The organism is Chryseobacterium sp., from assembly GCF_041914225.1.
Lineage (GTDB): Bacteria > Bacteroidota > Bacteroidia > Flavobacteriales > Weeksellaceae > Chryseobacterium.
In genome coordinates, this window is record NZ_JAYSDT010000005.1 from 1 (window position 1) to 57,671 (window position 57,671).

Below are 57,671 nucleotides of genomic sequence, written 5' to 3' on the forward strand. Positions count from 1 at the left end.
TGTTAGGCGAAAAATATTTTTTGTTTTCTGCTACATTTCCTACATCTCCTACATGGTTTCTAAAAAACAATCTGAAAATCAATGTATTATATTTTAGATATATAGATATGTAGATTAACAAAACTTTTTTTTCTCTGCGTTTACTGACATACCATAAGTCTTACGCTCTATTGGGTAGCCAGAATTCCTCAACCGATCAGAAAATGTTTTATTGGAACAGGCTTTAAATCCGTTATCCTCACAGAAATACTTGTATTCTTTGTACATGTCCTGTAATGGGATTTCTTCTTTGACAGAGGGGCTGTAATTATATTCACTTAAATACATCTGTACGCTGTCACTTTCCATTCTGTACCGCTCAACCGCTTTTTGAGCTGCCTGACAATCTGAAAATCTTTTCTGTTCCAATAATCTGTTCAATCCTTCCAGCACCCAGTTAAAGACTCCTGAGAGTTCGTTCTCAATAATTTTGGTATGCAGGTTTTTATCCTGCTCTTCCGGTGGGACCGTTACATCAAAGGGAATGATCAGAAACCTTCTGAAATAAGCATTGGTATGCTCGACATCTTTAGGAAGCTCATTACAGTTAAAGATAAGCTTAGCGTACTGTTTTAGGGTAAAAGGTTGTCCGTAAGGAAGTCTGGCTTCTACAGGTTCACCGGATACCAATTGCTTGAAGATGGAAGCCTCCAGCGTTCCGTTAATTTCACTGGCATAGTTCACCAGCTTATTAGCAATCTTCGCCCTGAAATATCCGTTATCATTGGTAAGGCTCTGTAGTGAATAGCTGCTCACATTCTCTTCTCCTAATAAGGCGTTTACAATCTCAAAAAAGACACTCTTTCCATTGGCTCCTGTTCCATAGAGTATCAATGCTTTTTCTTCCTTTAAGACATTGCTTCCATGCTTAATGAATACAAAACCCAGATACTCTGCTAAAACTTGTTGTCTTTCCGTATCCGGCAGCACTTTATTTAAGTACGCCTCAAATAAAGGGGCTTCTGCATGAGGATCGTAGCCGAAGGGAAGCTGATAGGTCATAAAGTGCGAGCGGTCAAAAGGTCTTAAGGTTGTACCATTGGGACTTATTTCAAATGTTCCGTTTTGTAAATTAATCAGTACTATATCTTTACTCATCTCAGGAGTAGGTAAATAAGCAGTAGAAAGGAACTGCTTAAAAAGCTGTTCCCGGAATTGGTAAAACCGGGCTGAGTATTTCGGAACTCCCATCTGTTCTGAAGATTCACCCAAAAACTTTTGAAAATGTTCTTTATCCAGCTCGTTCCAGAATGTTCCGTTATAGAGATAGATAAAATCGTGATTCTTACACAATCCCCAACGGTTCTTTTCTGCGAGTCTTATCACATGCTCAATGGAGAGAATCAGATAGTGTTTTTGGTTCAGTTTTAACTGTGAGAGTGCTTTACGGATGAGGTTAGCCTTCTCACTTTCCCTGGGAAGCTTTTCTAATTCTCCCCGGAGCTTCTCTACCTGTGGAAATACCAGAAGCATAAAGTCTAATATCTCAAACTCTTCTTTCAGCTTTTCCAGAATTTCAGCGTGGAGGACTTTCTCCCGGCCTTTCTCTACAAGCCCCCGAACATGATTAATGATGGTGGCAGGATCATTCAGGTCATCAAATACAGGATTTAATTTCATTATGAAAGATTTTAAAGATGAATAACGCGCTTACTTTAGCCTGTTTTTTTCAATAAGCTCCTGAATCTCGTTTCTCTTAAAGTAAATCCGGTTCCCAAGACCGTAAGCGATAAGAACCCCATCCTTACGCCAACGGTGAAGGGTACTCATATCAATAGAAAGAAGATCACAGACTTCCTGGCGGGTTAAATACACGGTGGGTTCTTTAGGTTGGAATTCCTCTTTAAGTTCTCTTTTAATATCAGGAATAAGCTCTCTTCTCATTTCCTGGATTAAATCGTATGGTTCCATACCAATAAACTGTAGCTGTTTCATAAATAAATATTGTTTAAATTTTATGAAACAAAGGTGAGTGAGGAAAAAATGCGGAAAAAATTTAATTTTCCGCACCCTTGTTTTTAGACCCGCAAATAGTTTTCAATTCACTTATTTACAATAGCTTATGAAGATGTAAATTTTTTATTTTTCACTTCTCAGAATACGCTTTTTAATTCCACTTTTTATTTTTCCGCACTCAATTTCTTTACAAAATTCGTCTCTCTTTCATTCCAAACGAAATCAGCAGCCTGTCCAGATCTTCTATATCTTTTTTATTTTTGATAGGATATTTAACAGACTTTTTATCACGGGTAAACTGGCTGCTCTGATTTCTCACCGTGATAGGCTCCTTAGTCAGAAACTCAAAAAAGCCTGCCAGCTGACGATCTGATAAGGTGGGATATTGGGTTCTTAAAAAGTCCAGGATTCCGGTATGATGGAGCAAGGCTATACTTTGGGTTTTACTGGTCTTTAATTCTGAAATATCCATGTCGCTCTGGGGCCCTTTTTCCTCTGGAGAGAGTTCTTTAATCTTTCTTATGATGCTGCGCTGGAATTCATACAAAGAGAAAAATTCAAATGGAAACAGTAAGCTTTCCAAATCAACACAAACCGTTTCTTTTTCGCCGTTCTCTTTTTTATGGGTTTCTCTGATTTCTTTCTGCCGATCTATTAAAAGATGCCCAGGTCTTATATCTAAACGGGGAACAGGAAGGTCTTTAGCTTCACGTTCTTTAATAGCCTGAGCGATCTCATCCGAATCATATTCAGCTTCCTTCTGATCCTTTTCAATGAAAAGATACAATTCAAGGTCTTTTAAAAGGGATTTCAAAAGGTCAGGGTGATAATTCTCTGTAATATCTTTTAAATATCGGCTTCTTTCCAGATAGCCTACATCATTATATCTGATATGATTAAAAAGCTCCCAGCTGTTTAAATCAATATTCTTATCCGCATTTGATTTTTTAGTAAGATCCTCAAACCTCAGCAGTAGAGTTTTTTCAAGTTCTATCTGCTCATCTATGAAGGCTATAATCTGATAAAAGTTTTCCATCCTTTCTGAAAAAAGGGTCTGTTTATAGGAAATTGTTTTCTTTAGCATAAACAAATCACGAATCTTCTTATAGAGTTCTTCCCACTCCTGCTCCTGGATATTTCCAAAATCAACACATTCTCCCAGAAGCTTTGGATTTATGATAAAGTCATCATAAGTATACCCTCTGGGATTAAACTTTTCCAGAAGATCATTTTTAAGGATGAATGAACTTTGATAAGGTAGAAGGGATTCCAGCTCTCCTATCATATCAAATAATGTAAAAAGGCTGGAATCTCCCTTCTCGTGCAGACTCTTACATTTTTCAATATAGATATTGTACCTCTTTTTTAACATAGAGAGGTACTTCAAAATACTTACTTCCGCCTGAAAGGAGAAATCTGCCAGATAATTGTCTTTGAAATCTTCCAGACTTTCATACAATGGAACTTCCATAATTTATAATTTGGGAAAACCAAGGTAAAAAGCTAATGCGACAAAGTATGTCGCAAAATAATTTTATTTCAAAAGTGATAGTTTTCGGAGTCCAAAAAGAAAAAGAATTGAAGGAGTAATTTTTTAATGTGAATGAGAGTGATCGGGTGAAAAAAAATGTTTTTTTAAAGAAAGTAACTTTAGTAACTCCGGTAACTTTTCCCGTGAAAAATAATTTTTGTTTTTCTGCTACATTTCCTACATCTCCTACATGATTTTTAAAAAGCAATCTGAAAATCAATACGTTATATTTTAGTTATGTAGGTAATGTAGCAAATGTAGATTCAAAACAATCTTTTTTTACAGTTAATTTCTTTCTGACTGTACAATTTTCAATGAAAAATATTTTTGTTTCTACAGCGTCACTTCCGTCACGCAAAAGGCTTGCAATGAACATAAAACAATGATTATCAAAACACTGTATCCTAAATAATAAATATCTCTCTAATAATCTTTTTTATTCCTTATAGATGGATTTTTCAAAAAATCAGTATTGGCATTACTTTTCTGTTTTCCATAAATACCTGTTTCTTTAATGGAAACCTAATGACTACCAAAAAACAACTCATATTTTCATAAAACCCTATGAGTGCTACGTTTTTATATTGCAGTAATAGCAACTGACAACCTTAAAAAAATCTGTTGCTGGCGTTTTTCCGGGGTTCGAAGCACCGTAAAAGAAGATTCCTGTAAAGTACCTTTTGAAATGTAGGAATGTATATTGAGCTTCAGTTACTCATGCTTTTTCTTAAGAGATAGTCCTGAAAAGATTCTGATTCCCATTGTTTTTTGTCTGCTGAATATCTCACATAAAATGGAAGGTCATACTGTTTGTTGGGGGACTGATCAGATAAAAAAGTTAAAATCCTATCCAGCGATACCTCAAAAAGCTTATCATCTAATATTCTGCTTAACTCAAAATTATAACTTGTATTAGCGTCCATCACAACATGAATGCCAAAGGTAATAGGTTTTAAGATGGAAATTTCCATCTTTTGCCGGGAATAGATTTCATACCTTGTCTTATTGCGGGTATAGGTTAAAACGGTTTTAAAGGACTTCCAAATATCAAGGCCTTTTTCATGATGCATCAATGCAGCCAAAAAGGGAGATGAAAAACTATAAAATACCTGAAGGGAGAAATCTTCAAAATTGGTATTATATTCTTTGTCAGATCTGATCTCTTTAAGAACAATGGGTAAATCTTTAAACTTTTCTTCTATATATTGTAAATCAGCTTCATCTATCCCGCCTAAATGATTAAGCAAAACAATAATATTTGTGTTTTTATGCATTATATTTTTTTTCAATGCCAAAAATACATAATCTCACCAAATACTTACTATACAGACAGCTCATTTTTTATGATATTTTCTCTCCCTGTTCTTTTATCTCTCTAAAAGTTTTTGCTGTATTCAAAGCATGGTCTGATGAGGTTTTTCCAATATACTGTAAAAAGGTGGTTTCTGTTTTATGCCCTGTTATAGCCATCACCTGTGGCGTGGTGAACCTCTTGTCTCCATAGAAATTGGTTGCAAAACTTCTTCGGCAAATATGAGTACTGACCAGATTGTATTTTTCTGTCTCTACAATGTTATTGCGTTTTAGCTTTTCATTATAAACCCTGCCTTTTAAAATCTGGTTAATGCCGGAAAGTTCACAGACTTTCTTAATAAGGCTGTTGAAACGGGTTGCATTACTGCCCAAAGTCGTACCTCGGAATAAAGGCGGAAATTGATCCCCGTATTTTATAAGAATTTGCTCAACCTCATCATGCACTGGTATGCTCACATCTTTACCTGTCTTACGCTGGACAAGATCTATAAAACAGTAAATTTCCCCTTCAGAATCTGTTTTGGTGAAAATTTTTGTCTGGTTCATCTCCAATAGATCACTTACACGCTGCCCAGTATAACAGCCAATCAAAAGCCAGTCACGGGCATGAAGCAAGTCTTCTCCTATAATATTGGCATTTTTGATTTTTGAAAGTTCATCAAAGTTTAGAAATACCTTTATACAGGATAAACTCTCAATGGTGAACTTATCAACCTGAGGGTGCAGTATCTTGCCATTTGCTCTGGCATCAAGCAATACTGTTTTCAGGTTTTTTAAGGTTCTGTTGGCGGTAGATTCCATTAACTTGTCTTTGGACATAAGCCAGTTCTTAAACTCCAGCATTACCCGTTTGTCTACCTCAGCAAAGACATAGTTCTTCTTATGAACATCCTGAAATCTTGAAAATTTATCCTCCAGCATGAGATATTGGTGATCAGTAGTCTTTTTCGTCTTAGCCAATGCCCGAAGCTCGTTAAAGTTTTTCATGTAGTTGACCACAATATCATCACTGATCTTTACATCTATTCTTTCAAAAAAAAGACTGATCTTATTTTTAAGCCAGTGCGAATCAAACAATACACCACTGGTAAAATCCTTATTATATTCTTCCAGTACAAATTTCTTTAAGCCTACAAGCTCTGCACTGAGATTTTTATTATGGGGATTGTTTTGTTTAGGAAGGGAAGTTTTATCACTCCAATCTGAATAATCAATCTGCAAACCTGTAGAGTTTCGCATTTTAAGATCTTTCGATACTGATAACTGAATTTGGATTGCGCTGCCCTTTGTTTTGCTGCGTAAATAGTATTTTACCGTTGCCATATTGAATATTTAAAAAACAAAGATATTCAAACATAATAATGTGTCAAAATTTGTGTCAAAATTTTCGCCTATTTATAAGATAAGATAAAATACCTTGCAATGCTCAATAAGTCTAAAAACAATCTAAACCTATTGTATATAAATATTTTACCGCATTTTTAGAGAGAAATAGAAAAATAGCATATTGCAAAGTTGTAGTACCTACGGAATGACAAGCTGTATGGATAAACTATCATTACAATTGTGTCATTCCGTAGGAATCTAAAATAACGTTAGAAATTGAGAATGGATAAAAAGGTCTTTATCATTCATCATTTACCAATTATCACTCACCAACTTAGCCCCGATAGAAGCGGTTACCCCGGAACATGAGTGGGAGAATCGGAGGGAAGAGTGTGGGATGGTCTGGCGTGAGGAGTATGAGCGGATAGCGGGAAATAGCTCCCTTAAATATAAGTAATGAGTAATGAGTAATGAGTAATCCGGGGATAATTGAGAAGGTAAAATATTGATGGATAAAAGAAAAACTGAATTGTAAGAAAAATATTTTAAATTTATTAAAGTAAAACCAAAAGACTAACCGTCATATCAGTATGGAGGTTGTCGAAAAAATAACAATGCCACAGAAGGAGAAAGAAAGCATCATCTCACAGACCGTTTCCAACTACGGAGGGAAGCTGATGTCCTATATTCGTCCGAAAGTGAAAAACACGGAGGATGCGGAAGATATCCTGCAGGAAGTGTGGTATCAGTTCAGTAGCCTTACGAATCTTTCTGAGATCGTAAACGTTGGAGGCTGGCTGTACAGGGTGACGGCAAATAAAATTACCGACCGTTACCGTAAAAAGAAAACAGAAAATCTTGAAGATTTCGTATATGAAGACGAAGACGGAGAGTTCTCTATCAAAGATATCCTTTTGATGGACGAAAGCGCAGGCCCTGAAGTAAAGATGTTTCAGGATGAAATCTGGAAAAAACTGTTTGAAGCGCTTGATGAACTTCCCGAAAAACAAAGGCTGGTCTACGTAGAAAACGAACTGAACGACAAAACCCTCCAGGAGATCGCCGATGAACAGGGAGAAAACATCAAAACCATCATCAGCAGAAAAAACTATGCTGTGAAGCACTTAAGAAACAGGTTGAGAAAATTATACGAAGATTTAAAAAGTTAGAAAAAGAAATTATGAATCATAAACACAAAAAGGGTTGGATTTTTTTATTGTTATGCCCGCCATTAATTTTAGCTGCCGTTACATGGATTGTAATGATGCTTTGGAACTGTCTCCTTCCTGAGATTTTAGGAGTGAAAACGATTACTTTCTGGCAGGCAATGGGAATACTGATCTTAAGCAAAATTCTTTTCGGAGGTTTTCATTTCGGAAAAGGAGTGAGAGATTTCAAGGAAAGAAAAATGAGGGAGAAAATGGCAGGTTTGTCTCCTGAGGAAAGAGAGAAATTCAAGGAAATCTGGAGAAACAAATGCTCCGGAGGATTCTTCAACAGAAATAACGAATAATTTAAAAATTTGAAAGAAGTAGTAAAGTAAAATTAAAATTCATTCGTCTCTATAAAAAACAAGAAGTAGTAAAATTTAAAATTTTGAAAAATGAAAAATTCAGCATTAAAAGGAGCTCTTGGAGCACTAGCCGTTGTGGGGGTAGCCTTAATTGCTAAAAAAGCCGCACAAAGAAAAAGATTTATCAAAGGTATTTTTGACGAATACGGAATCAAAGAAAAGTCCCCTTTCGGACTGGCAGATAAGATCAGGGAAATGAATGATGAGGACTATCAGGAACTGAAAGGAAAGTTCAAAAAAGAATTCGGTTCAAGATGCTGCAGAAAAGATAATACCTGCGAAGCATAATACATAAGAACTAAATTGAAATTGTTTAATTCCGGCGCGAGAAGCTCTGCTTCCCGCGCCGGAATTTTTTTATTTAAAAGTTATATAAGCCTTTTTAACGCTACATTTGTATGAAAAAATAGTTCGGTTATCATGAAGTTCAGGTATATTTATATTGCATTACTGTCTGTTTTCTCAATCATCATGTATGGACAGAATTCTCAGCAAAAACACTATATTTTCTTTCTGCATAATAAATTTCTGGAAAGCCATTCTTTGGAGGAAAAGCATCCAAAATATGGTGTTGCAGAATATGAAGCAATACTTCATCAACTAAAGGATAAAAATACGGTTGTGATTTCTGAAAAAAGGAAAGCAGATACGAATCCTTCAGTGTATGCTCAGAAAGTGGCTAAGCAGATTGACAGTCTTATGAAAAAAGGAATTCCTGCTGGAAATATCCTTAGCCGGAGCAATCCAGTCATTGAGCGCTTTGAAAAGAAAACCATGATTCAGTCCCGTATTAAGTTCTATTTCCTTAAAATCTTTAATGTGAGATCTGATGAACCGCTGTTCATGCGACATCGGAACATGTCCGTCATCGGATTTTTCAGTAATGGAAAGTATTTTTCCATAAAGCCTGAAATTTTTATCTTTTTCCAAAGAGTCATCTTTAAAACTGGCACCGATAATCACAAATTTTAATTGCATATTTTTCTCATAATAAGACACATATTGCGCAATATATCCTCCCTGGGAAGTACCCACTACTGCAATATGGTTTACTGTAAATAGATAATGGTGGTCTATTATCATTTAGTGGTTGTCATTGAAGTTGCTGCGAAATGATCTGAGGAATTTGTAAAATCTGGGAATACAGAGTTGAGATTCCTTGCTAAGCTCGGAATGACAGGGAAACTGTTGAAAATAACCGTTTCATTTTTTTAGAGAAGTATAATTTTATCGGAGATAAAATCTTTGCGCCTTAAAAATATACATATTGTTGTGAAAAACCCTCGCGTCTTTGCGCTTTCCAACCAATAGATATGAGCTGTATTGAGATTGCTTCATCTTCAGTTCGCAATGACTTTAAGATCTGCTTTTTCTGACAAAATTTTACCGTAAACATCAAACACGAAGAAAAATAAATCCTTATTTTTGTATTGCTCAATGAAAGATTACTACTATTTTCTCGGTATATCACAGGATGCTTCAGAAGAAGACGTCAAAAAAGCTTATCGGAAGTTATCTTTAAAATACCACCCGGATAAAAATGATAATGATGATTTTTTCGCAGATCGTTTCCGTGAGATTCAGGAGGCTTATGAGACCTTAAGTGATCAGGCGAGAAGACGCACCTATGATCAGAATTTAGAAAGTCACCAGCGAAGCTTCAGGTATAATATTCCACCTGCTATCAAAACGTTTACAGCGAATAAAATTCATGCGAAAAAAGGAGAGGAGATTATCATCAACTGGCAGACGAGTAATGCCGATGTGGTGAAGGTATTGCCTTTCGGGCTAGAAAAGCCGTACGGAGAGAGGATCTTTAAGATCACAGAATTTAAAGATGGAAAATTCCAGCTTTTGCTTCATGCAACAAATTCTCTTTTGCACAAAACGGTTGTTCAGGGAATCACCATCACAGAAGTTTTTGAGAACGATTCTGAAAAGTTCAAAAATTCGGTGGAAGAAATGTTTAAGCCACAGCCCGCAACCCGAATCAACAAATTCGGCCAGCCTAAAATAATGATGCTGATCTGGGGCATTATTATCCTGGCGGTTGCAATCTATATACTGATAAAAAGCTTCGGCTAGCTTATGCCATTTTCTTTCTCCCCGGGCATTTTTTACATCTTTTTCCTTTCTTGAATTTTTTACAGCATGATTTCTTTTCACAGAACATCTCTTCATTATTGAAAGAGTAAGGTGCCAAAGGCGGAACTTTAAATGGGACTATCATATTCATGTTGCAAATATATTAATTTAGAATAAATATAATTAATAAAATTTCATAAAAAATTGCAAGCCTGAAAATTAGGCCTGCAATGAGATTATTTAAAAGAAAATGATGTAGAAAACTGAAGCCTGAAAATATCTGCTTTACTGTCTTCAAAGTTTTCTGCCTTAGCATAATTGCCTTCAATGCCCATTCTTAAATTTTTATAAGGATGATAAGCGAGATTTACAGCTGCATTTTGAAAACATCTCATAAATCTGGCATTGATACCCTGAGCTGTCCCAACCTGTGAGTAACTGTAATAAACAGCAGAACTCCATTTTTGAGACCACCAGTGCTGATAAATTCCTAGAATATTGAAAAGATTTACCATTTCTGCAGTATTATTCTGAGGATTGAAAACAGCATCGTAACCTCTGTTGGTTAAAGCGATATTATACCCTGCATATCCTTTGCCATAGGAGACCTGAAACCTGATATTACAAAGACTGTTGATATATTTTCTAACTGAAAGAACTCCTGCAAACCCTGCTTTAGTATAACTTTCTTCTTTATTTTCGTAACTGAGAGATGATAGCATACTGCCTATCTTAATATAATCTCTGGTATTTCCATAACGGTACAGCGCGGTTATAACCGGAACAAGATTCTTTTTCTTCCATTCCGGCTGAGTGGGCGGTATTGTCATACTTACTTTATTAGGATCTTCTATTGAGAAGGATAAGGTCTCTTTATCAGAAAGCTTTTCGGTATACCGTAACTGTATGGCTCTTGTGAAGATCATACCGTTAGCACCATTAAAGTCAAATATACTTGGGAAAATTTCAGAATCACTGAAATTGCTCCAGGTCTGGCCTATCAGCCACTTTTTCCATTGAACATAGGCATGTCTCAACCTTGGTGTTGTTGATCCGTTTGGACCATAAAAATCTGTTTCTATATATGCTGAAATTGGAGATTCTCCGGTTGTGTCAGTTTGTTTTATACCTAAACCTATTTGTGATTGTCTTATGCTGAAATTACTTGATATCGAATTATGTTGGGGAATGACAATCAGCAGAGCAATAATTCCATCTTTCGAATCCATTTCCTGGAAGTCAAGCATTGCATCAGCCTGTACAAATCCTTTTAGATATAGAGACCATTTTCTTCCGGAAGAGTCAGGATCCGTGTTGGCAAGAGTTATTTGTGCATGGGCTTTAGTCTGAAATAATACTAAAGCCATAGTAGTGAACGCCGGCATAACATGCCCGCTCAGTCTTTTTTTCATCATTTGTGTTGTTAATTATGGATTATCTTTTAATTACTCATGTAAATTGGATTTATCAGTATTTAATGTTTAAAATAACGGTTTAGGGCAGCTCTTATGTTTCATTGCTGTAGTTGGTGCGAATGTACAAATGATAAAGAAAACCTTATAAGTTAATAATTTTAGGTTTTTGAAGTCGCATAGAATGTGATAACGAAAAATTGCATCGGATACAGAATGAATATTCTTAAAAATTGATCTTTTCCGGAATAAAGTTCATTAAACAGTGAAATAATTAATTTTATCTTTTTAACATTTGAAAAGATATTATTCTTGAACTTTAAGAATTTTTAAGAAAACAGCTCAGTGTTTTCTATGTTGTGCATTCTCTTAAAAAATCGTAATTTTACCCATCTTTTTACAAACAAAATCTAATAAATAAAAATGAATACAGAACAGTTTGTGAGCCGCCACATTTCCCTTAATGAAGCCGATAAACAGGCGATGTTGGAAAAACTTGGCGTTTCAAGTATTGAAGAGTTAATTTCTCAGACTATCCCTTCTTCTATCCGTTTAGAGAAAGATCTTGAGATCTCGAAACCACTTTCTGAATACGAAATGTTGAACCATTCAAAAGAATTGGCATCTAAAAATACAGATTATACGAGTTATATCGGATTTGGATACCACAATACGCTTTTGCCTTCAGCAATCCAGAGAAATATTTTTGAAAACCCTAGCTGGTATACGGCATATACTCCGTATCAGGCAGAAATTGCACAGGGAAGACTAGAAGCTCTTCTTAATTTCCAGACTGTAGTATGTGACCTTACAGGTTTTGCATTGGCAAATGCATCGTTATTGGATGAATCTACTGCAGCAGCAGAAGCAATGCACATGTTCTTCAATAACAGGTCTAAAGACCAGAAAAAAGCAGGGGCTAATAAGTTCTTCGTTTCTGATCTTGTTCTTCCTCAGACCGTTTCTGTATTAAAAACAAAAGCTGAAGGATTAGAAATTGAAATCGTAGTCGGAGACCATAAAACACACCAGTTTGATGCTTCTTACTATGGAGTTTTATTACAATATCCTGGTAAAAACGGAATCGTTTTAGATTATACTGAAGATATCGTAGAATATAAAAAACATGACCTTCAGGTAGCAGTGGCTTGTGATCCTCTTGCTTTGGTTAAGCTAAAATCTCCTGCAGAGATGGGAGCTGACTGTGCGGTAGGAACTACACAGAGATTTGGTATTCCACTAGGATACGGAGGTCCTCACGCAGCGTTCTTCGCTTGTAGAGAAGATTATAAAAGAGATATCCCGGGAAGAATCATTGGAGTTTCTCAGGATATGTACGGAAGACGTGCATTAAGAATGGCATTGCAGACAAGAGAGCAGCACATCAAAAGAGAAAAAGCTACTTCAAACATCTGTACAGCTCAGGTTCTTCTGGCAGTAATGGCAGGGATGTATGCAGTATATCACGGTCCGAAAGGATTAAATTATATCGCTGATCAGATCCACTTTAAAGCAAACGCTTTGAAAGGAGGTCTTAAAGCATTAGGGTATCAGGTGGTAGAAGAGCCAATCTTCGATACTGTAAAAATCACGATGCCTGAAGAAGAAAAAGCTAAATTAGTAAGACTGATGCTGGATCACAGACTTAACCTTAACTATTTCACAGAAGGGGTAGTAAGTATTGCGATCAACGAAAGTACAACATTAGAGAAATTAAACTATCTGATGGCTTCTTTCGCTCAGTTTAAAGATAAGCAGACTTTCAAATTAGAAATTAAAGAAGGATACAGCATTCCAGAAGAAAATCTGAGAAAAGACGAGATTCTTACGGAAGAAGTATTCAACAAATACCATACGGAAACAGAACTGATGCGTTATATCAAGCGTCTTGAGAGAAAAGATTTATCATTGACTCATTCAATGATTTCTTTAGGATCTTGTACGATGAAACTGAATGCTGCAACACAAATGTTACCGCTTTCATGGGAAAACTGGGGAGCTATTCACCCATTCGTACCTGTAAACCAGGCTGAAGGATATCAGGAAATGATCCGTGAACTGGAGAAAGACCTGGCAGAAATTACAGGTTTTGCAGGAACTTCTCTTCAGCCAAACTCCGGAGCTCAGGGTGAATATGCAGGATTAATGGTCATCAGACAATATCATATCTCAAGAGGAGACCACCACAGAAATGTAGTATTGATTCCTCAGTCTGCACACGGGACAAACCCGGCTTCTGCTGCTATGGCAGGAATGAAAATCGTAGTCGTGAAAAACCTTGAAAATGGGGAAATCGACTTCGAAGATCTTAAAGCTAAAACAGAACTTCATTCAGCGAACTTATCAGCTGTAATGATCACTTATCCTTCAACTTACGGGTTCTTTGATGCCAACATTAAAGAAATTACCAATCTTATCCACGAGCACGGAGGACAGGTATATATGGATGGTGCGAACATGAATGCTCAGGTAGGATTTACAAGTCCTGGAAACATCGGAGCGGACGTTTGCCACCTTAACCTTCACAAGACTTTTGCAATTCCTCACGGAGGTGGAGGCCCTGGAGTAGGTCCTATCTGTGTTGCTAAACACCTGGTACCATTCCTTCCTTCCAATGCCAATATCAGAATCGGTTCCAAAGAAGCAATCGACGGTATTTCTGCAGCACCTTACGGTTCAGGACTGATCCTTAACATTTCTTATGCTTACATCAAAATGTTAGGAACTGAAGGCCTTAAAAAGGCTACAGGACATGCTATCCTTAACGCTAACTATCTGAAAGAAGTGCTGGCAGAGCATTTCCCGATTTTATATTCAAACGAAAACGGAAGAGTAGCTCACGAATGTATCGTAGACTTCCGTCAGTTCAAATCTTTAGGAATTGAGGTGGCTGATGTGGCGAAGAGATTAATGGATTATGGTTTCCATGCTCCTACCGTTTCTTTCCCGGTTGCAGGTACATTGATGATTGAGCCTACAGAATCTGAAAGCAAGGCTGAAATAGACCGTTTTGCAGAAGCATTGATTTCTATCAAAAAAGAAATCGATGAAATTGCCAATGGAGAAGCAGATGCAACAAACAACGTATTGAAAAATGCTCCTCACACAGAACAACTGGTGATCTCAGATTCATGGGATAAACCATACAGCAGAGAAAAGGCCGCTTATCCGTTAGAGTGGGTAAGAGACCACAAATTCTTCGCTTCTGTATCAAGAGTAGATGAAGCATACGGAGACAGAAACTTGGTTTGTACTTGTGAGCCTATTGAAGCTTATATGTAATCTCTGTTTTTTAACTATAAAAAATCCCTTTCAGTAATGAGAGGGATTTTTTGTTTTTATTGAGTATTTTCTGTGCAGTAATCGTCATTGCGAACGTAGCGAAGCAATCTCTTTAACTCAAATGTCAAGGATTTTCGACTACTAATTGTTTCAATATTCACAAAGGCGTTGCACTCAGCAAAGCTTAAACGATGTATTTTTCCGACAAATTACGAGCCTTGTACGGTCATTGTCATTGCGAGCGTAGCGAAGCAATCTCAACTTTTTATTAAACAAAAAAGACCTCTCAAAACTGAGAGGTGCCTAGTATTTAAATTCCGGTTTCTTATCTTCTTTTGAAGCTATACGCCAGCAGAATAGCAAAGCCCATAGTAACGCAGGTTATAATTGAAATGGTTTCAATTGAAATTCCACTTTTCATCTGTGTGTTTTCTTTTTCACATGAAAAAAAGAATAATAATGCCATAAACAGACATACCGATAGTAATTTTTTATTCATAAATGTATTTGTTTGGTTACGAAATATTTACAGCAAAAACTATACCGGATTTGTAGACTTTTAAAATGTTGTATTGAGTTTTTCGTTATGACAAATAGTTAATTTTATGGACAATATTTTTTATTAATCCACGGTTTCCAAAATAGCAAAGGGAATGATTGATCAAAAATGCTGAAAAGGGAAGTAGATTACCGAAGAACTCTTTAAAATAAACCATGGTAATAATGAAAAAAATAACCGAAAAAAGGTTTAGCCTCCATAGGTAGACTTTATAGGTCAATATTTTGTTGTTTTCATCATATGTGAATTTCCCATTATCAATTAGAGATAAATAATCCCAATTGGATCTTTCTTTGAAAAGACCTTCATTAAAAGAAACAAATCCAGGTCCGGAAAGAATATTTTGAACCTTTTTCTCTCTTAACAGATCGCGTACTGTATAGATGACCTGATCCGAGGTTTTATCTTTTGTGATTTTTCTCTCAAAAGTATAAGTAAACGGGAACATATAATTTTAGTCTTTGTTATTTGTTTTTTCCTTCATTCCAATAATAGCTGTCCGGATAGCTTATGGCTCCGAAAACAGCAGTTCCAATCCGTACAATAGTGGCGCCTTCTTCAATGGCTGCTTCCAGATCTCCGCTCATTCCCATGGAAAGCTCTTTCATTTATACGTTAGGAATATTTTCATGCATGATGTCCTGCTGAAGGTTTTTCAGGATTTTAAAGCATGCTCTTACTTTCTCTGTTTCTGCACTGAATAAGCCAATGGTCATCAGTCCCTTTATTTTCAAAGTAGAGTAGCCGGAAATTTTCCGGGTAAGTTCAATGGCTTCACCGGGGTCAGCACCAAACTTACTTTCTTCATTAGAAGTATTTATCTGAATTAAAACATCCATTGTTCTGTTTTCAGCCAAAAGTCTTTGATGAAGTTTTTCTGCCAGTTCAAGACGGTCCAGAGACTGAACGCATGTGACATCATATTTCAGGATATCTTTGATTTTATTGGTCTGGAGATGGCCTATAAAGTGATTTTCGTGGGGTGTGCCCTTTAGATCTTCATATTTCTCCTTCAGTTCCTGTACTTTATTTTCTGCAATTAAGGTTTGTGCGTTTTCCAGGGCAATTTTAATACGGTCTGGTGAAACAGTTTTGGTAGCAAGTAATAATTTTACATCATCAATATTCCTTCCGGATTGTTCACAGACTTTTTTTATTCTTTCATTGATAACGGCGAGGTTGTGGAGAATATCTTCTTTCATGATGAAATGGTTTCTTTGGCCTCTAGTTTTTTAATTAAAGCAGCTTTAACGGCAGTTAAGGCATAATCTTTCGCTTCAGCAAAAGAAATAGAATACTTTCTTTCAACGCTTCTCATATCTTCGGGAAACCGGCTCAGTAATTGATCGTAGAAAGTGTCAAGAGTCTCAGCAGAAGGCATTTCATAGTTGATCTTCAGCTGAAATCTTCTTAACAGTGCTGTATCAATGATTTCAGGGTGGTTGGTAGCGCAGATGAGAAGTGCATTTTCAGGATAATAATCTATCAACTGAATGAGGGTATTAACCAGTCTTCTCATTTCCCCTACATCCTTATCATCACTTCCTCTTGCTTTCCCGATCTGATCCAGTTCGTCCAGAAAAAGTACAGACCTTTCCCTGGCAGCTTTATCAAAAATCATTTTAATATTCTGTGACGTTTCCCCAATGCGCGACGAAACAATATTGCTCAGGTTTAAAATAATGATATTTTTTCCCAGAGCATTGGCAACGGCATTTGCCGTCATCGTTTTTCCGCATCCGGAACTTCCCTCCAGTAAAATCTTATGATTAACCGGAAGACCATATTCCTGCAGTTCTTTAACGTACGTGTGCTCTTTGATGAGCTGTACAAGCTGGTTTCTGTTTTTTGTATCTAGAAATACTTCGTTAAGGCTTACCTGTTCTTTATCCTGAATAATAAGGTTGTACAGATTCATGATGACAATTAAAGATGATTGAATGAACAAAGATAAAGCTTTATTAAATGCCAAAAAGAATCCTGAATGATAATAAACGACTGGTCCAACGCGTAATGAATATGAATGATGAATGATGAATGATGAATGATGAATGATGAATGGGATCAGTGGTTAACGAACAAACCAGCATATTCTGTAAAATCTTCCTGAAGATCTGTGGGAAATAAACCTTTTACGTTGTTACAGAACTTACCCATAAAAAAAAGAAAGCCTGGCTTGCAGCCGGCTTTCTCATTTGGATATTAAAATTTGTTATGAAACTAAGATCTTTCTGCTTATGTTTTTGGACCCTTTTACCCGACGGGTAAAATAGCAATCCGATTTCTCAGACTAAAAACATAAAACAATATAATTAGTATAGATATTCTATAGGCTTGCTTTATTTAATATTAGTTTCTTTCTCTTCTTACTGTCATGAAATATGAAGTAATTACTACTAAACCTGTTGCGATACCGATATAAGTTATCATTTTGTATTATTTTTAATTATTTGACTTTTTTTTATTAATTTTTCAATTGCAATATTACTACTTTCAAATCATGTGCCAAAGTAAAATATTATGATGTTTATCAGTGTATTACGGGGGTTTGTGTTCATTCTTTAGTTAGATTTTGTTTACATTAAATTAATGTGTTATTGAGAATTTATTAATACTTTTATTATTCTTTCTGTAAAATTATGTGAAAACGTTAACCGTTTCCTGACTTCTATATCGGACTTGATAAAACAAATAATAAATAATGCTTCGCATAATATCATTTTTAAGTATCATTTTGACTGTAGATTTTTCACCTGAAATAGATTTTTATATTAAGAAAATTTATTGTTTCTTATAATTTTTGTGCTGGAATTTTTGTCAGTTGTGACATTTCATGACATAGAGAGATATTAATTTTATGACACAGTTGCATCATAATAAGACCTGATGGCATATTTTTTACGCCAGATAAGCGCATGAAAAAAATGAAAATATCTAAAAATAAAGCACTTAAAATTAATTAAGTGCCTTTAGAAAGTATTTTTGCTTATTGATGTTTTGAAAAGTCAGAGTCTTCAACAGATACAGGAAATGCAAATTACCATTAGGGTATGAACTATAATAACTTTTCTCATTTGGAAATTCTCCGGAAGCTTTCACTATTTTTGTACAAAGAATGAATTTATGGGACGCAGTTATATTTTCCTTGCCCTTGCTATTATATTTGAAATCATCGCTACTACTTTCCTGAAAAAGTCTGAGGAATTTTCCAAACTATGGCCGTCTGTAGTAACAATCATCGGATATGCCTGCGCTTTTTATTTTCTGAGCCTCACTCTTCGTCAGATTCCTGTAGGAATTACTTATGCTATCTGGTCCGGAGTAGGAATTGTCTTTATTACAATAATCGGTGTTATTGCATTCAAACAGGTTCCGGACCTGCCGGCTATAATTGGTATTATCCTGATCGTACTCGGAGTGATTATTATTAATGTATTTTCAAAAATGGGAGCACATTAAAAAATAATCTCCTGATGCTTTTGCATCTGTTTCCAATGTTTAGATCGTGTTTTGTACAGGAAGAATTTTCCCAGTTTATATTTGAACTTTAAATATCCGCGGAACTCAATACCGTCAAATAATGTAAAGGGAATGTCCGGATTTTCTTCTAATGACTGTCTGATTCCATTACTGAATACGGTAGGTCCTGTAGTAGAATGTATATCATGTGGATATCGGTGGCTGTTTATATTATCCATCATCAATTCCAAGGTTTTCTTTAGGAAAGGGTGATTTTTATTGAAAATAAGTGCCCATTGAACATACAGGTTTTCATGCCTTTCTACACTGATTACGGCTTCATCATTATCCTTAATCAATTTTCTGAATGGTTTGATAATACTGCTGTCGACATCCAGATATACTCCTCCTTTCTTATATAAAACAGCATATCTGAAAAAATCAGCTTTTGAAGCACCAATCCTCAGTTTGCGATAAGTTTCAATATATTGGGGAGGAAATTCTTCTTCAAGGAAATTTTCTATATCCTGATCATCATAAAAGTAATACTCATATTCAGGATTCTTTCTTTTCATATTCCAGATATGATAACGCGTAATCAGAGGAAGTTTTTTAGTGATAAAAGTCTGAAATATCTGTTTGGGTACAGCCATATTCTATTTTTAGTAAGTTCTTATATTAAAATCCTGAAATCATTTTCATAAACCATTTGCATGAGAGGTAATAAGATTTTTCATGAAAGAGAATCTCCTGAATTTGTGTTATGAAGTTTTGATTATATTTTACCGGAATGGTTAAATACTGAAAAGAGAAAATTTTAATTTTTTTTTAATCGCTCTGATAGTGAGACTTTAATAATAAGTTCAGAAATTGTAAAATTTGATTTAACCTTTTAAAGGTTGAATGATAGACTGAAAAAAGTTGAAAGTAAAAATCCTGTCATAGAAAATGTCCAGACAGTTCTCAATAATGACATCAGTATAGCCGGCTGTGTCCTGAATACATGTTTCCTCAACAAAAACAAACCAGAGCTCTGAGAGCCCGTATTTTCTTCTGAACGCTTCTGAATCATTACTGTCCGGTACAATAGAGTGTTTAAGATCACAAAACAGAATTCCTTTTTTATCACCATTATGCTCCACAATATTAATAGGATGGTGCAGGTAGCTGAGGATTTTCATTTTCGGGTCGAAGCATTCTGTAAAATGGTGCAGATCAATAAGCTGTATTACTTTTTCTTCCTGTTGAGATTCTGTCATAAAAAAGCATTCTGATGATATTTCCTGGGTCAGTTCGTGAAAAGCTTTTAATTCCATATGTGTGCATTTTATAGTACAAAGGAATAGAGAAAAGTAACAGGTAAATTTGTTTTTATACAAAATGGCAGGTATTTTATACCAAAACCGGAAGTATAATCATTGGTATAATAGAGTACAGGTTTTGTATAATAAAATAGTTGTAGTTTCCGTTATTCTCTATTTTTGTTAATGATAAAATGAGCCTATCCTATGAAATACAGTCCGTGGAAATTTGAAGAAACCTTTGTAATGGATTTTCTGGTGGAAGCGAGATATGGATTCCGTAGGCATCTGCTGTTTCTCATCTTCTTTTTCTTTCTCATTTACAGCACAAGGTTCTGGCACTGGTATTCCGGGATATATCAGTACTATGTTTTATTCTTTGTGTATACGATCCTGATTACTATGGTCTATATTAATATATATGTATTGGTACCCAGATTCTTCTTTAAAACCAAATACATTACCTATTTTGTTTTGCTGGTTCTGATGGGAGTGGCAGGGCTTAATTTCATCGGGTATGGTTTCAGACATCTCTTTCACGATTTCAGAACACAATATATTCCGAAAGATAATGAAAGGGGAGGCATTTATGAAGGTGTTCTTATGTGTATTCCGATTATCCTGACGACTACAACCATAAAACTCCTGCAGAAATGGATCAGTGATAATAAAAGAATTAATGAACTGAGCAGTCTCACCCTGAATATGGAACTCAATGAGCTCAGAAACCAGATCAATCCACATTTTCTGTTTAATATGCTGAATAATGTAAAGGCCCTGATCAGGACGGACCCGGCCAAAGCTTCAGTGGTGATTGTAAAACTTTCCGAGTTTCTCAGATATCAGCTGTATGAAAACAGTGAAGAAAAAACATTACTGACCTCAGAAATAGATTTTCTGTCCAACTTTTTAAACCTTGAAAAAATAAGACGAGATCACTTTTCTTTTGATATTCAGACTGATATTGATAAAAGAATTGTCAACAGTACCTTTATTCCGCCGAACCTGTTTACCACTTTTGTAGAAAATGCTGTTAAACACAGTGTAGACATCAGTGGAGGAGAGTCTTACGTGAATATCAAAATAAATATTGAGAATAAGCAGCTTTATTTTATGTGTGTAAACTCAAGAAGTCATGGTTACATTGTTCAGGATAAAAAGAACAGCGGTCTCGGGCTTGCCAATATTACAAGAAGGCTTGAACTTCTTTATGGTGATACTTTTGATCTGCAGATAGAATCAGGAGATAAAGAATATATTGTAAATTTAAAAATTCCCGTGTGATGAATTGTATTATAGTTGATGATGAACCTTTGGCAAGATCAGAAATGAGATCACTGATCACTGAAATTTCCGGTATAGATATTCTTGGTGAATTTTCCAGTGCTCCATCTGCTCTTGAGTTTCTTAAAGATAATGACGTAGATCTTATTTTCCTGGATATAGAGATGCCTATGGTAACAGGTCTTGAGTTTGCTGAAATGCTTCCGAAAAAATCACTGATCATCTTTACAACGGCCTATTCCCAATATGCCTTAAAAAGTTATGAGCTGGAAGCCGTAGATTATCTTTTGAAGCCTATTGACCCCCAAAGACTGGAAAAAGCAATTGACAAGGCCATTCTTTACACCGAACTGTTGTCTAAAGATACAGTAAAGAATACCGTAGAATCTAATACTGCAGACTTTTTGTTTATCAAAGCCGAACGCAGGTTTTACAAAATTAATTTTTCAGATATTAAATTTATAGAAGGACTTAAAGATTATGTTGTTATCCATACTCAGCAGCAGAAGCTGATCACTGCTATGAACCTGAAAACCATCCATCAGAAAATTTCAGGTGAAACCTTCATCAGGGTAAGTAAATCTTACGTTGTCAATATGAACTATATTGATTCATTTGATAATCATAATATCTACATTGAAGACTCTGAAATCCCGCTTGGGGAAGTATACAGATCAGAATTCTTTACAAGATTTGCCGGCGGACTTCTCAACTCAGACTGATGAATGAGTAATAAGTAATAAGCAATCAGTAATTTAATGATCGGGGTATGATAAAAATATGCATATTCATCCGTGTAAATCTGTGTAATCTGCGGTTAAAAATTATACAATAGAAACGGATTTTAGCCCGTCAAATAATTCTTCAACGGCTTTAGCCAAAACTTAAAATAGTTGCTTATCAATAAAGCTTCTGATCCTTTTCACAAAAGAAGCTCCTTCTTTTTCCGGCACCTGTCTGTTTTTTGACCAGCTTCTGTCCGCAAACAGGACATACAGATTTGGTATGTACCAGCCAGTGTTTCTTCAAAACAAACTCCCTTTTCCATTTCAGGAAATCAAAACTGTAATTTCTGGCTTCAGCAATAAGCTCTTTCCTTTTTTTAGCCGGGAGATTGCCCAACAGACTTTCAGGTTGCACTCCGATTCTGAAAAGGACTTCATTTTTAATGATATTCCCTACACCTGAAAAAATATCCTGGTTCATTAAGGCATCACACACCATCATTTTCGGATTCGATTTTAGCTTTTCTTCAGCTTTTTTCGGATTCCACTGATCGCTCATAACATCAGCTTCCCAGTCAATGGTGGAGAGAAATTCCAGATCTACGGGCTTTACCGAGCAGGTGTAAAAATAGATGCTGCCGGTTGGGAAAAACAAAGCCAGGCGCAGGCTTTTATCCGGCTTGGTCTGCTCATCAATACCGTAAGAGCCAAACATCAATAAATGGATTCGGATGGCTGCTTTCTCAAAAACAAGGTAAGTCTGCTTTCCAAAAGTACGGATTTCGAGAAGGGTCTGCCCGATAAAAGAGTCTTTTTCAAATTTGGCATTCCCTGAAACTTCTGTCACTTGCTGGCCTGCAAATGGCTGCAGGCTTTCTTTCATTAATATGATGGATGGACCTTCAGGCATAAGTTTGTTTTGAGATAAAGATTCAAATAGTATTCCATTATCTGAATCTCCATCCTAAAACAAATCTATGTAAGCATTACAGGATCAGTTATGCTTTTGCCCTACAAAACGGATAACAGAACCTGTTCCGTTATGAAACAAGCCTTCCCTGAGCTCGATTTCTGTTTCTTTTAATTCTATAATATCATAATCTGGAAAATCAGCTTTGATCTCATCAATAGAAAATAAGGATTCAATATCTTTGGGTCCGCCTACCTTCTCATTCCTGGCGATATATTCAAGATGGTTTTTACTGAAAGCCTCGAAAATAATAAATCCGCCTTTACGGAGATATTGATTCAGCATTTGATGGATAGAAGATTTAACAGCAGCCGGAAAATGAGCGTAGATAAGTGCAATGGCATCAAACTGCTCTTTTTGGTAATTCAGATCAGAAAGTTCTCCAACCTGATAATCAATAGCGGTTCCCAGTTGATGCGCAAGCTGCAATGCTTTATTTCTGCCATTGGCACTGATGTCAAAAGCTGAAACCTGCCAACCCTGTGTCGCTGCAAAAACAGCATTTCGACCTTCCCCTTCTGCAGGGAAAAGTATAGTGCCGGGCTTTAATTGACTAAGTTGCTCCCTCAGGTAATTATTCGGTTCGGTTCCATACGCAAACTCTTCGCTGCTGTACCTTTCATCCCATCTGTTGAGCCATGTGTTGTCCTTCATTGTAAAAGAATTTAAAATTTGCATGAAGAAGAATCAAAAGTATTCTTCAGTTATATTAGTTGCACCAAATGTAAAATATTTCTTCAAGCTTCCGGCCTCTAAAAAACGTTTATCATAATAGATTTTTTGAATGAGAGATCTGTTCAATAAAAATCTAAATACTATTCCGTACAATCAAAATTTGAAGTAATTTTGAAAAATGATGAATTTAAACCACATTTTCACCAATCAACGTACAGGAAATAATCCGCAGACTAAAGCTTCAAGAACTGATTTTCAAAGGGATTTCGATAGAATTATCTTCTCTTCTGCCTTCAGGAGACTGCAGAATAAAACCCAGGTTTTTCCTCTTCCCGGCAGTGTTTTTGTACACAACAGACTTACACACTCGCTGGAAGTTTCGTCTGTAGGAAGAAGTTTAGGAAGTATTGTAGGTGAATTTATTGCTGAAGATTTTAAAAATGAACTGGCGGAGGATTCAAAGAATTTTTATCTCCACAATTTAGGAAATGTAATAGCTGCAGCATGTTTATGCCATGATGTGGGAAATCCTGCTTTCGGACATTCCGGGGAAGATGCCATTGCGAGCTATTTTGAAAGAAATGAAAAAGATCTGAAATCTAAGTTCAATGAAAAAGAGTGGGCAGATCTGGTTAATTTTGAAGGTAATGCCAACGCGATCAGAGTGCTGGCACAGCAGCAGCAGGGGAAAGATGCCGGAGGTATTCAGCTTACTTTCTCAACGCTGGCAAGCATAGCAAAATATCCGTGTGAGGCTGTAGCAAAGAAAAAAGGAATCATTCACAGGAAGAAATTCGGGTTTTTCCAGAATGAAAAGGATATATTCCTGGAAATCGCGAAAGGAACCCGGCTTATTGCTGAAAGTGAAGAACCTTATATTTTCAAAAGACATCCTTTCGTATGGCTGGTAGAAGCAGCAGATGATATCTGCTACAATATCATTGATATGGAAGATGCCCATAGACTGGGAATTGTATCAACAGCAGACTGTAAAAACTTATTTTTCGAGCTGGTAAAGTCTGAAACCGATGATGTTCAGAGAATTGAGACAAAACTAAGCTCTATCTCCAATGAAAATGAGCAGATTTCTTATTTAAGAGCAAAAGTGATCAATGCCTTAATCAATAAATCAATTGAGATGTATAAGTATAACTTTGAAACCATTCTTGAAGGAAATCTTGGCAACGGTTTACTGGACATCTATAAAAAAGAAAATAAGGCACTTCAGGATATTGAAAGTTTTTCAGTAGAAAAAATTTATAATCATAAAGCGGTTGTCGAAATTGAAAATGCAGGATATAATGTGATGTATGAATTACTGGATCACTTTATTCCTTCCATTCTGAAGTCTGATGAAAAAAGAAAATCTTATGACGTAAAAGCTTTGAAATTAATTCCAAAGCAATTTATTTACAATGACGGAACCGATTACCAGAAAGTTCTCGGGGTCATTGATTTCGTCTCGGGCATGACTGATAATTATGCTACCGATCTGTATCGAAAAATTAAAGGAATAGACATTGGAATGACCGTGTAAATTCTATTTATTGTAATAATTCAGAAGCCTCTTCGATTAATGATTTCATTAAAGTGGAGGCTTTTTTGTGCTTTAAAATCAGAACGGATTATTTCTTTACATAAATTGACCGGCAGGTATCAGTGAAGGCTTAAATTTATTTTTCCTATATTTAAAACAGCACACATAAAAATTCTTTTAACAAAACAGGATTTATAACGACATATTAAAAAATTAAAAACTATGGGTATATACTTAGCGCCCGTTATTTTCTTCGGGCTTATCATTTTGTTCGCTTCGTTTTTTGTGGTTAAACAGGAAACAGCAGCAATTATTGAACGCTTCGGGAAATTTCAGGCTGTAAAACATTCCGGTCTTCATCTTAAACTGCCGATTATAGATCAGATCGCCAAAAGACTGAACCTGAGAATCCAGCAGCTGGATGTAATGATTGATACCAAAACATTGGATAATGTTTTTATCAAAATGAAAATTTCCGTTCAGTATCAGGTGATCAGAAATCAGGTGGGAGATGCTTATTACCGTTTGGAAAATCCTGAAAACCAGATTACCTCATTCGTATTCGACGTAGTGCGTGCAGAGGTTCCGAAACTGAAACTGGATGATGTTTTTGTAAGAAAAGATGATATTGCAGTAGCTGTAAAGAGCGAGCTTCAGGAAGCTATGAACAGTTATGGTTATGATATTATCAAGGCTTTGGTAACAGATATTGATCCGGATGAGCAGGTAAAACATGCGATGAACAGAATTAACGCTGCAGAAAGAGAAAAAACCGCTGCAGAATATGAATCTGAAGCCCAAAGAATCCGTATCGTAGCCGTTGCCAAAGCAGAGGCAGAATCTAAAAAACTTCAGGGGCAGGGGATTGCCGACCAAAGACGGGAAATTGCAAAAGGGCTTGAAGAATCTGTTAGAATGCTGAATAATGTGGATATCAACTCTCACGAAGCATCAGCACTTATTGTGGTAACACAGCACTATGATACTTTACATTCCGTAGGGGCAAGCAACAGAAGTAATCTTGTACTTCTTCCCAATTCGCCCACTGCAGCCAGCGAAATGCTGAATGATCTTGTGGTAGCAATGACAACAGCCAATACAGTAGGAGAAGCTACAAAAGGGAAGTACCCTGAGCCTGCCCAAAAAGAATCAGGCTTTTAAGATAAAAAGAAGCGGAAATGGAACTGAAAAAATGATTTAATGGAAAATTTTCCGTGATTGTCAGAAATAACTTCAGGCTTCATTCTTCAAGCTTCCCGCAATAAAAAACGCTTCTGAATTTTTCAGAAGCGTTTTTTATTTATTATTATTTCTTCGTTTTGGAAACCTGTTCTGTCAGTGTGTATCTGATTGAAGAAGCATCCGCCGGTGGATTTTCAATTTTTTCAGTTTTCACTTTTAAAACATATTCGTATCCCGGTTCATAGGTGAAACCTTCAATATTACTATAGAAGTTCGTCCAGTTTTCAGATGCTTTCTCTTTTACCTGCAGACATTTCATACGGCCTGCTCCTGCAGAACAATCTACGGTCTGGGGTCCTACAATAATTATTTTTTCGCTGGCAGCCGTTCCTGCTTTTTTCGTTTTTGAAACCTGTTTTACCAATGTATATTTTATGGATGATCCATCAGCTGGCGGATTTTCAATTTTTTCAGTTTTTACTTTTAAAACATATTCATAGCCCGGTTCATAAGTAAATCCTTCGATATTGCTGTAAAAATTAGTCCAGTTTCCGGAAGCGTTTTCTTTTACCTGCAGACATTTCATAGGAGCTACACCTGTACAGTCTGCTGTCTGTGGTCCTACGATGAATGTTTTTTCATCACCTGCGGATGCATTGGCTGTGGTTGTACATTGCGTCATTGCGAATAATGCTAATGCGGGTGCTGCCCCTTTTAGAATTGTTGCTATACTTTTCATAAACATTGATTTTTTCCCCATACCTCGCAATTACCATGCCGAAATCGGCTTTCCTGAATTTGTAGTACTTCTGCTATTGTTTTTTATTTTTTTAATTGTTTAATTTGAATTTCTTAAACACTAACCAAAATATAATTCTTATAATAATATGGATAATCAAGTGCAAGTTGAAAATTACAGGATTCAAAAACCTGAAATGTGGGCAGGAAATGTCGGAGATGAGGAAATTATAAGCCGGATCAAAGATTCAGAATTTGCCAGAAAACAAATTGATGAGGGCAGGGATTACTGCTACTTTTTAGATAAAAAATACTATACAAGCAATAAGGAGAACAGTGAATATGTCTGCATGGCCTATACTCTGAATGAACCCGGGAATCTGGAAAGAGCCTATGTTTCTGATGTTATTGTGGAAGAAAACGAGGTGTACCAGATCCACCGGATCAGCGTTCTGAGAGATGGTGTTCTGATTGATAAGATTCCGGATACGAAAATCAAAGTCCTTGACAGTGAAAACCAAAGCAGTGGAGGTGTTCTGAGCAGTAATAAAAAGATCAATATTACCATTAAGGATCTGAGACTGTATGATATACTTATTTTAGAAGACTCAAGAATTAAAGAATTTACTGATCGTGATTTCCTGAGAAAGGAATTCTCCAAATACGTTTGGGTAAGTCCTGATAATTACTGGGCTTACGGGAGTTTTAAATTTACATTCATTAATGAACGTGAACAGACGATTGCTTACAAAAAAACGTTTTTCAGAGATGAGCCGGGGAATGTTCTTGAACCGCAGGTAAACCATCTGAAAAAAGGAGAACGATTCGTTATCGAAGAACAGAATTATATCAATCCTGTAGATTCAGGACGTGAGATTTTCCCTTATGTGGATTTTGCTACAGAAAGCAATTGGAAAGACCTGTCTAATTATATTGTCCCTTTTTATGAGGAAATATTCAATAAAGCTTCCTTAAAGGATTTTGCCCCGAATCTCGTTGAAAAACTGGATGCCATTACCGATCAGGATGAAAAACTTCAGTTTGCCATAGAATATGTTCAGAATCATATTTATTATATCTTCAATGCTGATGAAATGAACGGACATAAGCCACAGGAACCGTCGGTAACTTATGAAAACAAGCAGGGGGATTGTAAGGCAAAATCGGTTTTATTGAAAGTTATTCTTGATTATATCGGAGTAGAAGCTTCCGTTGTATTGGTGAATTTCAACACGGATTATTATATCAAATATTATCTTCCATCGTTATTAAGCTTTAATCATGTGGTGGTAAAAGTGAACTACAAAGGACAGGAATATTTTATTGATGCCACCATCCGTGATGAATTCGGATTGATAGAAAACCGTGGATTCATATATTTTATGCATTATCTGGAAGTGAAAAAAGATCAGGAGCTGCAGGTAAGAAAGCCTTATAAATTCCCTTATTTCTGTATTGACGAAAAAGTAGACTTCAGCGCACAGGGCAATACCGGAAAGCTTACTTTGTCAACGACTTACAAAGGAAACAGAGCCAATGCTATGAGAAGGTATTTTAAGAGTACGAATAAAAGGGAAATTATTGACAGCTGGAACAGCTTCCTTTTTTATGCGCTTAACTATTCAGGAGACAGGAACGGAACGGATGTAAGAGACGTGTTTAAAGATGCAGCCATTGATGTGGTAAGTGATGACAAGAGATTGAATGAAGTCAGAATTCAATATTCCGCTGTTATTGAGAATCCTTATTTTGTAGATCCGCAGAAGAACCGTTTCCTGATGTATTTTGACAGGAATGTAGTGAAGGCAAGTGCCAGGGATTTCATGCATAAAGATCTACCATTCTGGCATAATTTTGACAGTGAGAAATACGAGATCAACCTACATACAGATCATAAAATTGATACTGAAGAAAAATATACAATTCAGGAAAGTACGATTACCAATCCGTATTTTGATTATAAAAGCCGTAAAAAAGTACATAAGAACGGGGCCAGTGTATACATAGAATATAGTCCTCTGATCAATATTGAAATTCCTCAGAATGAGTTTGAACAGTTCAGAACAGATCATCATACCATTGCCGACAGTAATTACGGGCTGGGAATTGATATTATCGAACCGGGACTCATGAACAGGCTTAAATTCAGCTTTAAGAAAAAATTCAAATAGAATTTTGTACATTCAAAGTTCAAGGTTCAAGGTTTAGAATTTCCGCGGGCGGCGACGCCGCCCGCGGAAATCTTTTATATTATTTTTATTCAAATCATTAAAAAAACACAGATTTATTTATGTTTAAGATATTTTATCTTGCTTCTTTTCTTGCAGTCTCATCTCTGATCAATGCACAAAAAATAACCAAAGAAAATGTTACAGGATTCTGGAAGCTGAAGGAAGCCGGATTTTATGAAGGGAAAGAGAAAGTGATAAAAGAATTCGATAACTGCCGTCTGATGAGAAACTATGCCATCAGGGAAGATGGTTTTGCTGTTTATAATTATATAGAAGGAAGTGTAGGGAACTGCAGCCCGTCTGAACCCAGACTATCTTTCTGGAGAATCGTAGACAACAGGATCCAGTTTTATGTAGATGACCAGAATATCCTTGAAGAAGTAGTGGTAACAATGAATAAAGATAAAACAATGACTTTTTCAAGTTATATTCCTGAACAAAAAAAAGCAGATGGCGACGCTCTTGCTGAAAAAATAGTGAATACCGTTCACTACGACATACTTGAAAAACAATATTGATAATAAAAAAATAAACCCTGATTTATGAATTATGTAACAGTGATTTATCTCCTGAATCTGGTATTGTATGCCATGTATTTCTTTGGAAGAATCGGAAGCGAGGTGCCCATATCCGGCCTCGATTTTACCGTTTCCGGAATATTATCCCTTTTGCTCATCTTTGCAGGATATCTGAACGCAAAAAAAGGAATGATCTACAGAACTGTTTTATGGGTGTTTTTTGTGAATGTTTTCTTATTCACTTGTTCCGGGGTGTTTGATCAGTTTGGAAGTAATTTTAATATCCTTTCTACTGGTAACAGCGACACTTTCCTTTTTTCACTGGCTCTTCTTGTTTATAATGGATATCTTTTTCCTTTGACTGTTGTTCTTGATGGTTCCGGTCTGGCATTAATAATTCCTGTTGTATTGTCATTTATTCTGCCTTCATTGGGATATATGATAGGGAAGAAGCTTTATCAAAATGCCCGGTAAATTATAGTCATTGCGAACCGAAGGTGAAGCAATCTCAACATTATTCATAAGCAAAAAGTTGGAAAACGCAAAGTCGCTAAGATTTTTACAGTAAGACGCAAGGATTTTATCTTCGATAAAATTTTCAACGGTACTTTTGTCATTCCGAGCAAAGCAAGAAATCTCAATTATTCAAATAAGGGTTTTAATTTTAAACCTTTATGGATTCTGGGGTTTATTATTAGGCATTATGAATTTCTGCTTCCCAATCAAAAGTTCAAAAAACAGCCTGAAGTCTGAGATTAAAGACCATAAAGGATATTTAAAAGTAGCCGGCTTGTTTCTTTCAATCACGGCATGGCTGAACCAGGCAAATCCGTAGCCTACAATAGGAATGTACCATAAAAATCTTTCTTTTCCTGAACTGATAACATATCCTATAACGAAAAATACAAGAAAGGTCCCAATAAAATGAAAAATGCGGGTTCCTGTTTTACTGTGTTCAGTAAGGTAAAACTGATAAAATTCTCTGTATGTTTTGATTCTTTCAGCCATGGTGGTTAGTTTACGGGTTCTTATAAAGCTAAAGCAATAATTCTGCCGATTTTTATCTGAAGTTAAAAAATAAAAAAGGCAAAATCGCAAATTAGTTTCTCCATTGGGTTTAACCTTTCTGCCATTTTGCCTTTTCGCAATTTTGCCAATTATGATTTAGCTATTTTTTAATTCTTTTCCCAGCTTACTGTTTTTGTATCCGTAGCAGAAATAAATAACCATTCCGATCAGGAACCACATCCCGAACCAGAACCAGTTCTCGTGACTCATTCCTGTAAGAAGATACAGACATGAGCTTAATCCGACCAATGGAATCAATGATAAATTCTTTATAAATGCTACAACACATAAAATCAGGTTGATGATAATAAAGAAGAAAATAGAAGCTCTGAATTCTCCTTCATTGGGGTCTGACCAGTTCATCAGGCTGTCAAAAAATTCCGGCTGCCATTGATAGAAAGCAATTAATCCACCAATAAAAACAACGGGGAAAATGATTTTACCATTTACATAAGGAAGATGAAATCTGCCTTTTATTTTTTCTTTGGCGGGAAGAAGAAGTACTCCGGCACATACCAGTACGAAGGCAAAAATAGTTCCGATACTCGTAAAGTCAAGGATGAAAGTTTTGTCTGTAAACAGGATAGGAATCCCCACTACAATCCCGGTAACGATAGTTGCATATGATGGTGTTTTATATTTAGGGTGTATCTTTTGAAATCTTGCAGGCATCAGTCCGTCACGGCTCATAGCATACCAGATTCTCGGCTGTCCCATCTGGAATACTAATAATACTGTAGTAATGGCTACGATGGCTACGAAAGAAACCACCAGTTCCATCCATGCTACATTGGCGTTTGTTTTTTCGAATATAAATGAAAGCGGATCTCCCACACCATCAAATTTCTTGTAATCCACCATTCCCGTTAATACCAGTGTTAAAGCAATATAAATTACCGTACATAGTACAAGGGAAATGATCATTCCTTTGGGTAAGGTTTTCTGCGGATCTTTGGTCTCTTCGGAAAGTACACTTAAAGCATCAAATCCTATGTAAGCGAAGAATACACCGGATACGGCACTCATTACTCCTGCAAAGCCATTCGGCATGAAGGAAGGTGTTCCTGTTGCCGGACTTACAGGAGTCCAGTTTTCAGTGTTGATGTAAGCAAAACCAACCAGAATAACCAGTAGAATAACCCCCAGTTTTAAAATCACCAGAGAGTTGTTGAAATTTTTACTTTCTTTAACTCCTACATAACAAAGCCATGTAATCAATCCATTGATAACCAATGCAGGAATATCAACAATGAACTTCAAACTTCCGATTAACGGTGCTGTTTTCCATGCATTTAATAATTCTTTATTTTCTGAACCATACTGAAAAGCCTTTCTGGCTTCGGTATAGCTGCAGGTCAGGTAATCAGGAATATGCATTCCGAGACGGCCTAAAAAACTGGTGAAATAATCTGACCAGGAAAAGGCTACATAAATATTTCCGAAAGAATATTCCATAATCAAAGCCCAGCCGATGATCCAGGCAATTAATTCCCCAAAACTGGCATAGGCATACGTGTAGGCAGACCCGGCCGTAGGAATTCTGCTGGCAAATTCAGCATAGCATAACGCAGTAAAGCCACAGGCAAAACCACAAATCAAATATAGAAGGATAACACCGGGACCCCCTCTGAAAACGGCTTCTCCCAAACTGCTGAAACTCCCAGCTCCAATAATGGCCGCAATACCAAAAAATACAATGTCCCACACACCTAAGACCCTTAAAAGCCCCGTTGAAGTATCTGTATCTGAATAGATTTTTCTTCTAAAAAGTTGACTCATTCAATAACTATATTTGATTTGAAAAAAAGCAAATGTAATGATTTTTTATTTTGATGTTAACAGTCGTTAACAACATTTAAGCAAAAATGCTCAAACAAAAGAATTTACTCTTTATAAATGGGAATTTCCACATAACTGTCGTTGTACCATTTTATTTCCAAAGGCTCACCTGCATCTTTTATAGTTTCATCACTAACATTTTTTCCTGTGCCATAATTGACCTGCCAGTTCTTATTTTTATTAACCCCTACCAATAAGACCAGTTTGCTTCCTTTTTCTATTTTTTTGCTGATAAAAAATGAGTTTTTGATTGGGATCTTCTCCTTTTTGCCAGGTTTAAGCAGATGACGTTTGGAATTGTTTTTTGCATAGCTGGCTCGGGTAAGATGTGTAGACAGTAAAAATACCTTACCATCCGGCTGTACCTGATATAATAAGGTTTTGGGATCAAAATCCTTCTTGTTGATGGAAACGTTGAATATCCCGGATAAATTTCCGCTTACAATAATATCTTTGTCCAGAATTTCACTTTCAAAATAAACAGAATTGGTTACATATACACTGTCCTGTTTGCTTACTGTATGATAAAGATATTTCGGATTTCTGTCTTTAAAGTCAATGGTCTGTTTGGTAAATTGTTCAATTCCGGGTTTCTCAAAAACTGAAGAACCGTTTTTACGATCCTGAAGATAAAATTTAAGAGAAGACGAGTGCATTTTATCAAGTGTAGGAACATGTTTCCATGTATTACTGTTCATGATCTGAAAATTGACTTTATCTTTCAGAAGTTCCGGTTTTTTGCCATCCTTCAGAATATAATCGAACCATGAAAAAGCAAGCTGATCAATACTTATTCTGGCTACGGGATCTATGAGTAGATTCCCATAACCGAAAACATAAACATAATTGTTTCCATAACTTTGAGCTGCTGCATGATCATAAGGTCCTATCACTAAATAGTGGTTAGGGTTTTTGTTGTATTTGTGATGTTCTTTATAATAATACAGTGCTCCGATCTGATCAGCATCATAATAACCTGTAGTCGTTAAAACAGGAATGTTTATTTTGGCAAAATCTTTTTTGTAAGGAACCATGTTCTGCCAGTATTTATCATAACCGGGATGATCCAGCCATCTTTGGAATATTTTATTGGGTTTCCCGCTTAAAGAATCCAGGGCTCTGAATGATCTGCCGCTTTTGTACCATGCTGTATTGATAGAGTCCCATTTTGTATCATTATTAAAGCTTGCTTCATCAGTCAGCTTATTATTGGTGACGTAGTGGATCCACTGGAGCATATAGCCCTTGAAGACATTATTTTGAGAAGGATAATCTATTCCGATCCCTACCGAAACCTGAGGTACAATAGTTTTCAAAGCCGGGTGCAGTTTTTTGGCAGCTGCCCATTGGCTGAATCCTAAATAACTTCCGCCTATCATTCCTACTTTACCATTGCTCCATGGTTGTTTGCTTACCCAGTCTATGACCTCATAAAGATCCTGAGCTTCATCTTCAAACGGATTATTGGGGTCATTGCTGTCTCTTTTTCCACGGGTATTAACCACGGCTCCTACGTAATTGTAAACTGCTGCTCTTTTCCCTATTCCTGCATCTACATATTCTCCGGCATAAATATTATTGGTAAGTATAACGGGAAGAGGAGAGGTGTTTTCTTTTTTCCGTACAATCGTAATGGTGAGTTTTGTACCATTTTTTAAAGTAAGGATTTTGGATTCGATGATGAATTTTTCCTGCTCCTTTACTTTAAGCAGCTGCATAATCTGGGGCTTGATGCTTGAGTAGGTCTTATAATTGACATAGTTTTTACATAAAGTCAGAGCGGAAGCATAGTCTATACTATCCTTATCTTTTTGCTTGTCAAGTGATGCTTTCAGCTTTTTTTTATGATCCTTTACATCTGAATCAATATCCAGAGTAGGCCCTACTTTAGCAGTCAGCGTCTCAGGTAAACTCTCATATTTTGTAGTAAAGGCCGCTTGAAGAGCATCAGGAAACGAAATTTTTTTATCCTTTTCCATCAGCCTGGCCATGCTATAGATTTCAAAAGCAAGATATTTGTTCCCTGCCATGTTATGATCTGCATACTCCTTACGGTAATCGGTTAAACTTGCAATAGAATTTTTGTAATCCTCCGCAGCAAGCTGTAAACGAAACAGGTTATCTAAAAACGTGAGTGTATACTTTGGTTTGTTTTTAGGAGATTGATATTCAGTAATCACCTTTAAAGCGAGTTCCGGGATTTGTTTTTCCAAAATGACAGAATCTGTTGCCGCTGTCCTCGGAAAGTAAAATTTCTGGGCCTGCATTAGATTGACAAAAAATAATGCTAAAAGTATCTTAAATTTCATTAATGGTATGTTTTGAGCCACTGAAAAAGTATCACATCAAAATGCCCTGATCATTGAGTGCTCATTGGTTATTTTTTGCCGGCTAAATTAAGGATTTTAATCTTTATAGACAGGGATTTCCACATAGCTGTCATTGTACCATTTTATCTCCAGCGGCTCTCCGGAATCTTTTATCGTTTCATCACTTACATCATTGCCTGAACCGTAATTAATCTGCCAGTTAGGGTTCTTGTTAACGCCGACCAATAAAAGTAATTTGCTTCCCTTTTCTATCTTTTTACTCATAACGTAGGAGTTATTGATTGGGATCTGCTCCGCTTTATTTGGTTTAAGAAGCTGTCGTTTTTCATTATCCTTAGCGTAGCTGGCTCTTACGATATGGGTTGATAGTAAATAGGATTTTCCATCCGGAGAAATCTGGTACAGATAAGTATCAGTGTCAAAATCTTTTTTATTGACCGAAACATTGAAAACTCCTGAGAAGTTTCCGCTCATGATGATATCTCTGTCAAGTACTTCACTTTCAAAAGCAACAGAATTCGTCGTTTTTATACTGTCTTTTTTGCTGACTTTATAATAGGTGTCTTTCTGATCCCTGTTTTTTAAATCAACGGTTTGCCTGGTGAAGCTCTGGCTTTCCGGTTTGCTGAATACTGAAGAAGTATTTTTTTTGTCCTGAAGGTAAAATTTCAAGGAAGAATTGTGCATTTTGTTAAGATCAGCAACATGTTTCCATGTATTCGTATTCATGACCTGAAAATTGATCCTGTCTTTTAAGATTTCCGGTTTTTTACCTCCTTTAAGAATATAATCAAACCAGGAAAAAGCAAGATCATCAATACTGATTCTGGCTACCGGATCAATAGGATTTCCATTCACATACGTAAACCCGAAATTTTGTGCCCCTCCATGATTATAAGGACCAATTACCAGATAATGATCAGCATTTTTATTGTACAGATGATGTTGCTTAAAATAATACAGCGCGCCAATCTGATCGTCATCATAATATCCTGTAGTGGTCAGGATCGGAATATTGATTTTAGAAAAATCTTCTTTGTAAGGAACCATTTTCTGCCAGTACTCATCATATCCCGGATGATCCAGCCATCGCTGGAATATTTTGCTGGGTTTCCCGCTTATTTTATCTAACGATCTGAATGATTTCCCGCTTTTGTACCATTTACTAAAAATAGAATCCCATTTTACAGCATTGGTAAAATCTGCCTCATCGGTAAATTTATTGTTGGTTACATACTGAATCCACTGCAGCATATAGCTCATGAAGACATTATTCTGAGCAGGATAATCTATTCCGATGCCTACTGCTACCTGAGGAACTATCGTTTTCAATGCAGGATGAAGCTTTTTTACCGCAGCCCACTGACTAAAGCCTAAATAACTTCCTCCTACCATTCCCACTGTTCCATTGGACCACGGCTGTTTGCTTACCCAGTCTATCACTTCATAAATATCTTCCGATTCATGCTCAAAAGGATTGTTGGCATCATTGCTGTTTCTCTTACCCCTGGTATTGACTACAGCTCCCACATAATTATAGGTAGCAGCTCTCTTTCCAAGGAAATTATCAATGGGACCTGCATAGATATTATTGGTTAAAATAACAGGAAGCGGGGAAGTGTTTTCCTTTTTGCGGACAATAGTGATCGTTAACGTATTCCCGTTGATCTTAAGGTCTTTCGTTTCGGTAATGAATTTTTCCTTGTCTTTTGAAGCCAGCAGCTGCATGACCTGAGGTTTGATGCTGGAGTAGGTTTTATAGCTCAGATAACTTTTACATAAAGCCAGCGCTGTTCTGTAATCGATACTGTCCTTGCCTTTTTGCTTATCCAGCAGGTTCTTTAACAATTTTCTGGATTCTTTCACATCTCCGTTAAGAGCGAGCTCCAGTCTTGGAATCAAATTTTCCGGAAGACTTTCATATTTTTGGTTGAATACTTTTTGGAGCGCACTGGAAAAAGAAATATTGTTTTCTTTTTGTTCCGTCTTTGCAAGGGTGTACAGCTCAAATCCAATATATCTGTATCCACCCATATTGTTATCGGCAAACAGATTACGGTTTTCAGAAAGAGAAGCCAACGAGTTTTTGTAATCCTGGGCAACCATCTGCAATCGGAAAAGATTATCCATAAGGTCAACGGTATTTTCCGGTTTATACTTTGCAGACTGAAGGTGAGGAATCACTTGCTGTGCAAGTCCCGGCATCTGTTTTTCCAATATAACAGAGTCAGTTACAGCTGTTTTTGGAAAGTAAAATTTTTGTGCCTGTATAAGGTTGACAAAAATTAATGCTAAAAGTATCTTAAATTTCATGTATTGGTGTGTTTATGGTATGTTTTTAGCTGCTGTTGAAAAAGTATCAAATTAAAATAAGTTTTTGATAACTGTTTATTAAAATTGTTTACATTTTATCAGACGAAAGTAGTAAATTTTATCATTAGGCAGTGAGAAATTTTCATTGTTATAAAATTGTTATTTACAACCATTAAATCTGTTAAAACTTGCTTAAACAATAAGTTTTTAATATTTTCGTTAACTTATTTAGACTAATTTTCTTATATCAAGAAGAATGAAATCAAAAAAAATACTTTTAGCGGCTGCGGTCATTTATTTCGGAATCTCCGATGCTCAACAGTCCCAATATTTTACCCAGAAAGAAAATTACAGGTTCAATCTAGCCGAAAATCTTTATCAGACCAAAATATACAACGCCTCCCAATACGAATATGCAAGACAATATTTCTACAATCAGAATTTGTCCCGTTCTAAGAAGGAAGGCGCACAGTTTTTTGATAATGTGATTGGCGTTATTCTTCAGAAAAATCATGCTGAAGAGGGATTAACCGCTTTCATGAAAGAATATCCTAATTCTGCTTATTTTGCACAGGCGAATCTTCCGCTTGCGGATTATTATTTGGCAAAAAAAGATTTTGACAAAGCGCTGGAAACACTTAAAAAAGTAAATCAGTATCAGCTTTCGAAAGAGGAAAATACACAGTATATTCTTAAGCTTGGGTATGCAAAATTTATGACAGGTGATTCTAAAGGAGCTATTGATGCTCTGGAAGAAGCTTATAAAACAGCAGATCAGTCTCAGAAGGGAGATATTGCTTATATGCTTGGGCACTTATATTACAGCAACAGGCAAAATGATAAAGCTTTCCAGTATTTTGATTCCGTTAAAGATCAGGATAAATTCTCAAAGCTTGTACGTCCTTATTATGTGCAGATGTATTATAATGATAAGAACTACGATCAGGCCATTACAGAGGGAAATGCCCTGTTGAACGAAAATATTTCAGATTCTTATAAAGCGGAGGTTCACAAGATCATCGGGGAGAGTTATTTCATGAAGAATGATTATAATTCTGCTTATCCCCATTTAAAAGACTACCTGAGCGTACAGCAGAATCCATCTGAAAACGATTTGTATGAGATGGGTTTTGTGGCAGCACAGCTGAAAAAGTATGATGAAGCGGTTTCTTATTACAACCAGCTTCTGAACAGCAATTCTGCATTGGCGCAGAATGCTTACTATCAGTTAGGAAATGCCTATCTGGCAGTAGATAAAAAGCAGGAGGCACTTTCTGCATTCCGTTCTTCTTACCAGATGGATTATGATGCAAAAGTGAAAAAACTGGCTCATGAGCAGTACGCCAAATTAAGTTACGATATCGGTAACCCGTTTGAAAGTCCTTCTGCGGTTATCCAAAGCTATATCAACGAGAATCAGGATGGAGCCAATGCTTCTGAAATGAGATCATTATTGGTGAAATCATACCTGTATTCCGGAAACTATAAAGAAACCCTGAACGCGATCGACAGATTACAGAGTTCAACTCCTGAGATCAACAAAGTAGATCAGGAAGTTTCTTATCTGTTGGGAACTGAAGAATTCAACAAAGGAAATTATGATGACGCTGAGAAGTATTTCTTAAGAAGTCTTGGTTTCAATATCAATAAAGAATTTAACAGCAGAGCTTTATACTGGCTGGCACAGGTGTATTACCAGAAAGGAAATTATCCGTCTGCCATTGTTCGTTACGAAAAGCTTCTTAACGAAAATTTCCCTGAGAAGCAGCAGCTTCCTTATGATTTGGGATATGCCTATTTCAAATCCAAAAAATTTGATCAGGCTGCAACTTACTTCAAGCAGTATCTTGCCAATCCTAAACCGGAATTTAAAAATGATGCAGAACTTCGTCTTGCAGATATTCATTATGCCAATAATGACCTGAACGAAGCGATTGCCATTTATGATAAAAATGAAGATGCCACGGATTATACTTTGTACCAGAAAGCAATGGCTTTAGGATTTAAAGGTGATACGCAGGCAAAAATTAACAACCTTAAAAACCTTTTATCAAAATATCCGGATTCCGAATATTACGATGATGCTCAGTACGAAATAGGAACGGCATACGCTGCTCAGGATGATTTTGCGAACTCCAATGATTATTTCGGAAAAGTAATTAAGGGCTCTTCCGACAAAGATCTGATCGCCAATGCATCTATCTACAGAGCACAGAATTATATTGACCAAAACCAGAATGACAAAGCACTTTCTGAGTTGAAGTCTTTGGGTGAGCAGTATAAAAATACAGCTTATGCCCAAAAAGTTGTTCAGGCTGCTAAACCTATCTTTACGAAAAACGGAGATGTTTCCGGATATGAAACCTTCGCAAGAAATATTGGGGTAAATGTAGATGCTGCTGAAATTGATGAGATCAACTTGTCAACAGGTAAACAGCTGTTCGCGAAGAAAGATTATAAGAACGCCATTTCGTACTACGAAAAGTATCTGACACAGAATCCAACAGGGGAAGGATTGTACCAGGCGAAGTATGAATTGGGAGAAAGTTATTACCAGACCAATAATTCAACTAAAGCTTTACTTGTTCTTCAGGAAGTGGCTGGAATTCAGAATGATTACCAGGATGATGCACAAACTCGTTTAGCTCAGATCTTCCTTGCACAAGGGAATACAGCGGAAGCTAAAAAGTACCTTGAAGGCATTAAAAATTCTTCCAATGTCAGCATTAAAAATTATGCAAACGTAGAATTGATGAAACTGTATGCAGAAGAAAATAATTTCTCAGAAGCTGAAAAATTAGCCAATGCAGTAATCGCCAATTCTAAAAACTCAGCAGCCGTTATTGAAACTGCGAAAGTGATCAAAGCAAGAAGTCTGATGAATTCAGGAAAAGATAAAGATGCACAGACGGCTTATTCTTCTCTTGAAAAATCATCAAATACTTCGGTAGCTGCAGAAGCTTTATATGCCAAAGCCTATTATCAGAACAAAGGGAAAGCGTTTAAGTCTTCTAATGAAACAATCTTTAAGCTTGCCAACAACTATGCTTCAGAGGAATTCTGGGGAGCGAAAGCATTAGTACTGATGGCGAAAAACTATATCGGCCTGAAGGATAACTACCAGGCAAGTTATACGTGTGATCAGATCATTGCTAACTATAAGGATTTCCCTGAAATTGTTGCAGAAGCAAAAGAAGTTAAAAAACAGATTAAGAAATAGGAGATGAAGGGTTTTAAAATTGCTGTTTATTCTTTCTTAGTTTCGGCTTCACTCTGGAGCTGCATTCCATCGTACAGTGCATATCCTAAAGAGTATAACCATGTAAAAGCTGATTTCAAAAAGCAAAAAGCTTTTGTAGTGAATAAAGATCTTGAGAAAGAATTTAAAATTTTAAAACATTCCGATATTTACGAAATTGTAGAAGACAGTACCCATGCAGCGAAGATCACCCTGCATCCGATGAAGACCTATACTCCTCCTTGCGGAAACCCAATGATTGGAAGTATGATCACAGTCGGATTGCTGCCTTCAGGATTTCCATATGATATTGTTTACAGTTATGATGTAGCTGAGAACAGTGCAACAAAAAATTATCAATACAAATTACAAGTTTATCAAAGCCTTTGGCTGTTTAATATATTCAGACTGGGGAGAACTTTTTCAAAACAGTCAGGGAAAGCTTTATTAGGCAGTTATATTGCTTCCAATAAATAAAAGCCCGTTATATATTTTTTTCAAATAAAGAAAATATGAACAAGAAAATTCAAATATTATCCATATTATTTTTAGGGGTTTCGTCGGTGGCGTTTTCCCAGATCAAGGAGGAAAAACTGGTTCTTAACAAAAAGAGGGAACCGGAAGTGAAGAAGATCGAGAAGAAGAAAACTTCAGTGGAAACCATTAAAAACTATCCGCCGGAAGAGAAATCGCAGAATCCCATGAAATATACCATCACGGACGTTCCTGCTGTTTCAGATTTCAAAACTTCAACCATTCAGGGGGAGGACGTAGCTCCGAAATTTGACGGAACCGCTCAGAATAATTATTTCCAGTTCGGAATGGGTAACTACGGGAAAGTTCTGGTAGACGGAAACGTTTCAAAAACCCTTGAAAATAAGCTTGAAGTAGGAGCAGATGTTCATGTTCTTTCTACGAATGGTCTTAAAAAAGATTATGACTGGAAATCCGGGCAGACATCAGCCAATATCGGTGCTTTCTTAAATTCTTACGGTGAAAAGGGAAAATTCAACCTTAATGCTGAATATGGTCTGGACAGCTATAATTATTATGGAATTTATGCCATGCAGCCAACTGGTGAACTTGACCTGAAACAAAAGGTCAATCAGTTTAAAGTAAATGGTTATTATGATTTTTATTCCAATGAAATCTTAAATGATGTGAGAGTGAAATCATCCTTCCTGAAAGATCATTTTGATGCACAGGAAAATCAGGTGTCCATTCTTGCCAATTTCTCAAAACATGCTGTTGAATTAGGAAAGTCAGGAATTAACCTGAATGCTGATCTGGGAGTGGGATTAGATGCTGTGAAGACAGATTTTGCCATCAGGGATAAAAACTCAGCTAACTTTTTCAATACCAGCCTGGCTCCTAAAGTAACCTTCAGAAAAGGGGATTCTTATTTGATGTTAGGATCTTCATTCTCTTTCCTGAATGCTAAGAATTCCAATGACCAGCTGGAACAGCAAAAAAATAATAAGACTTACTGGTTCCCGCAGGCAGAGTTCCAGTTTGCTGCTGCTAATGAATTTAAATTCTACGGAGGGGTAGACGGTGGTCTGAAACTGAATACTTACGGAGATATGCTGCAGACGAATCCATTCATCCTTTCTGACCAGTTTTTAAAGCCTACAGAGACGAAATATCATTTTTATGTAGGATTGAGAGGAGATATCGATGAAACACTGAAATACGACTTCTCTGCAGGTTACGGAAAGATGAGGGATATTATGTTCTTTAAGGCCAATGATCTTTTTGATAACAACTCTGTTAACCGCTCTGCATACAACTTTGCCAATACATTCTCTGCAATATATGATGACGGAAATGTAAGTGATATCAAAGGAAGTGTACAGTATTTCCCGTTGGCAAATCTTATTTTAGACGGAGAGTTAAGATTTACGAAGTACAACCTTAAGAATTATGATAATATTTATAACGTTCCTTTGTTCAATGCAAGTATCGGTGCAAAATATACCATGCTTGACAAAAAGTTATTGTTAGGATTTAAAGGGATATTTGCAAGTGACAGAACTACAAACTCTTATGCAATTGAAGCAGTAGGTGCACCGAATGTAATTTATCAGTCTACGGAGAATACAAATGATAAAGTTGGCGGGTATGCTGATTTAAATCTTTCCGCAGAGTATAAAATTCACAAAAATTTCAGTATTTTCGCACTCGGAAATAATCTTCTGAGCTCAAAATACCAGACGTACAAAGGATATAAAGTCCTGGGTGCACAGATTCTGGGAGGTGTGAAGATTACCTTCTAAAATATAAGTGATAAGCAATGAGTAATCAGTAATCATTGTATGATATATTATGAGTTACTCATTACTTATGAATACGGCTGCATAGTTTAATGGATAGAACTTCGGATTTCGGCTCCGACAGTGAGGGTTCGAATCCTTCTGCGGTCACTAATTGAATGAAAAGAGAATTTGTAAATTATTGAAAATTAAATAATTGCATTTTCTCTTTTTTGTTTTTGTGCCCAAAATCGTGCCCAAAATTCAAAAATATTCTTTTTTTAATCTGCTTGAATTTGATTAAACCTATCTGAATACTAAAACAGATAAATTATTATATCTGTGATACAAATGTACTGAATAATCATTTAAGATCGGAAATAGTGCCCTGAACTCTCAAAATGGTCATACATAATGTTGTGTGCTGTCGCCTGCCAATCAATGCAAACAAAATGCGGGAGGTTGAAAGGTATATCATTTTCATAGAACTCTTGAACAAACTCAATATCATTTGCAAACTCACCGCAGTAGAAATTGTTTGCATACTCATAAGCACTTTGAAAATCCATATCCAAAAAGTTATCTAAAACCGCTTCAAATACTTCTATATCATGCCCAGAATCATTTATTTGCTCGGCTATTTCGTAGACATCTTTGGATATATGGTACTCACTAATCAATCCTAATTTTTCAAATAGTGAACATCCCTCATAATCGGAAAGTAAAAATTCGGGGTCTTGTTCGTCACAGTGAAGTTCATACATTGCTGTAAGTAGTTCATCATAATCGGAATAATCAGAAAGATTCAGCCATTTCCCAAATAATGAGCAGTTGTTGTACTTTGCGTACGTTGATACATAGATACTAGCAGTATCAAGACAATTTCGTAAATTTGTCATGTCAGTAATTTTAAGTTAGAGTTAAAATTTATTGATGTTGCCTATCGTGTTCGAAGCACTTTAGGCATTTTTTATGTATATATTTTAGTAGTAAGTTGCCCAAAAAAGCAGTATAAATATACGACAAAAAGCCCATAAATACAAGGGTTTACAACACTTTTTAACTAAAATATCAACAGGTTAAAAACTTTTTAACCACTCCGAGCGCGCGGGAAAGGTAAAAAAACTGAGAAAAGCAAAATCCGAGCATAGGGGACGCAACGAAAAAACCTCGCTGATGGGGTGCGAAATCCGTATAGTAGGTTGTCTCCCGACACATCTACAAAAATTCTGAGATACGACATAAGGGGTATGTTTTTTATACCAAATTTAGGGTATGGGGTAAATGGGACTGTATATATTAGCAAAATTCCTTTGATTTCAATTCAATAATTTTCCATATCCGAAAAATCTGAAAGGTAGTTTACAGCACAGAAAATCTCTGAATCTGAAAAATTTCATATCTTAGTGGCTGAATTTTTAATGAAAAAATAAAGCGTTAGCTTTTATTCTGTACAAGGAAATCTGGTAAATTTCAAATACAGCACAGAATAAACAGTTGATGCCCTCGCTTATGGCGTGGGCTATACTTGTTTGTGCTGTATGGTTTACCAGAACCTCCTTGAACAAATTAAGTTATAGTTCCACGCTTTCTGCATTAATAACCTTTCACTTTGGGACTGGGTGATACAATAAATCACTTATGAAAAAAATATTTTTTTCCGTACTGTTATTATCATGTAGTCTTTGCTTTTCTCAAACAGCAACCAAAAAGTATAATTCATTTCAGAACCGATATGAATACTTTGATTCAAACGGAAATATGATGGGTTATGAAAAGTACAACAGTTTCTCAAAACAGTGGGAATATTATACAACAGGCAATACCTCGCAATCTCGACAGCCGACACAGTACAGTGATCCGCAACAATTAGATATTTCTGCTTTAGGTAATGCAATGGCAACAAAACAGAATAATTATAATTACAACGTTCAACAATTACAAAACGCTGTAAATACAATCTCTAATCAAATCAATGATTTAGACCTTACTGATGAACAAAAACGAATTATACACAACAATTTTCAACAACAGTGTATCAATGAATTGAACCGAACTAGAATCAATTACTCTTCAGCAAATGAAACTAATCGTGTAATACAATGGTTGTATGATTCATTGAATATAATTATTAAAAATACAACTTCAACATCGGATTATAACTCACAACAATATTCAACCAACAATATTTCAAATCAGCAATTAAGTGCCAAAATTTTAGAACGTTATTCATCTCAGATAGTTGATTTAGATCTTAAAATGATGCGCAACGGATCAAATAATGATGAATATCAAACATACAGAAAGCAGTTTTCATTATTAGCTCAAAATGGTGAGCTAAATGAAACTAATTCAAAAGAATTATTTCAAAAAATGTCTGATATTGCAGCTAAATTATCCAACTAAACCTTATACTTTTAGTAGTAAAATAAAAACACGTCAAGTTTTGTCATTATACCGAAATACATTTGTAAAAAAACTTATCTAGATTATGATTTTCACCAGTCATAGAAAAAGTGTAAATTGCGGAAAACACAAATTCAAGTCAAAAAATTAATATTCATGATGAAAAAACTACAGGTTTTTCCCGTATTATGCTTAAGTATTGTAAGTTTCGGTCAAATCCCGAACTTACCCAATATTCAAGCCCCTACCCCAAGCGGATTAGGCAATTATTCTAATCCGAATTATGGTAGTCCGATGAATAGTAGAAGCCCTCAAAGGAATTATGCTCCGTCAATGCCAAGCTCTTATCAAAAAAACTCAAACTCGGTTCAGCAACATAACATGTACGAATCACAATCAAGGTCAAGAAATGATGCTTTGATGCGTGAGATAGATCGGGATATTGCAGAAGTACAGCAAATGCAATTCCGTAGTTGGGTAGAAAACGGTAGAAATATGCCATATGACCTACCGTCATTATCAGGAAAAGCAGGAACGAAAGCATATTACGATGCTTTTAATAAACTTTCTGGAATAGATTCCGAAAACTACTCATTGGCAGATGTCAATTTCACCGTTGAAAATGCTTTTTATGACAACAAACAGGATGTAACCAAATTCAAAGCAGGAATCCAAAAAACGGCAAAACAGTTGTTGCAGAAAATGAAAGAACGGAAACAGGACACAGAAAGTAATGTTTCTAAAAACCTGATGCTGTTTGAGTATTTTTCTAAAGATATGAAGCTCGGAGGAACGACCCACAAAGCCTTTGAGTATGATTTTGAAGACTATTTAGGTCAAAAGGACTATTCCAAAATGTTTGTTTCCAAATTACTAAAGACGGGAGCAGGTCAATGTCACTCTATGCCCTTACTCTACCTGATCTTAGCAGAAGCAATGGGAACGGAAGCCTATCTGTCATTAGCTCCCAATCATTCCTTTATTCGCTTTGTGGATGATGAAGGGAAATTAAGGAATATTGAGTTAACCAGTGGAATGTTTACAGCAGATAATTCTTTGTTGGAATCTGGCTATATCAAATCCGAAGCATTACAGAATAAAATTTACTTGGAAAACCTTTCTAAAAAGGAGTTACTAGCAATGTCATACTTTGATTTGGCAAGAGGATATGCTCAGAAATTCGGATATGATGAGTTTGTAGGTAAAGTTATCGATAAGGCATTAGAGCTGTATCCTAATGGCGTTGCCCCTAATATGGAAAAAGGAAATGTCGACCAGGAACGGCTACGATCAGCACTGAAACGTTTAGGAATTAACCCTGATGATAGACGGGATTTACAAAGAGCAGGATATTTCCCAAAAGCTAATGAACTTCTTAAAGAACTCAATGAACAGTTCGATAAAGTAGATGAACTCGGCTATGCTGAAATGCCCTCCTATGCTTATGAATCATGGCTCAAAAGTCTGAAAACTGAAAAGAACAAACAGGAAAGTGAAGCACTGGCTCAAAAAATACTGTTATATCAACTCCAAAAGCAGAAAGAAAAGCAGGAAGCCGTAAAACAAAAGAAAAAGGAATCTGAGAAATCAAAAGAGAAAGTCCAGTATTTTCCGATTGATCCAAAACATCTGTAAATTAAGAAAAAATCAAAGTGAAAAATAATACATTTAATAATAAAACATAACTATGAAGAAAATTTTATTGCTTATTTTCGTAATATTGGTAGGGTTTACACATGCCCAAATTAAAAAGAAAACCCAAACCATACAAAAGCCTAAAACGGAAAAGAAATGGGTAAATCCTGTCAAGCTGACAAAGGAAGAGAGAAGCCGTCCGTATATGGATGAAGTGCTAAAAACTAGAGATTCATTAACACCGCAGGAAGCGGAAAGGAGGAGAAAGAATATTGCTATCGGAAATCCGTTTGCTAAATATGGGGTATATCCGAAGATTGCAACGCTCAGCAGAGGCAAATATTTAGAATTTCATGATACGGACAGTATTGTAGTCATTGGTTCGGTAAGGTTCAATACCAAAAGAAACAATATCATTGAAGTTCGAGAAATTGATTTATCTGATCCTGATGCACAGCCTATTGGTGATACTCATGGACGTTGGATGTCCCCAGACCCTTTGAGTGAGGAGTTTCCTGATTGGTCACCTTATAATTATGCCTTGAATAATCCTCTTAAATATATTGATCCGACAGGGTTAGCACCAGAGCATGTTGATCCAAGTGCAATTTTTGATAAAAATAAAGACGGTTCATATAAAAATCCTAAACTTGTTCAAGCATGGAATCAGTTTGCTACTTCAAAAGAAGGAATATCTTTTCTTTCTGATTATGCAAGTGCAGGACAAACCATTGCAGGAGTGAAATACGATAAAGCAGGAAAATATGATAAAGCAGGAATTGATTTAAGTTTTGATTCAGGACAAGCACTAAAAGAATACAATAAAGGTAATTTACAACCTGCCGTTGGAATTACAGATAATACCTCTGAAAAAGGAAGAGTTAATTTCAAAGTTAGTATTCAGGATAGACCATATATAGACCAAACACTTGAAACTCTTACTCATGAATTAGGTATCCATGTAAAATTAGGCTCTATGGACTATTTCGATAATAAGAAATTTGATTTTTCAAAAGGTTATGAATCAATAGCCAAAGACGGTTATACCCCATCTTATTTAAATAAATATTATGGTGAGAATTCAGGAAGAAGTAATAATGTTCCAGATCACATGGTTGATAAGAAAACAAATCAGGCTTATAACTTAGGATCACCTATTTTAAAATCATTTTACCAAAAACTAAATATTAAAAGAACCGATGCACAAATTAAAAATTTATATAGTAAGTAGTATCTGTATTTTATCATTGATAGCTTGTAAAGATAAATCTAAAGAACTACCGTCAACAGGTATTTTTTTAGGAAACATAAGCAATGATAAAGCCCAATATGCCATTGTAAAGAATAGCAGATTATTATATCCATCTGAGAGTGAAAGCAAATTTAAAATCCAAAAGGATGAGATTTTTTTAGATAATAATAAATACACGAAATTAAATACTAATAATGTTTCTAAAAATTTTGATAGCATCGAAATTTCATACAATACGGATAATTATGAATCATTAGGTATAAAAGAGTTTGATGCTAAAATTTATCAAAGCTCAATAGTTTTTTATGATGTTGAAAATAATGTTACGAAAGAAGTAAAATTAGATTATGATTTCAAAAAATGGTTAAACTTTTCCCTAAATAAGAGAAAAATGGATTTAAAAAACATTGATAAAAATAATAAATTTATTGTGTGTGCTATTATTTATAATGGAAAACAAGCAAAAACAATCTACACTAATGCATTAAATGGTAACAATAATGATTTAAGCCTTTTTATGACAATTCTCCACACATATCTTTCAATAAATAAAAACCAAGGAATTGAAGTAAGTAAAAAAAATATTTTTAAAAGTCAAGATTCTTTAAATGTATTTATTGATAAGAATAATATAGGTATCAAAAGAGTTCCTTTACCACCTCTAGAGAGCAAGTAAAATGTAAATTCATTTCATAATTGAATATAATCAAAATGACAAAAATATTTTCATCATTGTTATTATGTATAAGTCTCATTATAAATGCCCAAAACAACCAGTTTTATGATGATTCCTACCAAACCATTGACAATATGCTCAATGATAAGCAACAATACAGTTTTAAAGAAGCTGTATTTAGTGTAGAAAATGCCTATTATCAAGGAAAACTAGATGTTGAAAGTTTAAACTATAAAGTTGGTTTCCTAGCTGATTTTTGCAAACGACTAGTTAGTAATAGAAAACTGAATTATACAGAAAAAGATCAGGCAAAAGTAAGCAAATATGCTGCTGTTTATACGGTAATGTGTCAAACAACCCCTGTCATTGTGAAAAACGACACTGTAAAATACAAACCCTTCACCTATGATTTTGAAGATGTATTCGGACATAAAGAACTAGCTAATTTGTTTGTATCAAAATTATTAGATACTCAGAAGGGCAACTGTAATTCAATGCCCTATCTATACAAAATCTTAGCAGAAGAAATTGGAGCAGATGCAAATCTGGCGTTAGCACCAAACCACGTTTATATTAAGCATAATATTAAATCAATCGGTTGGTTCAATACAGAGCTTACAAGTGGTATATTTCCGATCGATGCCTGGCTATCAGCTTCAGGGTTCATTCATTTAGATGCCATTAAAAACGGTGTGTTTATGAAAGCCCTGAACAATAAGGAAAGTCTTGCACTGCTATTAGTAGATTTAGCTAATGCTTACAATAGAAGTTTCCCAGATAATGACGGAAGTTTCCCGTTGAAATGCGCAGAAAGAGCAATCCAAATTCACCCATATTTGGCAAATGCCTTATTATTACAGGCTGAAACCCATACGAAGCAGTTTCAAAAATTAATGAAAGAACAGAATACAAAAGATATTCAGGCTACATTAAGCAATCCAAAAGCTAAAGAATTGTTTGATCTGATGAATAAGGAATATGCTCATATTCACAAAATAGGCTATCGTAGTATGCCTGAAGAAATGTATTTGGATTGGTTGGTATCTTTAAAAACTGAACGATCAAAATATGAGGATACAAGATTGCAGAAATAAATAATTTAGCCTTGACCACGGACGGTCAAGGTTATTTTTTTCTTACCGTACAAATTACTCTTAATATATAAACCGACTTTGTCCATTTTTACCTCCCCCAAAACAACCCACAACCAAACACCCCAAACTCAACAGCAAGACTCATCCCCAATCAAAGTCCGAAACTTCTCCACAAGCAAATCCCGTAACTCTAATTTTATGGTATCTAGGTTATACTTTCTTAGTAGGTTATTATACTTTGCTCTTAGGTCATAATAGTAGCTAGATGATTTACTGTTTTTTATTTCCCGCCAAAAATGAGGGCTTTTGCCTAGTTCAAAAAACTTTTTTTCTTCCCCGCGGATTTCCTGAGTAGCCAAACTGTCGATGATATTTATTTCATCAAAACACGCCAAAAGCCATTTAAACAGCAATTCTAGCCGACTTTTTTCAAAAATATCCCGAACTATATGGATTCCAAATCTTTTTTTCAGCAACTTACTGTCGGTTATCTTTATTTCCACCCGCAACAGGCTGTAAGGTAGCTTAAATTGCAACCCTTTGTCGTACATCTTTACATAATATTCGTTGCGGTTATACTGTTTGTATGATCCTTTGTTTTTAAAGGTATCGTGTTGGTTAAATTCATCAAAATTGAACATTAAAAAGTTATTTTCAAGCATTTGCTTAGGACTTAGAGAGGTTCGGATGTTTAAGCCAAATTCCAGATTAGTTACTTTGTAATCTGAAATATCTTCATTCAGATCTTCCTGAAGCAGTTGAAAGGCGGTCAAAATATCAGAGTAGAAAAAATCTGTATAATTACCTTCAGCAAGACCATTTTTAAGGTTAAAATAGGTATGTATAGAGTTTTTGACAAATGCCGATTTTTCAGTAATTCTAACTTCAATATTTTCAAAACGTCTCCAACAGGGATATACTGCATCTTCGTTGTGATAATCATACGAACATCTGGTTTCGCTATCAGGAAAATCATTCTTAATTCTATTTTCCAGAGTTTCTTTTGTGGTTGTGTATATTTTTATAAAGTCGATCATGATTCAGTATTTTTAATTTAAGACACAGAAAGAGCCATCACGGCAGTTTTACTATGCGTTATGTAGGTTTGTTAATAAAAAGATTTTGAGATGATTTTTAACGTGTTTGCGGAGCTTTTACACGCGCGCATGGTTTGTGCGGAGTAGTAGTAAAAAGATTCAGCCCACCCGCAGAGAATACAGGCTAAACCTGATAATTTAAGGATTTAATCGAGCTAAAACCTCATTTTTAGAGTAATAAACTCTTTTACCGATTTTTATATTTTTCAATGTCCCGTCATTGTTCCAGTGAAAGAGCGTTGTTAAGCTAACATCTAATAATTTAGCTGTTTCTTCACGAGTGTAAAACTCTTTTTCGTTTTTTGATACTTGATTGAGTTGCATTTTTTCCAGTACTTTAAAAACAACCTGCTCAAAGTCTTGCATAAGTTCTTCTTTAGTGATTTGGAATAATAGTGTGTTATTATTGTTATTATTTGTAGTATTCATATTGTAGATTTTTAATTATTAGACATAAAAAAGGAACCCTTTTGAGGTTCCCTGATTGTTTCGCCCAATTTCGGGCATAAAAAAGACCCAACTTAAAAAGTTAGGTCTGTATATTGTTGTTTGATTTAATTCGTTGATGTTTGGATATAATTATCCTATAGTATTTAATTCGTTCGCTGTTTTTAATGGTTTGGACTCCATCTATCAAAATTGTATTTGTTATGAAGACATAATTATCCTAAGAAAAATAATCCGTCATTTGGTGAGGTTGAGGTTCCGAGGTCTTCAAAATGTATCCAAGACATAATCCACCTATCTAACATAGTAATTCGCCGTTTGGTAGGTTTGGACTCCTGTCTTCAAAATTTGGCACTTCTTACACAGACACTATACAGATAATCATTTTCTGCATATTTTACAATCCGCGCTCTTATTTTAATTTCGGAGGCTCCCGAAATCATCAAAAAAGTGATAATACAATTTTGGCATCACTGTTATCATTTCATTACTGAAATGAACAGCTACTTATATGAATTGTTAAGGATACCTTTGCTGAATGCGAAAATTGAATATGATTACTATATATCTTCGATTCGATTGCAAATATATTAGATTTTTATTAAACAACAAAATTTTAACTAATTTTAACAGTTGGTTAAAAACCAATTTTTGCAAAGCTGTTTGCAGTCCGTACAGCCATTTCTTTTTCTGTTTTGCCAATATAGACTAAGAATTGCTTTTCAGTCGAATGCCCTGTCATATACATAACATCTGCCGTTGGTATCAGGGTATGAAAATTAGTCGCAAAACTTCTTCTTCCAATATGACTTGCAACAAGTTCATATTTTGGGTAATATCCCAAAACTCCTCTTTTGGTTTTATCTTCCAAGACCTGAGATTTAAGACCGTAAACAACTTCTGATATTTTAGCATTTTCACATACTTTTTTTATATACTTGTTAAATTTGACATCAGAGATTTTTCTCGGAAACTCACCATTTCTTTTGTCAAGTATTTTTTGTACTTCTTTGAGTATTGGAATTTGCATTAACCGTCCTGTTTTTTCCTGTTTGAATTCAATATATCTCATATTTTTATCGTCGACAATCATGGATTTTTCAAATCTCAAAAAATCACTTACTCTTTGACCTGTAAAACAGGCTATTATCAACCAATCTCTTGCATTATCAAGGTAATCATGTGGTTGAATGGATTTTTTAATATTTTCTAATTCCTCAAAATTCAAATAAATATGTTTGGGTTTATCTTTCTTGAATTTACTTAAACCCAGTTTCCAATCTTTTGTATGCGGATGTGTTTCAATATCGTAATTACTTGCAGATTTTGAAATAACCTTAATATCACGCAACTTGCTATATATAGTTTCGTGCTTATAATTGATGTTCAAACAGTACTTCTCAAAATCATCCTTGAAATAATTATCCAAGTTTTTAAATTCGATTATCGGAACTCTTTTATGATAAGTACAATAATCAATCAACATTGTTTTAAGAACTTTGATTTTGTAATTTGTTCTTTTTGCGATTGTATTTTTATTGATTTCCAAGTAGGTATCTATAAATTCAATTATATTTGATGAGTATACACTTTTTACTTTTGGTTTAAATATTTCATCGAGGCAGGACTGTAACCATACTTTATAATTTAGAATACTGTTTTGCGCGGAATATCTTTGTAATACGTGCGATTCAATTTTAGAAAGTTTTGTATTAATTGATTCAGCATCTGTATCAAACATTTTTTTTGAAGCGATTTTACATTTTCCATTTTTCCATTCATCAGGAAGACATTTTAATTCTGATAATGCAAGTCTGACATCAAGATCCTTATCTCTAAGCCTTATGCAGATATTGCTGGGTTTATCCTTAACTGTACTTCTAAGGATAAATGATACTTTAGCCATAAACGATAATTTTTCTATTGTTGCAATTTACTAAAAAATGTGCCCAAATTTGTGCCCAAATTTTGAAAGCTATTTTAATTAACTTAAATTTAAAATAATTAAAACCTCCACAAAAAAAGCATTCATAGAGGTTTTTAAGATTTAAGAAATTGAAGTAGATTAATTGAAAGTAGTTCTTCTGCGGCCACTTGTTGGGACAAATCTGCAAAAGCTAGGTTTGTCCCATTTTTTTCGCCCTTTAATTTATTGATATTCTGATAGATAAGATGAATGGCAGAATTTAACCTTGGTGTTCGATCTATTTTCTAATTGTTCAATTTTCACAGTACAATCATTTATTTTTTCCCATCTTCAAATAATTTTTTTTCAAAAAGAAATAGAATATTGAAAGAGAGTTTTGCATGTATATTGAGCGATATGGAATTTTTGAAGACAAGAAAAAGAAATTAAAGGTAATCAATACGGGATTCGAACCTATATTCTTTAACCAGTATGCTATCCAAACAAACTATCACATTGGTACAAACTCAAAATTCGTTTCATTTAAAGTGTAAGGTATAAAGTAGTAGAAATAAAGGATTATTATAGTATCATCTGGTCTTAAGCTGCCATGTCTGCTGAACATTACCTTTACTTCTCAAAGCCTCCAGCTGTTGGGGAGATGCTGAATTCAATAAATTGGGCAGGCTACTGAATTTTTCAAATTCAGGTTCATATTTATTTACAATAATAAATCCATTGTCATAAAAGAATTGTTCTGCCTGGTCAAAGGAATCAAAATAATTTTCCATGACATTATTTGATTTAAAGAAGCGTTCCCATTTTTTATCCTTATCGCTACCAACGGAACCGGTTTCATGTTTGAGATAAATATCAGCTGTTACCCAGGTCCCTCCATTTTCTTGCAAAACCGAATGTATATTTTTAAGGATTTGAGACTGCTTTTCTCTATCAAAATACATGAGCAGACCTTCATTAATAATAAGAAGGTCCTGATCTTTAGCCAGAATACTGCCGGAGTTCAAAACGTCAAATTCCTGAAGCTTAAGGTTGCTGGGGACAGAAATATCAAGACGCTTTAACATCTCCATTTTTTCATTCATTACTGTCCTGAGATCAGTATCAAAATAGATCTTGTCAGGATTTTTACTGGTGTATTCCAACCCACGCAGTGAATATCCGGCTGACAATTCAAGTACCGCCGAAGAAATACTCTTTTCAAGGAAAAAGTCAAGGGAAAGGTAGCGCATTTCAAAATGGAGCACACTTGCCCAGAACCCAAAATCTGAATTCAGTGGATTATCAATACTGAAATACTTCGCAATTTCTTTTGCATAGGGTATAGTCGTAGTTGCAGCTTTAAAGGTAATAAGCTCTTTTGCTGTGTCAGTTACTTTGTTTAACATATTGTGCTGTTTTTTTCTGCAAAGTAACAGTACATATGTAGTTTGTAATAGGAAAAAATAGACCTGTTTATTTTTTAATAAACTCGTTTCCCAGTTTATTGTTTTTTTTCAGAAATACATTAGGTTGTAATGTTAAGACTTTACGGAAGCTCTGCAAAAAATGGGATTCATCATAAAAAAAGTCATACAGTTCACTTTTATTCTCTGATTTTTTATTTCTTATGTAACGATTAAATATCTCCTGAAAACGTACTATTGAAGCATATTCCTTGGGGGTAATTCCGGTTTGCAATTTAAAAAGTTTGTTAAGGTGGCGTTGCGAAGTATTAATACCTGCAAAAAGATCTTTAATTAGGATATTACCTTTGTGAGCATTTATTTGTTCCATAATATGGACAACACGGCTATCTGGTTCAAACCTTATCCTTTCTGTAAGCAGTTCAGTAAGCTGAGTTACTGAATCCTGAAGGTTTCCTGAAAAATCTGTCAAAACTTCGGAGCCGTCAAGCTTTCTTTTTGAGATGGAAACCACTTTGTTGAGATAATTGGAAAGATCGCTCCCTGCTATTGAGTAATAACCGTATGGCTTGAAACTGATACCGATGGAATGTACGGGAACATTACCTTTGAGCACAATTTTAGTATGGTGCTGTCCTACCAAATGAAGATCAAATATCGAATGATGAAAAGATTGATTTTGAATAACATGTTCATATTCCCCACTATAATTCCATATGACGATCCAACGGCCTGACGGAATAATAGCAGCTTGTTCATCAGCTTCCATCTGCTCCGGGCTTTCAAATGACCAGATTGATTCCACATAATTCATTAAAGCTTCTGGTATTGGATAATATTTCATTTTAATTGGTTTAAATTAATTATTGAAGATGTTTATCATAAATGCATCATCAGCTAAATGGATGATATTTTATTACTTCAAAAAAGAATAGACAAAAAGAAAAAATCAAAAATCTATAAGATAAAGTGTTTGGACTGTGCTTAAGCCAAATGAAATGCTAATTTAAATTTCTAAACTCATTCGGAGTCATACCCACTTTTTGTTTAAAAAGTCTGCTAAAATGTTGCTGGTATTTGAAGCCAAGTTCGTCTGCAATTTCATTGATAGGTTTATTTGGGATAAATATTTTTTCCTTCGCCTCTTCAATCAGTTTAGTCTGAATATAATCAAGTGCGGTATTTCCCGTTTCCTTTTTTATAAGGTCTCCGAAATAGTTAGGAGAAAGATTTAACTGCTCTGCACAGTAGGTAACTGTTGGCAAACCAATAACCTGCGACTTTCCGGATGTGAAATAATCAGAAAGGAGACGTTCAAACCGTACCAATATATCCGTGTTAATATGGGTTCTGGTAATAAACTGTCTATCATAAAAACGCATACAGTAGTTTAAAAAAAGTTCAATGTTTGAAACAATAAGCGTTTTACTGTGCTTATCCAAATTCAGATCAATCTCATTTTCAATTTTATCAAAACAGTCATTGATAATAGCACGCTCCTTTTTTGATAAATGAAGTGCCTCATTGACATCATAGGAAAAAAAAGTATAGTCCTTAATCCTTTTTCTCAATTGGGTGCCCATAATCATGTCCGGATGAAAAACCAAAGCTCTGCCTGATGGTTTGATTATTTTTCCGCTACTATCAATTCCATAAACCTGACCAGGAGCAATAAAAACAAGCGTTCCATCCTCGTAATCATAAGGCTGACAGCCATAACGTATATCTCCGCATTTTATATTTTTCAGAAAAACGCAATAAAGTCCCATATATCTGCGGAATTGCATGTATGTAGGGATTTCGTCGAAGTTGACAATGCTAATCAATGGGTGTTTTGTATCAACTCCCATCTCATCATTATACTGTCTGACAGTTTCGATTTTTCGGACATCTTCCATAATATTCTGCTTATTTCTATACAAATTTAGAAAACCTTTCCTTTAGCTGTATGTCATTAGGCCCAAAACCGTAAAAGTGGTAAATATATCTGTATCCTATATAAAAAAGTTGAGATGATTATTGCAGAACTTTGTTTATAAGTTAATTGGCAATGGTTGAATAAAAAAGTACTTTATGGAAAACTTCCCCAAAAAGTCCCCGCCTGAACTTAAAAACGATCGCAGGGATTTTATCAAGAAAGGCTTTTTGCTGGCTTCAAGTGCTATCTTGGCACCGAATATTCTGATTGCCAGTAAAATAAATAAAGATAATTATACAAGTCTGCACAAGCCGCATAACCGTGGCCTACAAAATTATATTGATATGAAAAAGCGAAAGCTTGGCACGCTAGAGGTATCTGAAATTGGACTGGGATGTTTGCCTATGGTGGGCTATTACGGTAACGGAATGAGGGATAAAAAAACGATGATAGGGCATATCCGAGCAGCTTATGATAATGGTGTTACGCTCTTTGATACTGCTGAGGTATATGGGCCATATGTCTGCGAGGAATATGTTGGGGAAGCTGTTAAATCCTTTAGAAAGAATATTGTGATAGAAACAAAATTTGGGTTTGGTGTTGAAGAAAATCAGCCGACAGCACTTAATAGCCGTCCTGACCATATCAGAAGAGCAGTTGAAGGTTCACTTAAACGTCTCCGGACAGATTACATTGATCTTTTATATCAGCATCGTGTGGATCCCAAAGTACCTATGGAGGATGTTGCCGGTACAGTGAAGGATTTAATCCAAGAAGGAAAGGTCAGACATTTTGGTTTATCCGAAGCGAGTGCAAAATCAATCCGCAGGGCACATGCTGTGCTGCCGGTTACTGCTGTGCAGAGCGAATATGCAATATGGTGGAGAGAGCCCGAGACAAAAATATTCCCAACTTTGGAGGAATTAGGAATTGGGTTTGTTCCATATTGCTCATTAGGACGAGGATTTCTTACAGGTGCTATAAATCCGTTCCAACGGTTTATCAAACCGGATAGACTTGCAACCTTACCAAGGTTTGAACCTGATGCATTACGAGCCAATATGATTTTGGTCGATTAC

Annotated in this window: 46 protein-coding genes, 1 tRNA gene and 1 pseudogene (1 of these 48 running past the window's edge); 23 read left to right on the forward strand and 25 right to left on the reverse strand. The window is 35.5% G+C overall.

The genetic code is table 11. The features are described 5' to 3' along the window. Positions 1-114: 114 nt before the first annotated feature. From ACE3RB_RS03640 to ACE3RB_RS03660, 5 genes are all read right to left on the reverse strand, one after another. On the reverse strand, positions 115-1,659 hold the full coding sequence (locus tag ACE3RB_RS03640; RefSeq protein ID WP_374462950.1) for a phage/plasmid primase, P4 family: 1,545 nt from the start codon (positions 1,657-1,659) through the stop codon (positions 115-117). Positions 1,660-1,689: 30 nt separating this feature from the next. Beyond that, positions 1,690-1,974, reverse strand: coding sequence for a helix-turn-helix domain-containing protein (locus tag ACE3RB_RS03645; protein WP_374462951.1), 285 nt, complete (start codon positions 1,972-1,974; stop codon positions 1,690-1,692). A 208-nt stretch (positions 1,975-2,182) separates the two neighbouring features. Then, complete coding sequence (locus ACE3RB_RS03650; RefSeq protein ID WP_374462952.1) at positions 2,183-3,466, reverse strand: hypothetical protein; 1,284 nt, start codon at positions 3,464-3,466, stop codon at positions 2,183-2,185. 767 nt (positions 3,467-4,233) lie between these two features. After that, a complete protein-coding gene (locus tag ACE3RB_RS03655; protein WP_374462953.1) occupies positions 4,234-4,800 on the reverse strand; it encodes a hypothetical protein in 567 nt (188 codons plus the stop codon). 67 nt (positions 4,801-4,867) lie between these two features. After that, complete coding sequence (locus ACE3RB_RS03660) at positions 4,868-6,163, reverse strand: phage integrase SAM-like domain-containing protein (RefSeq protein WP_374462954.1); 1,296 nt, start codon at positions 6,161-6,163, stop codon at positions 4,868-4,870. 617 nt (positions 6,164-6,780) lie between these two features. Between ACE3RB_RS03660 and ACE3RB_RS03665 the strand changes: the two genes are divergently transcribed. The 3 genes from ACE3RB_RS03665 to ACE3RB_RS03675 all read left to right on the forward strand — a co-directional run bounded on the left by ACE3RB_RS03665 (position 6,781) and on the right by ACE3RB_RS03675 (position 8,027). Then, entirely contained in the window at positions 6,781-7,335 is a 555-nt protein-coding gene (locus ACE3RB_RS03665) for an RNA polymerase sigma factor (RefSeq protein ID WP_232529173.1), read from the forward strand. Between the two features lie 11 nt (positions 7,336-7,346). Continuing rightward, complete coding sequence (locus tag ACE3RB_RS03670; RefSeq protein ID WP_374462955.1) at positions 7,347-7,679, forward strand: hypothetical protein; 333 nt, start codon at positions 7,347-7,349, stop codon at positions 7,677-7,679. Positions 7,680-7,769: 90 nt separating this feature from the next. Then, positions 7,770-8,027: a hypothetical protein gene (locus tag ACE3RB_RS03675; RefSeq protein WP_232719747.1), complete on the forward strand. Its 258-nt coding sequence runs from the start codon at positions 7,770-7,772 to the stop codon at positions 8,025-8,027. 369 nt (positions 8,028-8,396) lie between these two features. Here the strand turns inward: ACE3RB_RS03675 and ACE3RB_RS03680 are convergent, their stop codons facing one another. Further along, positions 8,397-8,822, reverse strand: coding sequence for a hypothetical protein (locus ACE3RB_RS03680; RefSeq protein ID WP_374462956.1), 426 nt, complete (start codon positions 8,820-8,822; stop codon positions 8,397-8,399). Positions 8,823-9,176: 354 nt separating this feature from the next. On the opposite strand from ACE3RB_RS03680, the gene ACE3RB_RS03685 reads away from it, so the two are divergent. Next, complete coding sequence (locus tag ACE3RB_RS03685) at positions 9,177-9,824, forward strand: J domain-containing protein (RefSeq protein WP_374462957.1); 648 nt, start codon at positions 9,177-9,179, stop codon at positions 9,822-9,824. 236 nt (positions 9,825-10,060) lie between these two features. On the opposite strand, the gene ACE3RB_RS03690 is transcribed toward ACE3RB_RS03685, so the two are convergent. Then, positions 10,061-11,239 carry a DcaP family trimeric outer membrane transporter gene (locus ACE3RB_RS03690; protein ID WP_374462958.1) on the reverse strand — a complete coding sequence of 393 codons (1,179 nt, stop codon included), beginning with the start codon at positions 11,237-11,239 and terminating at the stop codon, positions 10,061-10,063. A 420-nt stretch (positions 11,240-11,659) separates the two neighbouring features. Here ACE3RB_RS03690 and gcvP point away from each other — a divergent pair, with 420 nt between their 5' ends. Continuing rightward, positions 11,660-14,518, forward strand: a complete 2,859-nt coding sequence (gcvP, locus tag ACE3RB_RS03695; protein WP_374462959.1) for an aminomethyl-transferring glycine dehydrogenase — start codon at positions 11,660-11,662, stop codon at positions 14,516-14,518. A 1,023-nt stretch (positions 14,519-15,541) separates the two neighbouring features. Here the strand turns inward: gcvP and ACE3RB_RS03700 are convergent. Then, positions 15,542-16,279 (reverse strand): annotated as a pseudogene (locus tag ACE3RB_RS03700) (YggS family pyridoxal phosphate-dependent enzyme). Beyond that, a complete protein-coding gene (locus ACE3RB_RS03705) occupies positions 16,276-16,995 on the reverse strand; it encodes an AAA family ATPase (protein WP_374462960.1) in 720 nt (239 codons plus the stop codon). The pseudogene ACE3RB_RS03700 and the gene ACE3RB_RS03705 overlap by 4 nt, the downstream one beginning before the upstream one ends. A 1,205-nt stretch (positions 16,996-18,200) precedes the next feature. Here ACE3RB_RS03705 and ACE3RB_RS03710 point away from each other — a divergent pair. Further along, on the forward strand, positions 18,201-18,536 hold the full coding sequence (locus tag ACE3RB_RS03710; protein ID WP_374462961.1) for a multidrug efflux SMR transporter: 336 nt from the start codon (positions 18,201-18,203) through the stop codon (positions 18,534-18,536). Here the strand turns inward: ACE3RB_RS03710 and ACE3RB_RS03715 are convergent. Further along, positions 18,533-19,189, reverse strand: coding sequence for a glycosyltransferase family 32 protein (locus tag ACE3RB_RS03715; RefSeq protein ID WP_374462962.1), 657 nt, complete (start codon positions 19,187-19,189; stop codon positions 18,533-18,535). The two genes, ACE3RB_RS03710 and ACE3RB_RS03715, sit on opposite strands and share 4 nt — an antisense overlap. Before the next feature lie 231 nt (positions 19,190-19,420). Continuing rightward, on the reverse strand, positions 19,421-19,852 hold the full coding sequence (locus ACE3RB_RS03720; protein WP_374462963.1) for a hypothetical protein: 432 nt from the start codon (positions 19,850-19,852) through the stop codon (positions 19,421-19,423). 192 nt (positions 19,853-20,044) lie between these two features. Here ACE3RB_RS03720 and ACE3RB_RS03725 point away from each other — a divergent pair, with 192 nt between their 5' ends. Both ACE3RB_RS03725 and ACE3RB_RS03730 read left to right on the forward strand, forming a co-directional pair. Further along, positions 20,045-21,121 (forward strand): sensor histidine kinase, encoded by a 1,077-nt coding sequence (locus tag ACE3RB_RS03725; protein WP_374462964.1) that lies wholly within the window; start codon positions 20,045-20,047, stop codon positions 21,119-21,121. Beyond that, positions 21,121-21,843 (forward strand): LytR/AlgR family response regulator transcription factor, encoded by a 723-nt coding sequence (locus tag ACE3RB_RS03730; RefSeq protein ID WP_374462965.1) that lies wholly within the window; start codon positions 21,121-21,123, stop codon positions 21,841-21,843. The genes ACE3RB_RS03725 and ACE3RB_RS03730 overlap by 1 nt, the downstream gene beginning before the upstream one ends. A 178-nt stretch (positions 21,844-22,021) precedes the next feature. On the opposite strand, the gene ACE3RB_RS03735 is transcribed toward ACE3RB_RS03730, so the two are convergent. Continuing rightward, the gene (locus ACE3RB_RS03735; RefSeq protein ID WP_374462966.1) at positions 22,022-22,756 is read right to left on the reverse strand and encodes a DNA-formamidopyrimidine glycosylase family protein; all 735 of its coding nucleotides are present in this window, start codon (positions 22,754-22,756) and stop codon (positions 22,022-22,024) included. Positions 22,757-22,840: 84 nt separating this feature from the next. Next, positions 22,841-23,470, reverse strand: coding sequence for a class I SAM-dependent methyltransferase (locus ACE3RB_RS03740; protein WP_374462967.1), 630 nt, complete (start codon positions 23,468-23,470; stop codon positions 22,841-22,843). Between the two features lie 202 nt (positions 23,471-23,672). Here ACE3RB_RS03740 and ACE3RB_RS03745 point away from each other — a divergent pair, with 202 nt between their 5' ends. Continuing rightward, positions 23,673-25,028 (forward strand): deoxyguanosinetriphosphate triphosphohydrolase, encoded by a 1,356-nt coding sequence (locus ACE3RB_RS03745; protein WP_374463079.1) that lies wholly within the window; start codon positions 23,673-23,675, stop codon positions 25,026-25,028. A 222-nt stretch (positions 25,029-25,250) separates the two neighbouring features. Continuing rightward, entirely contained in the window at positions 25,251-26,189 is a 939-nt protein-coding gene (locus ACE3RB_RS03750) for an SPFH domain-containing protein (protein ID WP_374462968.1), read from the forward strand. A 145-nt stretch (positions 26,190-26,334) separates the two neighbouring features. Here the strand turns inward: ACE3RB_RS03750 and ACE3RB_RS03755 are convergent, their stop codons facing one another. After that, positions 26,335-26,949: a DUF4377 domain-containing protein gene (locus ACE3RB_RS03755; protein WP_374462969.1), complete on the reverse strand. Its 615-nt coding sequence runs from the start codon at positions 26,947-26,949 to the stop codon at positions 26,335-26,337. 148 nt (positions 26,950-27,097) lie between these two features. Here ACE3RB_RS03755 and ACE3RB_RS03760 point away from each other — a divergent pair, with 148 nt between their 5' ends. The 3 genes from ACE3RB_RS03760 to ACE3RB_RS03770 all read left to right on the forward strand — a co-directional run bounded on the left by ACE3RB_RS03760 (position 27,098) and on the right by ACE3RB_RS03770 (position 30,171). After that, positions 27,098-29,119, forward strand: coding sequence for a hypothetical protein (locus tag ACE3RB_RS03760; protein WP_374462970.1), 2,022 nt, complete (start codon positions 27,098-27,100; stop codon positions 29,117-29,119). Positions 29,120-29,238: 119 nt separating this feature from the next. Beyond that, positions 29,239-29,697 (forward strand): lipocalin family protein, encoded by a 459-nt coding sequence (locus ACE3RB_RS03765; RefSeq protein ID WP_374462971.1) that lies wholly within the window; start codon positions 29,239-29,241, stop codon positions 29,695-29,697. Positions 29,698-29,721: 24 nt separating this feature from the next. After that, positions 29,722-30,171 (forward strand): hypothetical protein, encoded by a 450-nt coding sequence (locus ACE3RB_RS03770; RefSeq protein ID WP_374462972.1) that lies wholly within the window; start codon positions 29,722-29,724, stop codon positions 30,169-30,171. Positions 30,172-30,369: 198 nt separating this feature from the next. Here ACE3RB_RS03770 and ACE3RB_RS03775 read toward each other — a convergent pair whose 3' ends face one another. The 4 genes from ACE3RB_RS03775 to ACE3RB_RS03790 form a co-directional block, all read right to left on the reverse strand. After that, entirely contained in the window at positions 30,370-30,705 is a 336-nt protein-coding gene (locus ACE3RB_RS03775) for a DUF962 domain-containing protein (RefSeq protein ID WP_332387505.1), read from the reverse strand. Between the two features lie 156 nt (positions 30,706-30,861). Then, the gene (locus tag ACE3RB_RS03780) at positions 30,862-32,544 is read right to left on the reverse strand and encodes an APC family permease (RefSeq protein ID WP_374462973.1); all 1,683 of its coding nucleotides are present in this window, start codon (positions 32,542-32,544) and stop codon (positions 30,862-30,864) included. A 104-nt stretch (positions 32,545-32,648) separates the two neighbouring features. After that, positions 32,649-34,913, reverse strand: coding sequence for a CocE/NonD family hydrolase (locus tag ACE3RB_RS03785; RefSeq protein ID WP_374462974.1), 2,265 nt, complete (start codon positions 34,911-34,913; stop codon positions 32,649-32,651). Positions 34,914-35,009: 96 nt separating this feature from the next. Next, complete coding sequence (locus ACE3RB_RS03790) at positions 35,010-37,247, reverse strand: CocE/NonD family hydrolase (protein WP_374462975.1); 2,238 nt, start codon at positions 37,245-37,247, stop codon at positions 35,010-35,012. Positions 37,248-37,503: 256 nt separating this feature from the next. Between ACE3RB_RS03790 and ACE3RB_RS03795 the strand changes: the two genes are divergently transcribed. From ACE3RB_RS03795 to ACE3RB_RS03810, 4 genes are all read left to right on the forward strand, one after another. After that, positions 37,504-40,467: a tetratricopeptide repeat protein gene (locus tag ACE3RB_RS03795; protein ID WP_374462976.1), complete on the forward strand. Its 2,964-nt coding sequence runs from the start codon at positions 37,504-37,506 to the stop codon at positions 40,465-40,467. Between the two features lie 3 nt (positions 40,468-40,470). Next, positions 40,471-40,962, forward strand: coding sequence for a hypothetical protein (locus ACE3RB_RS03800; RefSeq protein WP_374462977.1), 492 nt, complete (start codon positions 40,471-40,473; stop codon positions 40,960-40,962). 35 nt (positions 40,963-40,997) lie between these two features. Continuing rightward, positions 40,998-42,761, forward strand: a complete 1,764-nt coding sequence (locus ACE3RB_RS03805; protein ID WP_374462978.1) for a TonB-dependent receptor — start codon at positions 40,998-41,000, stop codon at positions 42,759-42,761. Between the two features lie 75 nt (positions 42,762-42,836). Next, positions 42,837-42,908 (forward strand) — tRNA-Arg (locus ACE3RB_RS03810). 197 nt (positions 42,909-43,105) lie between these two features. Here the strand turns inward: ACE3RB_RS03810 and ACE3RB_RS03815 are convergent. Continuing rightward, complete coding sequence (locus ACE3RB_RS03815) at positions 43,106-43,636, reverse strand: antirestriction protein ArdA (RefSeq protein ID WP_374462980.1); 531 nt, start codon at positions 43,634-43,636, stop codon at positions 43,106-43,108. A gap of 742 nt (positions 43,637-44,378) precedes the next feature. Here ACE3RB_RS03815 and ACE3RB_RS03820 point away from each other — a divergent pair. From ACE3RB_RS03820 to ACE3RB_RS03840, 5 genes are all read left to right on the forward strand, one after another. After that, the gene (locus ACE3RB_RS03820) at positions 44,379-45,143 is read left to right on the forward strand and encodes a hypothetical protein (protein ID WP_374462981.1); all 765 of its coding nucleotides are present in this window, start codon (positions 44,379-44,381) and stop codon (positions 45,141-45,143) included. A gap of 156 nt (positions 45,144-45,299) precedes the next feature. Further along, positions 45,300-46,778, forward strand: coding sequence for a hypothetical protein (locus ACE3RB_RS03825; RefSeq protein WP_374462982.1), 1,479 nt, complete (start codon positions 45,300-45,302; stop codon positions 46,776-46,778). 52 nt (positions 46,779-46,830) lie between these two features. Beyond that, positions 46,831-48,009 (forward strand): RHS repeat domain-containing protein, encoded by a 1,179-nt coding sequence (locus ACE3RB_RS03830; protein WP_374462983.1) that lies wholly within the window; start codon positions 46,831-46,833, stop codon positions 48,007-48,009. Continuing rightward, complete coding sequence (locus tag ACE3RB_RS03835; RefSeq protein ID WP_374462984.1) at positions 47,978-48,706, forward strand: hypothetical protein; 729 nt, start codon at positions 47,978-47,980, stop codon at positions 48,704-48,706. Before ACE3RB_RS03830 ends, ACE3RB_RS03835 begins: the two co-directional genes overlap by 32 nt. Positions 48,707-48,741: 35 nt before the next feature. Beyond that, positions 48,742-49,800, forward strand: coding sequence for a hypothetical protein (locus ACE3RB_RS03840; protein WP_374462985.1), 1,059 nt, complete (start codon positions 48,742-48,744; stop codon positions 49,798-49,800). 128 nt (positions 49,801-49,928) lie between these two features. Here ACE3RB_RS03840 and ACE3RB_RS03845 read toward each other — a convergent pair whose 3' ends face one another. The 6 genes from ACE3RB_RS03845 to ACE3RB_RS03870 all read right to left on the reverse strand — a co-directional run bounded on the left by ACE3RB_RS03845 (position 49,929) and on the right by ACE3RB_RS03870 (position 56,596). After that, positions 49,929-50,837: a hypothetical protein gene (locus ACE3RB_RS03845; RefSeq protein WP_374462986.1), complete on the reverse strand. Its 909-nt coding sequence runs from the start codon at positions 50,835-50,837 to the stop codon at positions 49,929-49,931. A 198-nt stretch (positions 50,838-51,035) separates the two neighbouring features. Continuing rightward, positions 51,036-51,326, reverse strand: a complete 291-nt coding sequence (locus tag ACE3RB_RS03850; protein WP_374462987.1) for a helix-turn-helix domain-containing protein — start codon at positions 51,324-51,326, stop codon at positions 51,036-51,038. Positions 51,327-51,981: 655 nt separating this feature from the next. Then, positions 51,982-53,250, reverse strand: coding sequence for a phage integrase SAM-like domain-containing protein (locus ACE3RB_RS03855; RefSeq protein WP_374462988.1), 1,269 nt, complete (start codon positions 53,248-53,250; stop codon positions 51,982-51,984). Positions 53,251-53,840: 590 nt separating this feature from the next. Continuing rightward, positions 53,841-54,656: a hypothetical protein gene (locus tag ACE3RB_RS03860; protein WP_374462989.1), complete on the reverse strand. Its 816-nt coding sequence runs from the start codon at positions 54,654-54,656 to the stop codon at positions 53,841-53,843. A gap of 67 nt (positions 54,657-54,723) precedes the next feature. Beyond that, the gene (locus tag ACE3RB_RS03865; RefSeq protein ID WP_374462990.1) at positions 54,724-55,518 is read right to left on the reverse strand and encodes a DUF6597 domain-containing transcriptional factor; all 795 of its coding nucleotides are present in this window, start codon (positions 55,516-55,518) and stop codon (positions 54,724-54,726) included. Between the two features lie 157 nt (positions 55,519-55,675). Further along, on the reverse strand, positions 55,676-56,596 hold the full coding sequence (locus tag ACE3RB_RS03870; protein ID WP_374462991.1) for a helix-turn-helix domain-containing protein: 921 nt from the start codon (positions 56,594-56,596) through the stop codon (positions 55,676-55,678). A gap of 151 nt (positions 56,597-56,747) precedes the next feature. On the opposite strand from ACE3RB_RS03870, the gene ACE3RB_RS03875 reads away from it, so the two are divergent. Next, positions 56,748-57,671, forward strand: the 5' portion of a protein-coding gene (locus ACE3RB_RS03875; protein ID WP_374462992.1) for an aldo/keto reductase. It continues 249 nt past the right edge of the window; the window shows 924 of its 1,173 coding nt (coding positions 1-924); the start codon lies at positions 56,748-56,750; the stop codon falls past the right edge of the window.

Excerpts from the sequence above, each read along its gene's own strand:
- ACE3RB_RS03640 (WP_374462950.1), bottom strand. The coding sequence starts at position 1,659 with ATGAAATTAAATCCTGTATTTGATGACCTGAATGATCCTGCCACCATC.
- ACE3RB_RS03645 (WP_374462951.1), bottom strand. The coding sequence starts at position 1,974 with ATGAAACAGCTACAGTTTATTGGTATGGAACCATACGATTTAATCCAG.
- ACE3RB_RS03650 (WP_374462952.1), bottom strand. The coding sequence starts at position 3,466 with ATGGAAGTTCCATTGTATGAAAGTCTGGAAGATTTCAAAGACAATTAT.
- ACE3RB_RS03655 (WP_374462953.1), bottom strand. The coding sequence starts at position 4,800 with ATGCATAAAAACACAAATATTATTGTTTTGCTTAATCATTTAGGCGGG.
- ACE3RB_RS03660 (WP_374462954.1), bottom strand. The coding sequence starts at position 6,163 with ATGGCAACGGTAAAATACTATTTACGCAGCAAAACAAAGGGCAGCGCA.
- ACE3RB_RS03665 (WP_232529173.1), top strand. The coding sequence starts at position 6,781 with ATGCCACAGAAGGAGAAAGAAAGCATCATCTCACAGACCGTTTCCAAC.
- ACE3RB_RS03670 (WP_374462955.1), top strand. The coding sequence starts at position 7,347 with ATGAATCATAAACACAAAAAGGGTTGGATTTTTTTATTGTTATGCCCG.
- ACE3RB_RS03675 (WP_232719747.1), top strand. The coding sequence starts at position 7,770 with ATGAAAAATTCAGCATTAAAAGGAGCTCTTGGAGCACTAGCCGTTGTG.
- ACE3RB_RS03680 (WP_374462956.1), bottom strand. The coding sequence starts at position 8,822 with ATGATAATAGACCACCATTATCTATTTACAGTAAACCATATTGCAGTA.
- ACE3RB_RS03685 (WP_374462957.1), top strand. The coding sequence starts at position 9,177 with ATGAAAGATTACTACTATTTTCTCGGTATATCACAGGATGCTTCAGAA.
- ACE3RB_RS03690 (WP_374462958.1), bottom strand. The coding sequence starts at position 11,239 with ATGATGAAAAAAAGACTGAGCGGGCATGTTATGCCGGCGTTCACTACT.
- gcvP (WP_374462959.1), top strand. The coding sequence starts at position 11,660 with ATGAATACAGAACAGTTTGTGAGCCGCCACATTTCCCTTAATGAAGCC.
- ACE3RB_RS03705 (WP_374462960.1), bottom strand. The coding sequence starts at position 16,995 with ATGAATCTGTACAACCTTATTATTCAGGATAAAGAACAGGTAAGCCTT.
- ACE3RB_RS03710 (WP_374462961.1), top strand. The coding sequence starts at position 18,201 with ATGGGACGCAGTTATATTTTCCTTGCCCTTGCTATTATATTTGAAATC.
- ACE3RB_RS03715 (WP_374462962.1), bottom strand. The coding sequence starts at position 19,189 with ATGGCTGTACCCAAACAGATATTTCAGACTTTTATCACTAAAAAACTT.
- ACE3RB_RS03720 (WP_374462963.1), bottom strand. The coding sequence starts at position 19,852 with ATGGAATTAAAAGCTTTTCACGAACTGACCCAGGAAATATCATCAGAA.
- ACE3RB_RS03725 (WP_374462964.1), top strand. The coding sequence starts at position 20,045 with ATGAAATACAGTCCGTGGAAATTTGAAGAAACCTTTGTAATGGATTTT.
- ACE3RB_RS03730 (WP_374462965.1), top strand. The coding sequence starts at position 21,121 with ATGAATTGTATTATAGTTGATGATGAACCTTTGGCAAGATCAGAAATG.
- ACE3RB_RS03735 (WP_374462966.1), bottom strand. The coding sequence starts at position 22,756 with ATGCCTGAAGGTCCATCCATCATATTAATGAAAGAAAGCCTGCAGCCA.
- ACE3RB_RS03740 (WP_374462967.1), bottom strand. The coding sequence starts at position 23,470 with ATGAAGGACAACACATGGCTCAACAGATGGGATGAAAGGTACAGCAGC.
- ACE3RB_RS03745 (WP_374463079.1), top strand. The coding sequence starts at position 23,673 with ATGAATTTAAACCACATTTTCACCAATCAACGTACAGGAAATAATCCG.
- ACE3RB_RS03750 (WP_374462968.1), top strand. The coding sequence starts at position 25,251 with ATGGGTATATACTTAGCGCCCGTTATTTTCTTCGGGCTTATCATTTTG.
- ACE3RB_RS03755 (WP_374462969.1), bottom strand. The coding sequence starts at position 26,949 with ATGAAAAGTATAGCAACAATTCTAAAAGGGGCAGCACCCGCATTAGCA.
- ACE3RB_RS03760 (WP_374462970.1), top strand. The coding sequence starts at position 27,098 with ATGGATAATCAAGTGCAAGTTGAAAATTACAGGATTCAAAAACCTGAA.
- ACE3RB_RS03765 (WP_374462971.1), top strand. The coding sequence starts at position 29,239 with ATGTTTAAGATATTTTATCTTGCTTCTTTTCTTGCAGTCTCATCTCTG.
- ACE3RB_RS03770 (WP_374462972.1), top strand. The coding sequence starts at position 29,722 with ATGAATTATGTAACAGTGATTTATCTCCTGAATCTGGTATTGTATGCC.
- ACE3RB_RS03775 (WP_332387505.1), bottom strand. The coding sequence starts at position 30,705 with ATGGCTGAAAGAATCAAAACATACAGAGAATTTTATCAGTTTTACCTT.
- ACE3RB_RS03780 (WP_374462973.1), bottom strand. The coding sequence starts at position 32,544 with ATGAGTCAACTTTTTAGAAGAAAAATCTATTCAGATACAGATACTTCA.
- ACE3RB_RS03785 (WP_374462974.1), bottom strand. The coding sequence starts at position 34,913 with ATGAAATTTAAGATACTTTTAGCATTATTTTTTGTCAATCTAATGCAG.
- ACE3RB_RS03790 (WP_374462975.1), bottom strand. The coding sequence starts at position 37,247 with ATGAAATTTAAGATACTTTTAGCATTAATTTTTGTCAACCTTATACAG.
- ACE3RB_RS03795 (WP_374462976.1), top strand. The coding sequence starts at position 37,504 with ATGAAATCAAAAAAAATACTTTTAGCGGCTGCGGTCATTTATTTCGGA.
- ACE3RB_RS03800 (WP_374462977.1), top strand. The coding sequence starts at position 40,471 with ATGAAGGGTTTTAAAATTGCTGTTTATTCTTTCTTAGTTTCGGCTTCA.
- ACE3RB_RS03805 (WP_374462978.1), top strand. The coding sequence starts at position 40,998 with ATGAACAAGAAAATTCAAATATTATCCATATTATTTTTAGGGGTTTCG.
- ACE3RB_RS03815 (WP_374462980.1), bottom strand. The coding sequence starts at position 43,636 with ATGACAAATTTACGAAATTGTCTTGATACTGCTAGTATCTATGTATCA.
- ACE3RB_RS03820 (WP_374462981.1), top strand. The coding sequence starts at position 44,379 with ATGAAAAAAATATTTTTTTCCGTACTGTTATTATCATGTAGTCTTTGC.
- ACE3RB_RS03825 (WP_374462982.1), top strand. The coding sequence starts at position 45,300 with ATGATGAAAAAACTACAGGTTTTTCCCGTATTATGCTTAAGTATTGTA.
- ACE3RB_RS03830 (WP_374462983.1), top strand. The coding sequence starts at position 46,831 with ATGAAGAAAATTTTATTGCTTATTTTCGTAATATTGGTAGGGTTTACA.
- ACE3RB_RS03835 (WP_374462984.1), top strand. The coding sequence starts at position 47,978 with ATGCACAAATTAAAAATTTATATAGTAAGTAGTATCTGTATTTTATCA.
- ACE3RB_RS03840 (WP_374462985.1), top strand. The coding sequence starts at position 48,742 with ATGACAAAAATATTTTCATCATTGTTATTATGTATAAGTCTCATTATA.
- ACE3RB_RS03845 (WP_374462986.1), bottom strand. The coding sequence starts at position 50,837 with ATGATCGACTTTATAAAAATATACACAACCACAAAAGAAACTCTGGAA.
- ACE3RB_RS03850 (WP_374462987.1), bottom strand. The coding sequence starts at position 51,326 with ATGAATACTACAAATAATAACAATAATAACACACTATTATTCCAAATC.
- ACE3RB_RS03855 (WP_374462988.1), bottom strand. The coding sequence starts at position 53,250 with ATGGCTAAAGTATCATTTATCCTTAGAAGTACAGTTAAGGATAAACCC.
- ACE3RB_RS03860 (WP_374462989.1), bottom strand. The coding sequence starts at position 54,656 with ATGTTAAACAAAGTAACTGACACAGCAAAAGAGCTTATTACCTTTAAA.
- ACE3RB_RS03865 (WP_374462990.1), bottom strand. The coding sequence starts at position 55,518 with ATGAAATATTATCCAATACCAGAAGCTTTAATGAATTATGTGGAATCA.